This is a genomic window from Streptomyces sp. NPDC026246 (assembly GCF_055567995.1).
This window is the reverse complement of record NZ_JBVHPJ010000015.1, coordinates 125,103-178,675: the sequence shown is the minus strand read 5'-3', so window position 1 is coordinate 178,675 and position 53,573 is coordinate 125,103. Positions and strand designations below refer to the sequence as shown.

The 53,573-nt window shown below is 71.9% G+C and carries 25 protein-coding genes and 2 pseudogenes (1 of these 27 only partly in view); 7 read left to right on the top strand and 20 right to left on the bottom strand.

Annotation, left to right across the window (positions count from 1 at the left end):
- The 15 genes and pseudogenes from ACZ4M5_RS30315 to ACZ4M5_RS30245 form a co-directional block, all read right to left on the bottom strand.
- A pseudogene (locus ACZ4M5_RS30315) lies at positions 1 to 5,371 on the bottom strand (type I polyketide synthase); the annotation flags it as partial.
- A gap of 179 nt (positions 5,372 to 5,550) precedes the next feature.
- Positions 5,551 to 6,765, bottom strand: a complete 1,215-nt coding sequence (locus tag ACZ4M5_RS30310) for a cytochrome P450 family protein (protein WP_467741510.1) — start codon at positions 6,763 to 6,765, stop codon at positions 5,551 to 5,553.
- 71 nt (positions 6,766 to 6,836) lie between these two features.
- Positions 6,837 to 18,344, bottom strand: coding sequence for an SDR family NAD(P)-dependent oxidoreductase (locus ACZ4M5_RS30305; protein WP_467741508.1), 11,508 nt, complete (start codon positions 18,342 to 18,344; stop codon positions 6,837 to 6,839).
- Between the two features lie 267 nt (positions 18,345 to 18,611).
- The gene (locus ACZ4M5_RS30300) at positions 18,612 to 20,288 is read right to left on the bottom strand and encodes a family 1 glycosylhydrolase (RefSeq protein WP_467741506.1); all 1,677 of its coding nucleotides are present in this window, start codon (positions 20,286 to 20,288) and stop codon (positions 18,612 to 18,614) included.
- Positions 20,289 to 20,498: 210 nt separating this feature from the next.
- Positions 20,499 to 21,689 (bottom strand): macrolide family glycosyltransferase, encoded by a 1,191-nt coding sequence (locus ACZ4M5_RS30295; protein ID WP_467741504.1) that lies wholly within the window; start codon positions 21,687 to 21,689, stop codon positions 20,499 to 20,501.
- A 99-nt stretch (positions 21,690 to 21,788) separates the two neighbouring features.
- Positions 21,789 to 22,325: a DinB family protein gene (locus ACZ4M5_RS30290; RefSeq protein WP_369198671.1), complete on the bottom strand. Its 537-nt coding sequence runs from the start codon at positions 22,323 to 22,325 to the stop codon at positions 21,789 to 21,791.
- Entirely contained in the window at positions 22,322 to 22,834 is a 513-nt protein-coding gene (locus tag ACZ4M5_RS30285; RefSeq protein ID WP_467741501.1) for a hypothetical protein, read from the bottom strand. Before ACZ4M5_RS30285 ends, ACZ4M5_RS30290 begins: the two co-directional genes overlap by 4 nt.
- Position 22,835: 1 nt before the next feature.
- Positions 22,836 to 24,131 (bottom strand): cytochrome P450, encoded by a 1,296-nt coding sequence (locus ACZ4M5_RS30280; RefSeq protein ID WP_369198669.1) that lies wholly within the window; start codon positions 24,129 to 24,131, stop codon positions 22,836 to 22,838.
- Between the two features lie 6 nt (positions 24,132 to 24,137).
- Positions 24,138 to 25,028 carry an alpha/beta fold hydrolase gene (locus ACZ4M5_RS30275; RefSeq protein ID WP_467741499.1) on the bottom strand — a complete coding sequence of 297 codons (891 nt, stop codon included), beginning with the start codon at positions 25,026 to 25,028 and terminating at the stop codon, positions 24,138 to 24,140.
- Positions 25,021 to 35,316 carry an amino acid adenylation domain-containing protein gene (locus ACZ4M5_RS30270; protein WP_467741497.1) on the bottom strand — a complete coding sequence of 3,432 codons (10,296 nt, stop codon included), beginning with the start codon at positions 35,314 to 35,316 and terminating at the stop codon, positions 25,021 to 25,023. Before ACZ4M5_RS30270 ends, ACZ4M5_RS30275 begins: the two co-directional genes overlap by 8 nt.
- Before the next feature lie 62 nt (positions 35,317 to 35,378).
- Positions 35,379 to 36,425 carry an HAD-IIIC family phosphatase gene (locus tag ACZ4M5_RS30265; protein WP_467741494.1) on the bottom strand — a complete coding sequence of 349 codons (1,047 nt, stop codon included), beginning with the start codon at positions 36,423 to 36,425 and terminating at the stop codon, positions 35,379 to 35,381.
- Positions 36,422 to 37,573 carry an acyl-CoA dehydrogenase family protein gene (locus ACZ4M5_RS30260; RefSeq protein ID WP_467741492.1) on the bottom strand — a complete coding sequence of 384 codons (1,152 nt, stop codon included), beginning with the start codon at positions 37,571 to 37,573 and terminating at the stop codon, positions 36,422 to 36,424. The genes ACZ4M5_RS30265 and ACZ4M5_RS30260 overlap by 4 nt, the downstream gene beginning before the upstream one ends.
- A gap of 24 nt (positions 37,574 to 37,597) precedes the next feature.
- Positions 37,598 to 37,879, bottom strand: coding sequence for a phosphopantetheine-binding protein (locus tag ACZ4M5_RS30255; protein WP_369198664.1), 282 nt, complete (start codon positions 37,877 to 37,879; stop codon positions 37,598 to 37,600).
- Positions 37,880 to 37,934: 55 nt separating this feature from the next.
- On the bottom strand, positions 37,935 to 38,786 hold the full coding sequence (locus ACZ4M5_RS30250) for a 3-hydroxyacyl-CoA dehydrogenase family protein (RefSeq protein WP_467741490.1): 852 nt from the start codon (positions 38,784 to 38,786) through the stop codon (positions 37,935 to 37,937).
- A 25-nt stretch (positions 38,787 to 38,811) separates the two neighbouring features.
- Positions 38,812 to 41,040, bottom strand: coding sequence for an FkbM family methyltransferase (locus ACZ4M5_RS30245; protein ID WP_467741488.1), 2,229 nt, complete (start codon positions 41,038 to 41,040; stop codon positions 38,812 to 38,814).
- Between the two features lie 738 nt (positions 41,041 to 41,778).
- Between ACZ4M5_RS30245 and ACZ4M5_RS30240 the strand changes: the two genes are divergently transcribed.
- From ACZ4M5_RS30240 to ACZ4M5_RS30220, 5 genes and pseudogenes are all read left to right on the top strand, one after another.
- Positions 41,779 to 42,975, top strand: coding sequence for an ROK family transcriptional regulator (locus ACZ4M5_RS30240; protein WP_467741486.1), 1,197 nt, complete (start codon positions 41,779 to 41,781; stop codon positions 42,973 to 42,975).
- A gap of 373 nt (positions 42,976 to 43,348) precedes the next feature.
- Positions 43,349 to 43,576, top strand: a complete 228-nt coding sequence (locus tag ACZ4M5_RS30235; RefSeq protein WP_467741484.1) for a lasso RiPP family leader peptide-containing protein — start codon at positions 43,349 to 43,351, stop codon at positions 43,574 to 43,576.
- 17 nt (positions 43,577 to 43,593) lie between these two features.
- Positions 43,594 to 45,489 (top strand): albusnodin/ikarugamycin family macrolactam cyclase, encoded by a 1,896-nt coding sequence (locus ACZ4M5_RS30230; RefSeq protein ID WP_467741482.1) that lies wholly within the window; start codon positions 43,594 to 43,596, stop codon positions 45,487 to 45,489.
- Positions 45,486 to 45,731 (top strand): annotated as a pseudogene (locus ACZ4M5_RS30225) (PqqD family protein); the annotation flags it as partial. The gene ACZ4M5_RS30230 and the pseudogene ACZ4M5_RS30225, both read left to right, overlap by 4 nt.
- Before the next feature lie 192 nt (positions 45,732 to 45,923).
- Entirely contained in the window at positions 45,924 to 46,379 is a 456-nt protein-coding gene (locus ACZ4M5_RS30220; RefSeq protein ID WP_467741516.1) for a lasso peptide biosynthesis B2 protein, read from the top strand.
- 235 nt (positions 46,380 to 46,614) lie between these two features.
- On the opposite strand, the gene ACZ4M5_RS30215 is transcribed toward ACZ4M5_RS30220, so the two are convergent.
- Positions 46,615 to 46,761, bottom strand: a complete 147-nt coding sequence (locus ACZ4M5_RS30215) for a hypothetical protein (RefSeq protein WP_467741480.1) — start codon at positions 46,759 to 46,761, stop codon at positions 46,615 to 46,617.
- Between the two features lie 835 nt (positions 46,762 to 47,596).
- On the opposite strand from ACZ4M5_RS30215, the gene ACZ4M5_RS30210 reads away from it, so the two are divergent.
- Together ACZ4M5_RS30210 and ACZ4M5_RS30205 are read left to right on the top strand one after the other, a co-directional pair.
- Positions 47,597 to 48,121 (top strand): hypothetical protein, encoded by a 525-nt coding sequence (locus tag ACZ4M5_RS30210; protein WP_467741478.1) that lies wholly within the window; start codon positions 47,597 to 47,599, stop codon positions 48,119 to 48,121.
- 373 nt (positions 48,122 to 48,494) lie between these two features.
- Positions 48,495 to 49,409, top strand: coding sequence for a S41 family peptidase (locus tag ACZ4M5_RS30205; protein ID WP_467741476.1), 915 nt, complete (start codon positions 48,495 to 48,497; stop codon positions 49,407 to 49,409).
- A gap of 561 nt (positions 49,410 to 49,970) precedes the next feature.
- Here the strand turns inward: ACZ4M5_RS30205 and ACZ4M5_RS30200 are convergent.
- The 4 genes from ACZ4M5_RS30200 to ACZ4M5_RS30185 all read right to left on the bottom strand — a co-directional run.
- Complete coding sequence (locus ACZ4M5_RS30200; RefSeq protein ID WP_467741474.1) at positions 49,971 to 50,837, bottom strand: urease accessory protein UreD; 867 nt, start codon at positions 50,835 to 50,837, stop codon at positions 49,971 to 49,973.
- Positions 50,834 to 51,529: an urease accessory protein UreG gene (ureG, locus tag ACZ4M5_RS30195; RefSeq protein ID WP_467741472.1), complete on the bottom strand. Its 696-nt coding sequence runs from the start codon at positions 51,527 to 51,529 to the stop codon at positions 50,834 to 50,836. The genes ACZ4M5_RS30200 and ureG overlap by 4 nt, the downstream gene beginning before the upstream one ends.
- A gap of 28 nt (positions 51,530 to 51,557) precedes the next feature.
- On the bottom strand, positions 51,558 to 52,232 hold the full coding sequence (locus tag ACZ4M5_RS30190) for an urease accessory protein UreF (protein ID WP_467741470.1): 675 nt from the start codon (positions 52,230 to 52,232) through the stop codon (positions 51,558 to 51,560).
- A 105-nt stretch (positions 52,233 to 52,337) separates the two neighbouring features.
- Positions 52,338 to 53,573, bottom strand: the 3' portion of a protein-coding gene (locus ACZ4M5_RS30185; RefSeq protein ID WP_467741468.1) for an urease subunit alpha. 807 nt of this gene lie beyond the right edge of the window; 1,236 of the gene's 2,043 nt are visible here — the last part of the coding sequence; its start codon lies beyond the right edge, outside the window — the gene reads right to left on this strand; its stop codon occupies positions 52,338 to 52,340.

Below are 53,573 nucleotides of genomic sequence, written 5' to 3'. Positions count from 1 at the left end.
CATCCCCACCGGACGCGAGCAACTCCCAGAACGCCTCCGGCGTGTCGACACCACCCGGCAACCGGCACGCCATCGACACCACCGCAACCGGCTCGTCCGCAGACCGGTTTCCGTCCCGGACCACGGCCGTGGCCGCCGGGGCCTTCGGCCCGGAGTGCAGGTCCAGCCTGTTCAGCAGCAGGTCGGCGATGGCGGTGGACGTGGGGTGGTCGAAGGCGAGGGTCGACGGCAGGGAGACGCCCGTCTCCGCCGAGAGACGGCGGCGCAGTTCGACCGCCATGAGGGAGTCCAGGCCCAGGTCCTTGAAAACCTGTTCCTTGCCCACCCCTTCGGGGCCGGGCAGGCCCAGGACGGTGGCGGCCTCCCTGCGGACCAGGTCGGTGAGCGTCTCGCGCCGGTCGGCCTCCGACAGTGTCAGCAGGCGGCCGCGCAGGTCCGACTGGTCGGCACCGGCCTGTCCGGCGCGGCGGCGCGGTGCGCGCAGGAGGGCGCGCAGCACCGCCGGCACCGCTGCCTCGCCCTCGCTGTCGAGGGTGCGCTGGAGCGAGGTGAGTTCCAGTCTGACGGGGACGAGGTGGGCGTGGGGCTGGGTGAGGGCCGTGTCCAGTGCCGTGAGCGCCTGGGTGGTGGTCAGTGCGCCGACGCCCTGACGGCGCAGCCGGGTGAGTTCGGCCTGACCCAGTGCGGCGGTCAGGCCGATGCCTGCCTGCTGCCACAGTCCCCAGGACAGGCTGGTGGCGGGCAGTCCGGCGGCGCGGCGGTGCGCGGCCAGTGCGTCGACGTAGGCGTTGGCGGCGGCGTAGGTGGACTGCCCGGCACCGCCGAGGACTCCGGCGGCGGACGAGAACAGCACGAACGCGGCCAGATCCATGCCGCGGGTGAGATCGTGGAGGTGCTCGGCGGCCTGGGCCTTGGGTCCCCAGACCGCGGCGAGCCGCTCCCGGGTCTGGCCGGTCAGCAAGCCGTCGTCGAGGATCGCGGCGAGGTGGAAGACGGCCGTCCAGGGCCGGTCGGCGGCGGTCAGCACCTCGGCCAGGCGCTCGCGGTCGGAGACGTCGCAGGCGATGACCTGGACGCTCGCCGCGCCCGCCTCCGTCAGCCCGGCGACGAGCTCCGCGGCACCGGGGGTGTCGGGGCCGCGCCGGGAGGTGAGGACCAGGTGCCGCGCACCGTGCTCGCGCACCAGGTGGGCGGCGACCTGCCGGCCCAGTTCACCGACGCCGCCGGTGATCAGCACGGCGCCTTCCGGGTCCAGGGGCACCGTCCCGGCCTCCCCGGCAGCGCGGACGAGACGTGCGACCCGGATCTCGCCGTCTCGTACGACCGCTTCGGGCTCCTCGGCGATCAGGGGTGCCCGGACGGGGTCGACGGAGCCGTCGGTGTCGACCAGGTGCACCGGGCGTTCCGGGTGCTCGGTGCGGGCCGTGCGCAGCAGTCCCCACACTCCCGCGCCGGCCGGTGCCCGGACGCCCGTGCCGTCTCCGGCGTCCACAGCACCGGAAGTGATCCAGAGCAACGGCACGCCGTCCAGCCGCGGCTCGGCGAGCAGGCCCTGGAGGAGGTCGAGGGCCTGGGACGTGGTCTCCAGCGCGGTCGTGGCCGGTGCGGTGGCGTCGATCACGACCCGCTCAGGGGCGTCCTCTCCGGCGTCGAGCCGGCTGGTCAGCGCGTCGAGCGCGGCCGGGCCCGTCAGTTCCGTCACCCAGGCGACGCCCTCGTGCGCGGGCGGGGCGGGCAGCCGGCGGAACTCGACGCGATGCAGGTGGGCGGTGCCGGGACGGGACGCGCGGACCTGTTCGGCGGTGGCCTCACGCAGTCGCAGATCCGCCTCGACGACGAGCCGTCCGGACCGATCGGCCGCACGGACGTGCAACACGTCCGCAGCGGTGTCGAGGTCGATCCGGACGCGCAGTTCGGTGCTGCCGACCGCGTGCAACCGCGCCGCGGACCACGCGAAGGGCAGCAGGACGTGCTCGTGCGCTCCGGTGTCCCCGCGCAGCGTCACCAGGGCGTGGAGCGCGGCGTCCAGAAGGGCGGGGTGGATGCCGAACGCATCCGCTGCGAGGGCTTCCGGCAACTGCACCAGGCCGTAGGCGGTGTTCCCGCTGCGCCACAGCTCGGTCAGGCCCTGGAAGGCCGGACCGTAGCCGAGGCCGCGCGCGGCGAACGCCTCGTAGAAACCGTCGAGCGGGAGCCGCTCGGCGCCGGGAACGGGCCACTGCGTCAGACCCGTGTGCTCGCCGGTGTCAGCCGTGGTGGCGTACGACAACGCCCCGGCCGCGTGCTGCCGCCAGGGAACGTCCTCGTCGGCGGACTCGGGCCGGCTGTAGACGGCGATGGAGCGCCGGCCGTCGGACGCGGGGCCGCCCACGACGACCTGGAGGCCGAGCGCGCTCTCGTCGGTGAGGACGAGAGGCTCCAGCAGCGTCAGCTCCTCGACCGCCTCCGCACCCACGTGGTCGGCGGTCACCAGGGCGAGTTCGAGGAGACCCGTGCCGGGGACCAGGGTCGTGCCGAACGCGGAGTGCTCGGCCAGCCACGGGTGTTCCGGCAGCGACACGCGACCGGTGAACAGGTAGCCGTCGTCGTCCGCGGTGGCCGTCAGCGCACCGAGCCAGGGGTGCTCCGCGGGCCGCAGTCCCAAGGAACGGGCGTCGCCCGTCGTCTCCTCGCTCTGGTGCCAGTAGCGCCGGCGCTGGAAGGCGTAGGTCGGCAGTGGCACGACGGTGCCGGTGCCCAGCACCCGGTCCCAGTCGAGCGGGTGGCCCTGGACGTGCAACAGACCCAGATTGCGCAGCAGTTGAGCGGATCCGCCCCGCTCACGGGCCAGGGAACCCACGACGATCCCGCCGTGCTCGCTGCTGCCATCGGTGAGAGGCATCGACAGCACCGGATGCGCGGAGATCTCCACGAACACCGTGTGACCATCGTCCAGCAACCGGCTCAGAGCCCGGTCGAAACGCACCGGCTCGCGCAAGTTGCGGCACCAGTACGACCCGTCCAGCTCCGGCCCCGCAGCGACCTGACTGGTCACCGTCGAATACAGAGGGATCCTGGCCTGATGGGGGGCGAGGTCCGCGAACTCGGCGGCCAGGCCCGGCAGAAGGGGGTCCATCTGCGCGTTGTGCGACGCGTAGTCCACATTGATCCTGCGGGCGTAGACATCCTGCGCGCCGAGCTCCGCCACGATCCGCGCGATGGCATCGGCCTCGCCGGAGATGATCGTCGACCCGGCCGTGTTGACCGCGGCCACCGACAGGGAGTCACCGTAGGGGGCGAGGAACTCCTCCACCTGCGCCACCGGACGCTCGATCAGCGCCATACCGCCCCGACCGGCACAGGCCAGAACCGCCTGCGAACGCGCCGCGACGATCTGCGCCCCCTGCTCGACGGTGAGCGCCCCGCTGACGACGGCCGCGACGACCTCGCCCTGAGAATGGCCCACCACAGCAGCGGGCTCGACACCCAGCGAGCGCCACAGCGCCGACAGCCCGACACCCATGGCGAACAGCGCGGGCTGCACCACGTCGACCCGGTCGAACGGCGGATGCTCGCCCTCCTCGCCGGCCAGCACCTCACGCACCGACCAGCCGGTGAAGGGACGCAAGGCCGCATCACACGCATCGACCGACTCGCGGAACACCTCACTGGACGCCAGCAGTTCACGCCCCATCCCGACCCACTGCGAACCCTGGCCCGGATAGACGAACACGACCTTCCCACGCCGCTCCGCCACCCCGGTCACCACCGCGTCGTGCGCCTCACCACCCGCAAGCGACCGCAACGCCCGGACCAACTCCGGCACGTCCGCCGCCACCGCACTCGCCCGTGACTCGAAGTGGGTGCGGTGCCGGGCCGCGGTGACAGCCACATCGGCCAGAGCCACGTCATGGTGAGCGGTCAGCCACGACGCCCAGCGCCCGGCCTGCTCCCGCAGCGCGGCCTCGTCACGGCCCGACACCACCACCGGCACCGGACCCGCCACTCCCCCGGCCACCGGCTCGACAGAAGCGGAGACGGGCGGCTCCTCCACGATCACATGCGCGTTCGTGCCGCTCAGACCGAACGACGACACACCCGCACGACGCGGACGCGACCCCTCCCGCTCCCACGCCTGTGCCTCTTGCACGAGTCGGAGTCCGCTGCCCTCCCACTCGATCAGCGAACTGGGCTCCTGTGCGTGCAGGGTCTTGGGGAGCATCTGATGCTGGAGCGCGAGGATCATCTTGATCACCCCTGCGACGCCGGCGGCCGCCTGGGCGTGGCCGATGTTCGACTTCGACGAGCCGAGCCACACCGGCGACCCGGGATCCCGGCCCGGACCGAACACCTCCGCCAGCGCACCCGCCTCGATCGGATCACCCAGCGAGGTGCCCGTGCCGTGCGCCTCGACCGCATCGATGTCCCCCGGCACCAACCGCGCCGCTTCCAGCGCGTCCCGGATCACCCGCTGCTGCGACGGGCCGTTCGGTGCGGTCAGGCCCTGGCTGCGTCCGTCCTGGTTCACCGCCGACCCACGCACCACCGCCAGCACCCGATCGCCGTCACGCTCCGCGGCCGACAACCGCTTCAGCACCAGCACACCCACACCCTCCGACCACCCCGCACCATCCGCGGCAGCCGAGAACGACTTGCACCGGCCATCGGCGGCCATGCCCTTGAGGCGGGAGAACTCCACGAAGAGGGACGGGGCGCTCATCACGGTGACGCCGCCGGCCAGGGCGAGTTCGCACTCGCCCTGCCGCAGCGCCTGGACGGCGAGGTGCAGTGCCACCAACGACGACGAGCACGCGGTGTCGACCGTGATGGCCGGGCCCTGCAGGCCCAGGGTGTAGGCGACCCGCCCGGAGACGACACTGGAGGCCTTGCCCGTGCTGACGTAGCCGTCCAGGGCGTCCAGGTTGCGGCCGAGGTCGCCGTAGTCGGTGCTCATGGTGCCGAGGTAGACGCCGGTGCGGCTCTCGCTCAGCGTCTCGGGCCGGATCCCGGCCCGCTCCAGCGCCTCCCACGACGCCTCCAGCACCAGCCGCTGCTGCGGGTCCATCGACACCGCCTCACGCGGCGAGACACCGAAGAAGCCGGCGTCGAAGTCCTCCACGTGCCCGTCCGCGAGGAACCCACCCTCGCGCGCATAGCTCTTGCCGACGGCCTCCGGGTCGGGGTCGTACAGGTCGAGTCCGCGCCAGCGGTCGGGCAGACCGCCCACCGCGTCACCGCCGGACGCGAGCAGTTCCCAGTACGCCTCGGGTGTGTCGATACCGCCCGGCAGACGGCATGCCATCGACACCACGGCGATCGGGTCGGTGAGCTGGGCCTCCAGATCGGCTGCCCGCTTCTGCAGTGCCCGGATGGCGGGCAGCGCGGCCTTCAGGTCCTGCTGTGTGTTCGACACGTCGAGCCTTTCTGCGCGATCAGCGCGACCCTCGCTGCCAGGCGCGTCACGCCGTCGTGTGCGACGGGGCCGGAAAGCGGCTGTACCCGGGACAGATGTGGTGCCCGACCATCGAATCGGGGCGAGCTAGAGCACGAGTGGACGCACCCTGGATGTCGTCACCGCAGGATCACGGGCAGGGAGACGAGCCCTCGGACCATGCCCAGCCGCCACCGGACCTCCTCGGCCGGCACGGCCCGGCGTATGTCCGGGAAGCGGCGCAGCAGGGAGCCGATGGCGATCTCGCCCTCCATGCGGGCCAGCCGCGCGCCGAGGCAGTAGTGGATGCCGTGTCCGAAGCCGAGGTGTCCGGTGGCGTCACGGGTGAGGTCGAGGCGGTCGGCGTCCGTGAATCGGGCCGGGTCCCGGTTGGCGGCGGCGACGGACAGCAGGACCAGTGCGCCACGGGGGATGCGGACTCCGCCGAGCGTCACGTCCTCGGTCGCGTAGCGGGCGACGCCGGGGTTGGTGGGGCCGTCGTAGCGCAGCAGTTCGTCGACGGCCGTGCCGACCAGCTCGGGCCGTTTCCGGAGCTCGGACAACTGCTCGGGATGGTCGAACAGGGCGTTCATGCCGTTGCCGATGAGCTGGACCGTCGTCTCGTGCCCGGCGAGGAGGAGGGTCAGCGCCATGGCCGCCAGTTCCTCGTCGTCGAGCCTGTCGTCGTCCTCCTCGTGCACCGCGATCAGGTCGCTGAGCAGGTCGTCGCCGGGGCTGTCGTGCTTCAGCGCGATCAGGCGCTCGGTGTACGCGGTGAGCCAGGCGAAAGCCTGTGCCATGTCGTCCGCGGAGGCGTCGTCCTGGACGACCTGGAAGGCGGCGCCCGTCTTCTCGCGGAGCGCCTCGTGGTCCTCGGGGACGCCGAGCAGTTCGCAGATCACCCGGATGGGCAGGACGGACGCGTAGGCGCCGATGAGGTCGGCCTCGCCGTCACTCGTTGCCATGGCGTCGAGGAGTTCGTCGGCGATCTGCCGCACGCGCGGGCGCAGTCCGTCGATACGTTTGGCGCTGAACGCCCGGACGACCAGTTTGCGCAGGCGGGTGTGGTCGGGCGGGTCGAGGTTCACGAGCGAGCGCCGTGTGGCGTTGTTGGCGCTCGTGATGGCGTCCGTGGTGGGCAGGCTCTCGTCGTTGGCCATGTGGTCGTTGGCCGCGCTGCTCAGCCGTGGATCCGCCAAGCCGGTGCGGACGTCCTCGTGCCGGGTGACGAACCACCATTCCACCCCGTCCGGCAGCCGGACGGGGCGGGCCGGCCCTTCCCGCTGGAGGGCTCGCAGGGTGGGGAAGGGGTCGGTGAAGAACGCGGGCTGAATCGCGAAGTCCGTATCGGTCATGGCGGCAGGATGCCCGGCGACCGGTCGAGCACGGCTTGAGCGGTTCCAGGCCCCCGAGGGCTGCCGGCGGGTCAGTCGAGGTCGAGCCCCGATGCCTCCAGCAGCGCGTCGAGTTCGGCGTTGATCTCGTCCACGGACCGCTCCTCCCCGGTCTCGGCAGGACCGGCCCAGCTCAGCAGGGACGCCGGGTCGTGAGCGGCCGTGGGGACGGGGGCGGTGGTCGACGGCAGGTCCATGCGGGACAGGACGAGCCGGGTGATGTGCTCGGGGGTCGGGTGGTCGAAGGCGAGGGTCGCGGGCAGCGACAGGCCGGTCTCCGCGGAGAGACGGCGGCGCAGTTCGACCGCCATCAGCGAGTCGAGGCCCAGGTCCTTGAGCACCTGCTGCGGGTCGAGCGTCCCGGTGCCGGACAGACCCAGCACCGTGGCGACCTCGCGCAGCACCACGTCCGTGACCAGCTCCGCGCGCTCTGCCTCGGCCGTCGCGAGCAGCCGTTCGCGCAGACCGCCCGCACCGCCGGGGGCGCCCGGGCCGTCGCCGGAGCCGGAGGCGCCGACCGCGCGGCGCAGCCGGGCCCGTACGAGCGCCCGGAACAGGGCGGGCACCTCGCCTCCCCGGTCGGCTTCCTGCTGCGCGGCCCGCAGGTCGAGCAGCACGGGGACGAAGTCGCCGGCCGGGCGGGCGAGCGCCGTGTCGAGCAGGGCCATGCCCTGGTCGAAGGGCATCGGGGCGATGCCCTGGCGGCGCATCCGCTCCAGCTCGACCGTCCCCAGGTGGGAGGTCATGCCGACGCCGGCCTGGTGCCACAGGCCCCAGGCGAGGCTGGTGGCGGGGCGGCCCTCGGCGCGCCGCCGGGCGGCGAACGCGTCGAGGTAGGTGTTGGCGGAGCCGTAGACGCTCTGCCCCGCGGTGCCGATGGTGCCGGCGGCGGAGGAGAACAGTACGAACGCCGCGAGGTCCAGGTCGCGGGTGAGCTCGTCCAGGTGGTGGACGCCCGTGACCTTGGGGGCCATCACGCGGGAGAGCCGCCGCGCGTCCTGGCCGAGCAGGACACCGTCGTCCAGGACTCCCGCGAGGTGCAGGACAGCAGTCCACGGGCGGTCCTGGGCGGCGTCGCCGAGCACGTGCGCCACATCGTCCCGCCGGGAGACGTCACAGGCCACCACTCGGACGTATCGCGCACCTTCTTCTTCCAGTTCCCGGACGAGTTCCGTGGCGCCGGGCGCGTCGGGTCCGCGCCGTGAGGTCAGCACCAGGTGCCGTACACCGTGGTGGCGCACCAGGTGCCGGGCGGTCTCGTGGCCCAGCTCGCCGGTGCCGCCGGTGATCAGTACGGCGCCGTCGGGGTCGAGGGCGCGTACCACGGCGGTGGCGTCGTCGGGCGCGGCCCGGACCAGGCGGGCGGCCCGCACCTCGCCGTTCCGGACGGCCAGTTCGGGCTCGCCGGTGACCGCGAGGGCGCGGGCGAGCGCGTCACGGTCGGCGTCGTCCGGGCCGAGGTCGACCAGGCGCAGCGTGCGCTCGGGGTGCTCGGCGCGCGCGGACCTGACCAGGCCCCACAGGGGCGCGTTGGGCAGTCCGTCGAACGTGTCGCCGGGCGCGGCGGCCACGCTGCCGCGCGTCACCCACACCAGCTCGGTGCCGGTGAGCCGGTCGTCGGACAGCAGTTCCTGCATCTGTGCCAGGGCGAACTCGGTGGCCCGGTAGGCGGCTTCGGGCTCGCTGTCGAACGGCGGCCTGCCGGTGGCGTCGACGACGATTCTCGCGGGTGCATCCTGTTGTGCGGCGAGCCGCGCGGCGAGGGCCTCGCCGTCCGCGAGGACCGGTACGCCCAGAAGTCCGGCGATCAGGCCCGTGCCGGTCAGCACGGCGTCCGCGACCGGGCCCCGCACCTCGGGGGCCGCGACCGGCCGGAACTCCAGACGGTGCAGTGCGTGGGCGCCACCACGCGCGGAGCGCAGTTGCCCGGCCGTCGCCCGGCGCAGGTGCAGCGCCCCGATCCGTATGACGGGCCCGCCGGCCGCGTCGCAGGCCCACACCCGGATCCGCCGGCCGTTCGCGGCGCCGGCCTCATCGGACACCTCGATCCGTACGCGCAGTTCACCGCTGCCCGCCGCGTGCAGCGCGACGTCGCTCCACTCGAACGGCAGCAGCGCGCCGGGGGCCTCCTCGCGGGGGACGCCCTTCATGACGTGGAGGGCGGCGTCCAGCAGCGCCGGGTGCAGCAGGAACCCGGTGGCGGCGTCCGGGTCGGGCAGACGGACGAGACCGTAGGCGGTGTCGCCCTTGCGCCACAGCTCGGTCAGGCCGCGGAATCCGGGTCCGTAGTCGATGCCCTGTGCGGCGAACCGGTCGTAGATGCCGTCGAGTTCGACCCGTTCGGCTCCCGGTACCGGCCACTGCGCCAGTTCCCCGAACACCGGGGTGTCCGGTTCGGCGGTGGCCTCGGCCAGCTCGCCGGAGGCGTGCCGCGTCCATGCGGCGGGTGCGGTGTCCGGGCTGCTGTGGACGTCGATCGTCCGGCGGCCCGTGGCGTCCGCCGCGCCGACGGTGATCTGGATCCGTACGGCGTCGTCGATCACCAGCGGTTCGGCCAGCGTCAGTTGGGCGATCCCGGCCGCCCCGGCCTCGTGCGCCGCGGCGGTGGCCAGCTCCAGCAGTCCGGTGCCGGGCACGATGACCGACCCGAAGACCGTGTGGTCCGCGAGCCACGGCTGCTCGGCAAGCGACAGCCGGCCGGTGATCAGGTACCCCTCGCCGCCGGCGAGGGGTGTCACCGCGCCGAGCCACGGGTGTGCGGAGGCGTCGAGACCGAGCGATCCGGCGTCCCCGTTCGTCCTGGGTACGTCCGACCAGTACCGCTCGCGCTGGAAGGCGTAGGTCGGCAGCGGTACGACCGTACCGGCGCCCAGTACCCTGCCCCAGTCGAGCTCGTGGCCCTGGACGTGGAGCAGACCCAGGTTGTGCAGCAGTTGGGCCACGCCACCGCCCCGCCGGCTGAGGGAGCCGACGACGATCCCGCCGCGCTCACTGCTGCCGTCGGTGAGGGGCATCGACAGGACGGGGTGGGCGGAGATCTCGACGAAGACGGTGTGGCCGTCGTCGAGGAGCGTGGTGAGGGCGCGGTCGAAGCGGACCGGCTCGCGCAGGTTGCGGCACCAGTACGTGCCGTCCAGCTCCGTGCCCGTGGCGGCCGCGCCGGTCACGGTCGAGTAGAAGGCGATCTCCGCGACCTGAGGGGTGAGATCCCGGAACCGGGCGGCCAGGTCCGGCAGGAGCGGCTCCATCTGTGCGTGGTGGGACGCGTAGTCCACATTGATCTTGCGTGCGTAGACGTCCTTCGCCTGCAGCTCCGCCACGATCCGCACGATGGCGTCCGCCTCGCCGGAGACGACCGTCGAACCGGCGGTGTTGACGGCGGCGACGGAGAGAGCGTCGCCGTAGGGGGCGAGGAACTCCTCCACCTGCGCCACCGGACGCTCGATCAGCGCCATACCGCCCCGACCGGCACAGGACAGCACCGCCTGCGAACGCGCCGCGACGATCTGCGCGCCCTGCTCGACGGTGAGCGCCCCACTGACGACGGCCGCGACGACCTCGCCCTGCGAATGGCCCACCACAGCAGCGGGCTCGACACCCAGCGAACGCCACAGCGCCGACAGCCCGACACCCATGGCGAACAGCGCCGGCTGCACCACGTCGACCCGGTCGAACGGCGGATGCTCGCCCTCCTCACCGGCCAGCACCTCACGCACCGACCAGCCGGTGAAGGGACGCAAGGCCGCATCACACGCCTCGACCGACTCCCGGAACACCTCACTTGACGCGAGCAGTTCACGCCCCATCCCGACCCACTGCGAACCCTGGCCCGGATAGACGAAGACCACCTTCCCGCGCCGCTGCGCGGTACCCGTCACCACGGCGTCGTGGGCCTCACCGGCCGCCAGCGCACGCAGCGCCTCCGCCAGAGCGGGCGTGTCGGCGGCGACGACGCCGGCCCGCTGATCGAAGTGCGTGCGGTGCCGGGCGGCCGTGACGGCGACGTCGGCGAGGGCCACGTCGTGGTGAGCGGTCAGCCACGACGCCCAGCGCCCGGCCTGCTCCCGCAGCGCGGCCTCGTCACGGCCCGACACCACCACCGGCACCGGACCCGCCACTCCCCCGGCCACCGGCTCGACAGAAGCGGAGACGGGCGGCTCCTCCACGATCACATGCGCGTTCGTGCCGCTCAGACCGAACGACGACACACCCGCACGACGCGGACGCGACCCGTCCCGCTGCCACGGTTCGAGGGTGTCCACGACGCGGACCGGGAGGTCGTCCCAGGCGATGTTCGGGTTGCGCGGGCTGCTGTTGAGCGTCGCGGGCAGCGCGTCGTGGCGGAAGGAGGCGAGCACCTTGCAGACGCCCGCGATGCCGGCCGCCGACTCCAGGTGGCCGATGACGCTCTTGGCCGTGCCGAGTCCGAGTTCGCGGCCCGGCTCGCGGCCTTCGCCGTAGACGGCGGCCAGTGCCTGCACCTCGATGGGGTCGCCGAGAGACGTGCCGGTGCCGTGGCACTCGACGTAGTCGACGTCGGCGGAGGTGAGTCCGGCCGAGGCGAGGGCGGTGCGGATGACCTTCTGCTGCGAGGAGCCGTTGGGGGCGGTGATCCCGCTGCTGGCTCCGTCGTGGTTGACGGCGGTCGCCCGGATCACGCCCAGCACGGTGCGGTTCTGTGCGACGGCGTCGGACAGCCGCATCAGGGCGATCATGCCGACGCCCTCGCCGCGTCCGTAGCCGTCGGCCTCGGCGGAGAACGTCTTGCTGCGGCCGTCGGGTGCGAGCGCGTGGGAGCGGCTGAGCGCCACGAACGCGTCCGGGTCGGCGAGCACCTGCACACCGCCGGCGAGGGCCAGTTCGCACGTGTCGGCGCGCAGTGCCTCGCAGGCCAGGTGAAGGGCGACGAGGGAGGAGGAGCAGGCGGTGTCCACGGACAGCGCCGGTCCCTGGAGGCCCAGGTGGTAGGAGAGCCGGCCGGCGTTGAAGCTGGGCAGGGTGCCGGTCAGGGTGTAGGTGTCGGCGGTGCCGCCCTGCCGGTGCTTGCCGTACTCGCCGACGCCCGCGCCGACGAAGACGCCGGTGGTGCCGTCGCGCAGGTCGCGCGGGCGGATGCCGGCGTTCTCCAGGCAGTTCCAGGCGGACTCCAGCAGCAGCCGGTGCTGCGGGTCCATCGGTTCGGCCTCGCGTGGGCTGATGCCGAAGAAGGCGGCGTCGAAGTGGGCCACGTCGCCGAGGAAGGAGGCGTGGCGGGTGGAGGTGTGACCGTCGGCGTCGGGGTCGGGATCGTAGTAGGCGTCGACGTCGAAGCGGTCGGCGGGCACGGTGGTGACCGTGTCGCGGCCCTCGGCGAGGACCTGCCAGAGGCTGTCGAGGTCGTGGGCGTCGCCGGGCATGCGCAGGCCGACGCCGACGACGGCCAGGGGTTCGTCGGCCGGACGGCGGACGCCGGCGGGAGCCGCCGGGTCGGTCTGCGGGGCGGGGGTGAGTTCGCCGAGCAGCCAGCGGGCGGCGGCGGCCAGGTTGGGGTGGTCGAAGACGAGGGTCTTCGGGGTGAGCACGCCGGTGCGCTGCTGGACGCGGACGCTGAAGTCGACGGACATCATCGAGTCGAAGCCGAGGTCCTTGAAGCCGCGCTCGGGATCGAGGGCTGCGGGATCCTGCACGCCGAGGACCGCCGCGGCCTCGCGGGCCAGCAGATGTCGCACATGGTCGGCGCGCGCCTCCTCGGGCAGGTCGAGGAGGGTCGCCCGTACCGTCGTGCCGGTGTCCGTGGTCGCGGCGTCCGCCCGTGCGCGGGCGGCCTCGGGGATGGTGCGCAGGAAGGGGCGGTCGCGGCCTTCGCCGTAGGCGGTGGCGGCACGGGCCCAGTCGATGCCGGCGACGAGGACGGCGGGGCCCCGGTCGAGTACGGCGTCCAGGGCGTCCAGCGCGTCCGCGGCGGGCATGGGGTCGAGGCCGATGCGGCGCAGCTGGGTCTCGGCGGCACCGTGGGTCATGCCGCCGTCGGCCCAGGGGCCCCAGGCGACGGAGACGGCGGGCAGGCCGGCCGCGCGGCGGCGGGCGGCGAGCGCGTCGAGGGCGGCGTTGGCGGCGGCGTAGTTGGCCTGGCCGACGTTGCCGAGGACGCCGACGACGGAGGAGTACAGCACGAACGCGTCGAGGTCGATGTCGCGGGTGAGGTCGTCCAGGTGAAGAGCCGCGGTGAGCTTGGGCGCGGCGGCCGCGGCGAGGGACTCGGCGTCCTGGCCGTCCAGCAGCCGGTCGTCGAGAAGGCCCGCGGTGTGGAAGACGGCGCGCAGCGGGGTGCCGTCCGACGTGAGCGTGTCGACGAGGGCGGCGACCTGCTGCCGGTCGGTGAGGTCGCAGGTGGCGAGGGTGACGCGGGCACCGAGGGCTTCGAGGCCGGCGGTGAGTTCGGCGGCGCCGTCGGTGGCGGGGCCGCGCCGGGAGGCGAGGACGAGGTGCTCGGCGCCCCGTTCGGCGAGGCGGCGGGCGAGGTGCGCGGCGAGGGCTCCGCTGCCACCGGTGACGAGGACCGTGCCGCGTGGGGTGAAGGGGCGGATCTCCGCGCCCGGGTCGGCACGGCGGAGCCTGCGGGCGAGGCGTCCGGAGGGGCGCAGGGCGACGTGTTCCTCGGCGGTGGGCGTGCCGTGTGCGGCGAGGGTCGCGAGCAGCTGGCGCAGCTCGCCGTCGCCGGGGTCGGCGGGCAGGTCGATCAGTCCGCCCCAGCGGGCGGCGTGTTCGAGGGCGACGACATGGCCGAGGCCCCATGTCTGGGCCTGGGCGGGGTCGGGTGCCGGGTCGGCGGCGTGTGCGGCGACGGCTCCCTCGGTGAGGAACCACAGCGGGGCCCGTACGGCGGTGTCCGCCAGGGCCTGCACGAGAGTGAGGCCGTGCACGGCGGTCGCGGTCCGGTCCGGGTGGTCGGGGTGCGGAGTGCCGTCCGTGGTGAGGGCGAGGACGCCGCTGAGGGTGTCCTCGCCGAGGGCCGCGGTCAGGGCGGCGATCAGCGCGGCGCAGGCGGGCCGGTCGGTGCCGGTGGTCAGGACGTGGGGGTGGGCTCCGGCGGCCGCGAGGGCGGCGGCGAGGCGTTCGGCGCGGGCGGAGGCGGTCGCGGAGGCGGCGATCAGCCAGTGTCCGTGGAGGGTGGGCGCGGTGCGCGCGACGGCGGAGGGCTCCCATGTCTCCTCGTAGATCCAGTCGGAGATGCGGGCCGTGCGGGTCTGCTGTGCGCGCCAGGCGGCCAGGTGGGGCAGGACGGCGGCGATCGCGTCGGCGTCGGCCGCGCCGAGGAGTGCGGACAGTCTGCCGGCCTCGCCGCTGCCGACGGCCTCCCAGAAGGCGTCCTCGGCGCCGGATGGTTCGCGGGCGCCGGAGCGCGCGTCGCGGGTGGTCTCCAGCCAGTGGTGCTCGCGCTGGAAGGCGTAGGTGGGCAGGGCGGCGGGCCGGCCTCCGGCCAGGACGCGGTCGAAGGCGAGGGCCTCGCCCGCGACGTGCAGGGCGGCGAGGGCGCGGGTCAGGGTGCGGACCTCGTCGACGGGTTCGGTGCCGCGCGGGGCGCGCTGGGAAGCGACGAACACCGCTTCTCTCTCGACGCATCCGGCCCCCATCGCGGACAGCACGGCCGCCGGGCCGCACTCGAGGTAGCGCGCCGTGCCGGATGCTTCCAGCGTGCGCACGGCGTCCAGGAACCTCACCGGCTCGCGGACCTGGCGCACCCAGTAGGCCGGGGCGGCCAGTTCCGCGGCCGTCGCCCGGTCGCCGGTCACCGTCGACACCAGCGGGATCGTGGGCTCGCCGAAGGTGCAGGAGGCGGCGACGTGCTCGTAGGCGGCGAGCATCGCGTCCATGTGCGGGGAGTGGAAGGCGTGCGAGACGACCAGCTCTCGTGTCCGGCGTCCGGCTGCGGCGAAATGCGCGACGACCGTCTGCACGGCCGCGCGGTCGCCGCTGACGACGGTCTGCGTGGGGCTGTTGAGCCCCGCCACCGAGATGCGGCCCTCGACCGAGGCCAGGACCTTGGCCACTTCTTGTTCCGGTGCCTCCACGGACGCCATCGCGCCGCCCGCCTCGCACGTCTGCATCAGCCGGCCGCGCGCCGACACCAGCCGTGCCGCGTCGGCCAGGTCCAGTACCCCGGCCACGTGCGCGGCAGCCAGCTCGCCCACCGAATGTCCCGCCACCGCGGCGGGCGCGAGCCCCCACGCCTGCCACAGCCGGAACTGGGCCACTTCGACCGCGAACAGGCCCGGTTGGGCGAACTCCGTCTGGTGCACCAGCTCCGCGTCCGCACTGTCCTCGGCCGCGAACAGCACGGCCGTCAGCGGCACCCGCAGGTGCGGGTCCAGCGCGGCGGCCACCTCGTCGAAGGCCTCGCGGAACTCCCGGAACGCCACGTACAGGGCACGGCCCATACCGAGACGCTGACTGCCCTGACCTGTGAACAGCACCGCCAGCGGGGCGGTGACGGCGGCACCCTCGACGACGTCCGGGTGGGCCCGGTGGCCGGCCAGAGCCCGCAGCGCCTCGACGGCCCCGGCGACGGACCCGGCGGTGACGCCGGCCCGGTGCTCGAAGTGGGTGCGGTGGTGGGCGGCGGTGTAGGCGGCGTCGAGAAGATCGCCCTCGGTGCCGCCCTGGAGGTGGTCGGCGAGCAGGGCGGCGTTCGCGGCGCGGGCCTGTGCGGTCTTGCCGGACACCGTCAGGATGAGGGGCGCACGGCGGGCGGCCGGCTCCTGGCGGCCGTGCACGGCGTTCCAGTCGATGTCGTGTCCGTCGCACCACAGGCGTGCGGCGAGTTCCTCCAGGTCGCGGCGGGCGCTGTGGTCGCGGCGGCAGGTGGCGAGGGCCGACGAGCGGGTGTCGCCGAGGTCGGTGAAGGTCCGCTCGACGGAGTGGCGGGCGACGGGGTGCGGGGCTATCTCGATGACGCGCAGTCCACGGCTGGCGGCGGGACGGGCGAGAGCCAGGGCGGTCACCGACTCGGTCAGCAGCATCGGTTCGCACATGTTGCGGGCCCAGTAGCCGGCGTCCAGGGCGGTGCCGTCGACGTGGTCGGCGAGAACGGTGGAGAAGAAGGGGACGGAGGTGGTGCGGGCGCGGACCGTGCCGAGGCGGCGGAGGAGTTCGGGGGCGAGGCCGCGCAGGGTGTCGCTGTGGGAGGCGTAGTCGATGTTGACGCGCAGTGTGCGGGTGCCGCGCTCCGCGAGGTCGCGTTCGAGTGCGGCGACAGCGTCCAGGGGTCCGGACAGGCAGACCTGTCCGGGGGCGAGGTGGCCGGCGACGGTGATGCCGCGGGTGGGGTCGGCCGCGAGTTCGGCTGCCTCGTCGATGTCGAGGTCGCAGACGGTGAGGGCGCCGAGGCCGCCGGCGCGTTCGGTGATCAGCGCGGACCAGGTGGTGATCAGGCGCGCGCCTTCGTCCAGGTCGAGGGCGCCGGCGACGACGGCCGCGGCGACCTCGCCGACGCTCTGTCCGAGAACGGTGTCGGGTTCCAGGCCCCAGGCGGTCAGGGTGCGGGCCAGGGCGATCTGCACGGAGAACAGCACGGGCTGGACGACGTCGGTGCGGTGCAGCCGGGAACGGGTGCGGCCGGCGAGGAGTTCCTCGGTGACGGACCAGCCGGTGTACCGGCGCACGGCGGTGTCGCAGGCGTCCAGGGCGGCGCGGAAGGCGGGCTCGGTGAGGAGGTCGCGGCCCATGCCGAGCCACTGTGAGCCGTGGCCGGAGAAGAGGAAGGCGAGCGGGGGCCGTTCACCGGTGCCGACGGGGCCCGCGAGGAGTTCCGCGGTGGTGCCGGTCACGGCGGCGACGGCTCGGTGCTCGCCCGGTTCGGGTGCGAGGGTGCCGCCGGACGCGGTGGTGCCGCCGGTGAGGGCGGTGACGCTGTCGTGGAGGGCCTGTGCGCTGTCGGCGGTGAGGGGCCGCAGGGACCGGCGCCGGTCGGGGGCCTCCTCCAGGGCGACGTGGACGTTGGTGCCTCCGAAGCCGAAGCCGCTGACGCCGGCGTAGCGGCGGGGGGCGGCGGGCCAGGGCTGGTGCTCGGTGACCACGCTCAGGCGGTTGCCTTCGAAGTCGATGTGCGGGTTCGGTTCGTCGAAGTGGAGACTGGCGGGGAGTTCGCCGTGGTGGAGGGCGAGGGCGGTCTTGAGCAGGCCGACGGCTCCGGCGGCGGGCTCCAGGTGCCCGAAGTTGGTCTTGGCGGAGCCCAGGCGCAGGTTGCCGGTGCGGCCTTCGGCGAAGACGGTGCCGAGTGCCTGCGCCTCGACGGGGTCGCCGAGGAGGGTGCCGGTGCCGTGCGCCTCGACGTAGGAGACGTCACGGGGTTCCACCCCGGCGTCCTGCCAGGCGGCGCGCACGACATCGACCTGGGCCTGCGGGTTGGGGGCGGTCAGGCCGTTGGAGGCGCCGTCGTTGTTGACGGCGGTGCCGCGGATGACGGCGTAGACGCGATCGCCGGCGGCGAGGGCGTCGGACAGGCGGCGCAGGACGACGACGCCGGCGCCCTCACCCCGCACGTATCCGGCGGCGCCCGCGTCGAAGGCGCGGCACTGGCCGTCGGGGTTGATGCCGCCGAACTTGGTCATGGCGACGGTGGTGTGCGGGTGCAGCATCACGTTGACGCCGCCGGCGAGGGCGAGGTCGCTCTCGCCGCGGCGCAGGCTCTGCACGGCGAGGTGGGTGGCGGTGAGGGAGGAGCTGCAGGCGGTGGCGACGGCCATCACCGGCCCCTGGAGGCCGAGGGTGTAGGCGATGCGGGCGGGGATGACGGAGTTGTCCCAGCCGACGGCGGAGTGGGGGCCGATGGCGTCGGGGTCGGCGCCGGTGGCCAGGTGGTACTCCTGCGCCATGGCGCCGAGGAACACACCGGTGCGGCTGCCGGACAGGGAGCCGGGCACGATCCGGGCGTCCTCCAGGGCGGACCACGCGACCTCGAGCGCCATGCGCTGCTGGGGGTCCATGTGCCGGGCCTCGGCCGGGGAGATGCGGAACAGTTCGGCGTCGAAGTGGGAGACGTCGTCGAGGAAGCCGCCCCAGCGGGTGTTCATCCTGCCGGGCGCGCGGGGGTCGGGGTCCAGCCACTCGTGGACGTTCCAGCGGTCGGCGGGCACCTCGCGGATCGCGTCCAGGCCGTCGGTCAGGGCCTGCCAGAGCTGTTCGGGGGTGTCGATGCCGCCGGGCAGCCGGCAGCCGAGGCCGACGACGGCGATCGGTTCGCCGTCCTCGGCGCGGACCGGGGCGCCGGAGGCGGCCGGGAGGGGGGCGGTGCCGGCCAGATGGGCGGCGAGGGTGGCGATCGTCGGGTACTGCCACACCACCCAGCCGGGTACGGGCCGGCCCAGGTGCTGTGAGAGGGCGGCGACGAGGGACACGATGCGCATCGAGTCCAGCCCGAGGTCGCGCAGGGGCCGGCCGGTGTCGACGGACTCGGGTGTGACGTCCAGCAGGGCCGCGACCGATGTCCGAAGGAAGGTGGTGACGTCCTCGGCGGAGGTCGTGTCCCGGTCTGCGCCGTTGTTCACCTGGGCATAGCTCATCTGCTCATCCTCGAAGCTCGTGGGAAGCGAACGACCGGTGCCCGAGGCGGGCTGGGGGGCGCGGGTGCCGCACGGCGCCAGTTCCAGCGTCGGCAGGCCTTCTCGAGCCCGGGTCGAGGCGGGATCCGTCCGTGCGGACCCGGCCGCGGAGCGGCACGGTTCTTCTCGCGGCGGTCCGCGACCGGCCGGTGACGGGCGCGGGCGCACCCGCGGTGAAGCTGTCCCGGGGGTACGCCCGTGCGTGGTGTCAGCCGGCCGGGGCGGGGTTCACCGCCGTCCTCGGGGCTCCCGGCCGGCGGGAGCGGGGGCGGTGCTCGGTGTGGCGCCGCCCTGCTCGGGGCTCAGCGGGCCGGTGCCGCCGTACGCCTTGCGCTGCTGCGGCGTCAGGGTGCGGGAGCCGGCGATGGCCGAGTAGACGCTCACGGACTGCGTGGGGATGCGCTCCATGGTCGTGCGGTCGACCTCGTACAGGCCGAAGCGGGCCGTGTAGCCCGAGAGCCACTCGAAGTTGTCGAGCAGGCTCCAGTGGTAGTAACCGCGCACGTCGGCCCCGGCGGCGCGGGCCGCGGCGATCTGTTCCAGCGTGCGCACGATGTGCTCGGTGCGACGCGCAGGGTTCTCGGTGGCGATGCCGGACTCGCTCACCAGCAGCGGTACGCCGGGGTAGCGCTTTGAGTACTCCTTCAGCACTCCCGTCATGCCCTGCAGGGAGCCTTCGTAGCCCATGGCGGGCACGAAGTACGACGGGTCGCGGTAGGGCAGGCACGGGGCCGTGGTGCACAGGTCGACACCGATCACCGGGTACGTCTGGCCGGTGCCGGTGCCGCCCTTGGCGGAGACGCCGATACGGGCGTAGAGCTGCGGGCCCAGCCAGTCGAGGGTGCCCTTCCAGCCGGGGTGGCGTTCGTCGGGTTCGCCGTCCAGGTCGCTGTCGAACGTGCCGTCCCGCAAGGCGTCGACGAACCCGAAGTCGAGGTACTGGCGGTAGCGGTCGCGGGCCTCGACGTCGCGGCGGTCGTCGCTCAGCTTGCCGTCGCGGATGGGCACGTACTCCTGGGCACCCACCGTCAGACCCACGCTCGAGGCGGCGCCGTCCCGGTCGGCGTCGACCCGGTCGTGCTTCTTCACGGCCCGGTACATCGCCACGTGCGCTTGGAGGTAGCCGCGCTGGGCTGCGGTGAATCTGGGCAGGTCGGCCGGGTTGAGGTGGGCTTTGCCGGGCGGACCGGCGCCGAATGCGTGGGCGAAGGTCATGTACACCATCGGCTCGTTGACCGTCACCCACTCGTCGACGCGGTCGCCGAACCGCCGGGCGAGCAGTGCGGCGAACTCCGCCATCTCGGACACCACGAGCCTGCCGCCCTGCGGGTGGTCGAGCCCGCACAGGTTGGTGTTGCTCGGGCCGTGCGCACAGGCGACGTCGCGCGGGTCGTCGACCCACACCGGGTTGGCGAAGTGATGCAGCGTCACCATGGGGCGGATGCCCTTGGCCGCGAGTGCGTCGAGCTGCTTGCCGTAGTGGTCGAGGGCCGCCTCGTCGATCTTGTCCCGTTCGGGTTCGATCCTGGACCACTCGATGCTGAAGCGGTAGGAGTCGACGTTCAGGTCGTCGACCAGGTCCATGTCCTCGACCGCCCGCGTGTAACCGCCGACGCCGTCGCCCACGAACGGGCTCTTGCCCAGGCCTTCGGGGGCCGGCCTGGTCCACAGGTACCAGTCGTTGTTCGTGTTGCGGTCCTCGATCTGCGTGGCCGAGCTCGACACCCCGAAGCGGAAGCTTCCCTTGCCCGAGGGCTGCGAGAGCGAACCGATGCCCGGGAAGGCGATGCGCCCGCGGCCCGCGGCGCCGTCCTCCGGTGCGGGCGAGCCCTGCGCTCCCATGGGTGTGAGGGCGACAGCCAGCGCGGCAGCCGCCGCCACGGTCATGCCTATCAGTCGTTTCACAGTGTCTTCCTCGTTGCGGAGACGGTTGTCGTCGGGGCGCTGCCGCCGGTTGCGCCCGGACCGCCCGGGCGCATACGACAGCGGCCGTGTCGCCCTCGCGGGCTGACACGGCCGCCTGCGAAGACACACCCTTGTCGGGCCGGCGGCGGGCGCAGCACGCGAGTTGCTGTCCCGTCACTCTCCCCGGGTCCGCTCGAGGTCCGCTGGAGCTCAGACCGTGCGGCGGGCCAGGTACTCCTCCACGGCGTCCGCGGCGAGGGCCGGGCCGTCGGTCTCGCGCATGCGCCGGCCCATGTCCTTGGTGCGCTCGGCGACCGTCTGGTCCGCGGCGATGTCCTCGACGCTCTTGCGCAGCGCCTCGACCGTGAAGTCCTCACGCGGCAGCAGCCGGCCGAAGCCGAGCTCGTCGACCCGCATCCCGTTGGCGCGTTGCTCGCTCATCTGCGGGATGACGATCATCGGCACGCCGTTGTAGAGGGACTCCATGACGCTGTTCATGCCGCCGTGGGTGACGAACAGCGAGGCGCGCTTCAGCACGTCCAGCTGAGGGAAGCTGCGGCGCACATCGAAGTTCCGCGGCAGCGTGCCCAGTTCCGCCGGGTCGAGGGTGTCGCCCACCGACAGCAGCACCTGCCAGTGGCTGTCGCCGAACGCCTCCACGCTGGTGTGGAAGAACTCCGGCCAGCCGGTGGCGGCGGTGCCGAGGGACAGGTAGAGGACCGGGCGGTCCTCGGACTCCGGCTGCCACGTCCCCTGGAACGCCGACCGGTCGCCCAGGCAGGGGCCCGCGAAGACGAAGCGCTCGTCGAAGGTGTCCCCGTCGTAGTGGAAGTCCCTCGGCAGGAAGATGATGCCGAGGCCGGCCGGCTCCATGAGGAACTCCATGGCCGTCTTCCCGGGGAACCCGAGTTCCGGCAGCATCCCCTCCAGTTTGGCGATCATCTCCATGACCTTGGGGTCGGTCATCTCGGCCATGGGGAACTTGGCCTGGATGGAGAAGTGCTCGTTGAACCCGTACGACGGGAAGAGCCGCACCAGGGGGACGTCGTGCTGTGCGGCGTAGAAGCGGGCCCCCCACGCCATGAAGTCGTGGAGGATCACGTCGGGGCGGTTCTCGCCGTAGAAGCCCTCGACCTGGGCGACCAGGGAGGTCGCCTCCTCCAGCGTGCGCAGCCCTTCGCCCGAGATCGCCTCGGGGGTGAACGGGTTGGTGTAGTACTCCCCGAAGACGGAGGTGTAGCGGACCGGTTCGGCACCCACTGCCTCGATGGCCGGGGCGAACCGGTCCGTGGTCGTGCACGAGACCCGGTGGCCGCGCCGCACGAGTTCCGCCACGACCCCCAATGTCGGATTCAGATGCCCAAATGCAGGGAAATTGAAGAATGCAATGTGGGAGGTCATGAAAACACCTTCTTCGGGGTCGCAGAGATTGCGCTCACGGCGATCCGGCACTGTACCAGCGGCGCGGTGCCGGCGCTCCGCGTTCTCGGGCGCGGCGGTTCAGAACGGAACCGTCATCCCCAGGGCTCCCCGCAGACTTCCCAGTTGACCGCCGTGGTAGGCGTCGTGCATCTGCACCAGCGACAGCGCGGACCCGAGCTTGGCGAGACGGGTCTTCCAGTAATCGTCAAGCGGGGCTTGAATCTCGACGGGAGTCTCGCGGTGCAGATCCTCGGGGCTCAGCGTGCCGACGAGTTCACGCAGCCGCCGGTGGATCTGCTTGTACAGGCCGAGCATCTCGGCCAGTGACGGGGCGTTCTCCCAGTCGACCTGATCGCAGTCGCCTGCCCACTTCTCGTAGAATTCCAGAGAAAGGGCTATTCCGCCTTCCTGATAGAGACCCGACACATAGTCCTTGGAACACATCAGGTGGCCGAGGAACCACAGGGCGGGCATGTGTCCGGGCGGCGCCGTCCGGGCGCTTTCCTCGTCGAACCCGTCGATGAGTTGCAGGATCATCTCGTAGGCCAGGTCGAATTCCTGCAGCAGGTGGGCGCCGAGGGCGTCCGTGCCGGGTTCCGCGGGGGCGATCGTCATGTCCTCTTCCTCTTTCTCTGTTCGGCGAGCCTGGCCCGTACCTCGTCGAAGGTGGGCAGGACGGGCGAGTTGCTCACCCATCGCGTGCCCTCCCAGGCGTAGGCCAGGTTCTTCGTCCTGCGTACCGCGTTCATGTGGCCCTCGGACGTCAGGAACGCCTGCAGTGACTCCTCGTCCGTCCACACCGCGAGCGCACGCGAACTCATCCAGCACTTCTCGGAGATGGCGAACGTCGCGGCGAGCAGTCCCTCGCAGCGCCACAGTTCCTCCAGGAGCACCCGGTTGAGGTCGGTGGCCACCTCGATCGCGCCGGGCTTGGGCCAGCCTCCGGACGTGGCCACGACATAGGTGGGCGGAAGGGGCGCCTTCAGGGCGCCCGTGGTGGGGTCGATGGCCGGCCCGGTCCAGGGGACGACGATCTCCAGGTCCGCCTCGTCGCAGGCGGCGAACTCCTCGACCGTGGCCGGCACGGGGCGGGCCGCCGGTTCGACGCCGGTCTCCACGGTCATCTCAGGCCGCCTTCCGGCGCACCGGCAGTTGCACGAACTCGGAGATGAGCAGGCGCAGCACGAGCATCTTCGACTCGCCGTGCAGCTCCAGCGTCGGCAGGACCGGGAGCAGGGCGCGGAACATGGCGCGCAGCTCGGTCTTGGCCAGGGCGGCGCCGATGCAGCGGTGCTCGCCGTTGCCGCCGAAGGCGATGTGACGGTTGGGCTTGCGGGTGATGTCGAAGCGGTAGGGGTCGGGGAAGACCTCGGGGTCGCGGTTGGCGGCCGGGAAGAACATCGCCACCGTCTCGCCCTTGCGGATGCGCTGTCCGCGGATCTCGGTGTCCTGGCGGGCGGTGCGGGCCATGACCACGGCGACCGACGTCCACCGCAGGATCTCCTCCACGGCCCCGTCGAGCAGGGAGGGGTCGTCGATCAGGAGCTGCAGCTGGCCGGGGTTCTCCAGCAGGGCCTTCAGGCCGCCGGTGATGGCGTTGCGGGTGGTGCCGTTGCCGGCCTGCACGAGGTTGAACAGCTGGTACGACATGTCGTGGAACTGGAGCGGGTTGCCCCCGACGTCGGCGCGGGCGAGCCGGCTGAGCACGTCCGTGCCGTTGGCGCCGCCCTCCTCCATGCGCTTCCTGGCGAGGGCGGACATGTACTGGTCGAGCTCCACCATGGCGCGCATGAAGCGGGCCATGGCCTCCTCGCCCTCCTCCTGCTTGTAGCCCTTGTGGAAGGCCGCCGCGGTGTCCTGGTGGACGCGGAAGAGGTGGTCCCAGTCCTCGTTGGGCACGCCGAGGAGTTCGAAGATGGCGGCGAGCGGCAGCCGGCCGGCGAGGTCGTGGGCGACGTCGGCGGTGCCCTCCTCGTCCAGCTTCTTCAGGAAGTCGGTGACATAGGAGGTGGACAGCTCGAAGAACCGCTCCTCCATCGCCGCGGTCGCCTTCGGCGTGAAGCAGGGGTACATCGCCTGCCGGACCTGCCGGTGCAGCGGCGCGTCCATGAAGCCCAGGCCGGCGGGGTAGTCGGCGACGTGGCCGTAGACCTGGCCGCGGCGCTCCCGCTCCATCTCCCACGGGTCGATCTCGTCCGGGGTCTCGACGGCGGTGCGCTCGCGGCAGGAGAACAGCTCCGGGTTGCGCGCGACCCAGGAGATGTCCTCGTGCCGGGTCAGCGCCCAGAACGGCTCGTAGCCGGGGCGGTGGTACCAGTGGACGGGAGACTCCTGCCGGAGCCGGTCCCACTCCTGCCACGGGTAGCCCTTGTCGTCGTACAGCTGCTCACTGGTGATGTCGATCTCTGCGAGCGATTGCATGGGCCGTTACCTCTTTCGGCTGGGGGTGTTCTGGAGCAGGAACTCGACGATCGACGCCACCGTCCCGTCGCGCCGGTCGGGCGCGTCGAAGCCCGGAGCGAGCGCGGTGGCCCGCGGCGCCTCGGTGGCGAGCCGCTCGGCCAGGGCGCGGGGCCGGCGCACGCCGGTACCCGGGAGGACCAGCAGCGGGGCGGGGAGGGTGCCGATCCACTGGTCCGGCACGGAGAAGTGGGCCCGGCCGTCGGGGAACATCGCGTCCCGGAAGCGCACCAGCAGGGTGATGTACTTCTCGCGCCGGAAGGTGAGCAGTTCCTTGCGGAACTCCTCGTCGTCGTGCAGCCGCGCCGCGAACGGGCCGGCCTCGAGGTTGCGGGCGAAGACACCGTCGCGGGCCGCGGCCTCGAACACCGCGCCGAGGCCCTCGGTCTCCGGGTCGTCGAACCCCGCGGCCCGTACCAGCCTCATCGTCGCGTCGAAGAGCCCGAAGAAGTCGCCCAGCGAGGTGTCCGCGTCCCGGCCGGCCGGTTCCTGCGCCACGATCGACCGCACTCGCTGCGGCGCGTCGTGTGCCAGCCGCCAGGCGTGCACGCAGCCGAACTCGGCGGCCACGATGTGAGCCTGCTCGGCTCCGACGGCGTCGAGCACGGCCAGTTGGTCGCCCGCGGTCTGCTCGTAGGAGAACGGAACGGCCGGGGCGGCACTGCGGCCGGCATGGCGCTGGTCCATCGCGATCACCGTGAAGTGCTGCGACAGTTCACGTACCGGGTCGTAGAAGTTGTCGTTCCAGGTGTCGGTTCCGCTGCTCACATGGCCGGGGGCCAGCAGCAGCACCGGGAAGCCGTTCCCGTGCACCTCGTAGTGGATCCGTGCGCCGTCCGGGCGGATGACTTCAGGCATTCTCTTCTCCCCTGTCCTTTCGGATCGCCGCCAGGAGCTGCGCGGCCATCGCTTCGGAGTTCTCGATCGGTGCTGCGTGACTTCCGTCGATGACGCGGAGCACGAATTCGCCGCGTGTCAGGTGGTGCCAGCCCTGCATGGTTCCGTCGGGAAGGACCGGGTCGTCCTTCGCCGCGACGGCGACCACGGGGACGTCGAGCGGGGGCCGGTCGTCGCCGACGAGGCCGTCCCGGTGGTTGGTCGACAGAACCGCGTCGTGGAGCAGGGCGGTGCGGTACGAGGCGAGCAGCTCGGGGCTCCTCAGCACCTCGTCGGGCAGGATGCCCCGGAAGACGTCCGCCAGGTCCGCCACGGACGCCTGGTCGAGCGAGGCGGCCAGCTCCTCCATGCGGCGCATCGCCGGCGGCACCTCGACGAAGGGCGGCAGCGCGCACGCCGGTACGAAGGTCAGCGGCGGGGCGTCGGGCAGGCCGGACAGGAACCGGGTCAGTTCCCAGGCCATCCAGGAGCCCTGGCTGTGTCCGTAGACGACGGTGGCCACCCGCGGGCGGTCCACCAGTTCCGCGGCCGTCCCGGCGACGACGTCCCGCATGACCGTCGCGGGGGCCTCGTCCGCGCGGCCCTCCCGGCCGGGCATCTGCACGGCCAGCAGTTCCACGTCGTCGGGCAGATGCCGGATGAGCGGAACGTGTCCGGCGGTGGTACCGCCGCCGCCGGCGATGCAGACGATCCGGGCCCTGGGCTCGGCCGCCGGCTTCAGGGTACGCAGCCAGCGGGGTGCGCTGCCGGCGGGCGATCCTGCCGAGCCGCCGTTCAGTTCCCGCAGGAGGTGACCGGCCACGCCCAGGCAGCCCTCGTCGCCGAGGACGATCTGTACGGGCACGGTGACTCCGGTCAGCTGGGCGATCCGGCCACGCAGGCCGAGAGCCGTCAGGGAGTCCATGCCGAGCTGGAACAGCGGCCGGCCGGCGGCGAGGGAACCGCCCGGCAGACCCAGGATGTCCGCCGCCTCGCCCACGACCAGGTCGAGGGCCGCGGGCAGCCGTTCGTGCTCGCTCAGCGCGGACAGCCGGTCCGTCGGGCCGTGGTGCCCGCCGGTGACAGGGACCGGTGTGCGCTCGGCCGCGGGCCCCTGCCGCTGCCCCTGCTTGCGCAGCCACTGCTCGAGCAGCGGGACGATCTGCGCGACGCTGTCCTCCAGGTGTTCGGGTGCGTCCAGCAGTTTCGCGACCTCGGCGGCGCCACCGGAGTTCACCGCCTCCCACAGCGCCTGGCCCGCGCGGGCCTGCGCGGTCCGCGTCCGCGGCGCCTGCCGCCAGTGACGGCGGCGCTGGAAGGCGTACGTCGGCAGCGGCACCGGGGAAGGGGCGCCCTGCGGCGTGCCGAGGAGCCCGAGGGCGCCGAGGACCCGTTCCCAGTCCAGCTCGTGGCCCTGGACGTGCAGTTCGCCCAGGCCGCGCAGCACCTGGCTCATGCCGCCGCGTTCGCGGGCCAGCGATCCGGCGACGATGCCACCGCGCTCGGCGCATCCGTCGGCGAGCGGCAGGGAGAGCAGCGGATGCGGGGAGATCTCCACGAACACGGTGTGGCCGTCGTCCAGCAGCCGGTTCAGCGCCCGGTCGAAGCGGACCGGCTCCCGCAGGTTCCGGCACCAGTAGGCACCGTCCAGCTCGGGGCCGTTCACGACCTCCCCGGTCACCGTCGAGTAGAGGGCGGTGCCGGCCCGGCGCGGGGTCAGGTCAGCGAGCCGCTCGGCCAGCACGGGCAGCACGGGGTCCACCTGCGCGCTGTGGCCGGCGTAGTCCACCTTGATCTTGCGGGCGTACACGTCCCGCGCCCCGAGTTCGGCGACGATCCGGTCGATCGCCTCCGTCTGCCCCGAAACGACGGTGGAGCGAGCGGTGTTGACCGCTCCGACCGACAGCGTCCGGCCGTGGGGGGCGAGGAATTTCTCCACCTCGGTCACCGGGCGCCCGATCAGCGCCATACCGCCCTCGACGGCACACTCGCGCACGGTGCGGGAGCGGACGGCCACGATCTCGGCGCCCTGCTCCAGCGTGAGGGCACCGCTGATCACCGCGGCCGCGATCTCGCCCTGTGAGTGGCCGACGACGGCGGCGGGTTCCACACCGAGCGAGCGCCACACGGCGGTCAGGCCGATGGCCATGGCGAACACCGCCGGCTGGGACACGTCCGTCCGGTCCAGAGGCGGCAGGTCCTCGCCCCGGCCGGCCAGCACCTGCTGTATCGACCAGCCGGTGAACGGCCTGAGCGCGGTGTCGCACGCCGCGACCGCTTCCCGGAAGACGGCGTTGGTGGACAGCAGTTCCCGGCCCATGCCGGCCCACTGGGAGCCGCCGCCGGGGTAGACGAACGCGACCTTCCTGGTGCGCCGCTCGGCGGCCCCGGTGACCACCGCGTCGTGGGTCCGGCCGTCGGCCAGCGCCCGTAGTGCCTGCACCAGACCGGCCCGGTCGGCGGCGCTCACGCTCGCCCGCGCGGCGAAGTGCGTACGGTGACGTGCCGCGGTGACCGCCACCTGTGCCGGCCGTACGTCCGGCCGGCCGGCCAGCCACGACGCCCAGCGGCCCGCCTGTTCCCGCAGCGCCGCCTCGTCGCGGCCCGAGACCACCACGGGCACCGCGGGCGCCTCCTCGCCCGTGGGCTCGCCGCCGTCGGGCGCCACGGGTGCCTCCTCCAGCACCACGTGCGCGTTGGTGCCGCCGAGGCCGAAGGCGCTGACGCCCGCGCGGCGCGGGACGGCTCCCGGTTCCCAGTGCTTCAGTTCCGTGTTGACGTAGAGCAGTTCGGGGTCGAGCCCCATCTCGGGGTTCGGCTTGTCGAAGTGCAGGCTGGGCACGAGTTGCCGGTGGTGCAGCAGGAGGGCAGCCTTGATCAGGCCCGCGACGCCCGCCGCGCTGTCCGTGTGGCCGATGTTCGTCTTCACCGACCCCAGCGCGCACGGCTCGGACCGTTCGGCGGTGGCGAGAACCTGCTGGAGGGCCTGCACCTCGATCGGATCGCCGAGCCTGGTCCCCGTGCCGTGGGCCTCGATGTAGCCGATGGTGTCGGCCGTGACGTCGGCATCGGCGTGGGCGGCGGTGATGACGCGCGCCTGGCCCTCGACGCCGGGGGCGGTGAAACCGACCTTGTCGGAGCCGTCGTTGTTGATGGCGCTGCCGCGGATCACCGCGTAGACGGTGTCACCCGCCGCCCGGGCGTCGGACAGGCGGCGCAGGACGACGACGCCGACGCCGTTGCCCAGCACGGTGCCCGCCCCGTCCGCGTCGAACGCCCGGCACGTGCCGTCGGGCGAGAACACCAGGCCCTCCTGGTGCCAGTAGCCCTGGCGCAGCGGGTAGCTGAGGGAGGCGCCTCCGGCCAGGGCGATGTCCGACTCGCCGCGCAGCAGGCTCTCGCGGGCCAGATGCGTGGCGACCAGACTGGTCGAGCAGGCCGTCTGGACGGTGAGCGCGGGCCCGCGCAGGTTCAGCTTGTGGGCGACCCTGGTCGCCAGGAAGTCGTTCTTCGTGCCGACCATCGTGCGGTAGAACTCGGACAGGTCGGCGGCGTCCTCGGTGTGGAGGTAGCCGCTCTGCCCGGCGCCCGCGAACACGCCGATGGCGCCGTCGAACCGCTCGGGCACCTGCCCCGCGTGCTCCAGCGCCTGCCAGGCGCACTCGAGGAACAGGCGGTGCTGCGGGTCCATGGTGTCGGCCTCTGCGGGCGAGCAGTCGAAGAACTCCGCGTCGAACAGGTCGGCGTCCTCGACGCACCCCTTGGCCGGCACGTACGCCGGGTCCTGCAAGACGTCCTCCGCGACTCCCGCCTCCCGCAGCTCCTGCGGGGTGAACCGCCGGATCGACTCGACGCCGTCCTTGAGGTTGTTCCAGAAGGTGTCGGCGTCCGCAGCGCCGGGCAGGCGGCACGCGAACCCGACGATGGCGACGGCGTCGTCGGCGGCCGGCCGGCGGGCCGCCGTGGTGCGGCGGGTCGGCGGGGCGGGTGCGGCGCCGCGCAGGAAGCCCGCCAGCTGCCGGACGGTCGGGTAGCGGAAGAGCGCCGAGAGGGGGAATTCCCGCCCCAGTCCCCCGCAGATCGTGCGGTGCGCCTCGAGCGCCGTCATGGAGCTGGCGCCGAGGTCGAAGAAGCCCCGGTCGAGGTCCACCCGGGTCAGGTTGAGCACCTGCGCCCAGGCGCGGCAGATCAGGTCCTCCAGCGACTCCTCGCCGCCGGCCGCGGCCACATCGGACGCGGGGGCCGGGGCGGGCGCCGGCGCGGGCAGCGCCGCGATGGCCTGACGGTCCACCTTCCGGTTGGGGGTGTGCGGCAGCTCCTCCATGCGCACCAGCCGGGAGGGCACCATGTACGACGGGACGCGGTCCAGGAAGTACCGCAGCAGGGCGTCGTCGCTCTCGTGCTCGTCCTCGGCGGGCGTCCAGTACAGGCACAGCCGCGGGTCGCTGCCCTCGTCCTTGCGTACCACCGCCGCGCACTCGGCGACCGCCGGGTGCTCGCCGGCCACCGCCTCCACCTCGCCGAGCTCGATGCGGTGGCCGTGCAGCTTGATCTGGGCGTCGCTGCGGCCGCAGTACTCCAGGCTGCCGTCCTCGCGGTAGCGGACGATGTCGCCGGTGGCGTACATGCGCGCCCCGTCCCTGCCGGCGAACGGGTCCGCGACGAACCGCTCCGCGGTCAGCCGCGGACGGTTCAGATAGCCGCGGGTGACGCCGAGACCGCCGATGTGGAGCTCGCCGAGGCTGCCCCGGGGCACCCGGGCCCCGTGCCGGTCGAGGATGTACAGGCCGGTGTTGCGGACGGCGTCGCCGAGGGAGACCTCCCCCGCCTCGGCGTGCCAGGTGGTGGACCAGACGGTCGTCTCCGAGGGGCCGTAGATGTTCGTCAGTCCGCCGCGGACGGTGCGCATCAGCCGGGCGGCGAGCCCCCGGTCCAGCGCCTCCCCGCCGACGATCATCCGGTCCAGGCCGCCCAGCAGGGCACGGCCCGCGGCGTCCGCGAGGAGCAGCCGGGCGAGCGAGGGTGTGCACTGCAGGTGCGTCGGAGCGTAGGAGCGGTAGGCGGGCCACTCGCCGACGCTGCCCTGGGCGATCACCACGCGGTAGCCGCGGGTCAGCGTCCACAGCAGTTCGACGGTGGAGATGTCGAAGGAGGGGCTGGTGACGGCGAGCCAGGTGTCGCCGGTGCCGCCGCCGATGCGCTCGTCGACGGCGTGGCAGAAGTTCACGAACTGGCCGTGCTCGATCAGGACGCCCTTGGGTCGGCCGGTGGAGCCCGAGGTGTAGATGACGTAGGCCAGGTCCCCCAGGGCCGGCGCGGTCGTCTCGGGCAGCGCGTCGCCGGCGGGCACGGCGGTGACGCTCACCTCGTCGGCGAACACCAGCCGGGCGCCCGTGCCGGCCAGGTCGTCGGCGGTCGTGGAGCGGGTGATGACCACGTCCAGGCCGCTGTCCTCGACGACGTAGGCCACCCGGGCCTGCGGATAGCCGGGATCGATGGGCAGGTAGGCGCCGCCGGCCAGCCAGATGGCGAGCGCGGACACCACCAGCTCCGCGGAGCGCGGCAGGTGCACGCCCACCGGGGTCTCCGGGCCGACCCCGGCCGCGCGCAGCCGCTCGGCCAGGGCGGCGGCCCGCCAGGCCGTCTCCCGGTACGTCAGCTCGGCCCCGCCCGAGACCAGCGCCACCGCGTCGGGGGTCCGGCGCGCCTGCTCCCAGATCAGCTCCAGCGCCGTCAGCCGGCCGGGGCCGTGCGGGCTGACCAGGCCACCGCGTGCGACGAGCCAATCGAGTTGGCCGGGGCCGAGCAGCTCCAGACGGCTCAGCGCACGCTCCGGTTCCCGCACGACCGACTCCAGCAGGGTGCGGAAGCAGTCCAGCATGCGCTGCGCCGCGGGTCGGCTCAGCACGTGCGCCTGGTACTCGAACTCACCGCGCAGTTCGTCCCCGCAGGGGATGAGGGTGACGCCGAGTTCGAACTTGGAGGCGCCCCGGACGTTGCCCGCGAGGCTGCCGGTGGCGGGCAGGTTCCACGTCGCGTCTCCGTCGCCCACGGTGGGCATCGCCGCGCCACCGTAGTTGAAGACGGCACGGAACAGCGGGTTCTCCTCGCCCGTCCGCTGCCCGCCGACCCTGCGGACCAGCTCGGTCAGGGGAACGTACTGGTGGTCGAACACGCCTCGGACCCTGGGCGCCATCGAGGCCAGCAGTTCCTCGAAGGTCGGGTCACCCGTCAGGTCGCAGCGCAGGGGCAGGGTGTTGGCGAGGAAGCCGAAGGTTCCCGTCAGGCCCGGCAGCTGGCGGTTGGACCAGACGGTGCCCACCGCGAAGTCCCACTGGTCGGTGAAGCGGGCCAGCAGTGTGGCGAACGTGCTCACCAGCACCGTGTAGGGGGTGACCGAGGTGCGGGCGGCGAGCGCCTCCAGCCCGCTCCTGAGGCCGGCCGGGACGGTGAAGTAGAGGGTGTCGCCACCCTGGTCCTCCTGGGCGACGCTGTCCGGCCCGGGCGGGAACTCCAGCCGCTCCACCCCGTCGAGTTCGGCGGCGAAGTGGGTGAGGGCTTCCTCGAAGCGGCCCTCGGCCAGGCCGCGCCGCTCCCATGCCGCGAAGTCGCCGAGGTGGAACTGCGCGGGGCCCGGCTCGGGTTCCCGCCCGGCCTCAAATTCCCGGCAGGCGTGGAACAGTTCCATCAGGAACAGCGAAAGCGACCATCCGTCGGTGACGGCGTGGTGGACGCTGAAGCACACCACCTGTTCGCCGTCGGCGACGTCCAGCACCCGGCAGCGGAACAGCGACGTGCCGCTCAGGTCGAACGGCTGGAGCTCCTCGTGCCGGATGTGCGCCTCGACGGCGTCGGCACCGCGGTCCCGCAGATCCTCGAACGCGACGTCGACGGGGACGCCGGTGTGCACGACCTGGACGAGTTCGCCGTCGCGCACGTCCAGACCGGTGCGCAGCGCCTCGTGCCGGGCGGTGATCCAGGTGAGCGCACGGGTCAGCACGGTGTGGTCCAGCGGCCTGGCCGTCCGGATCCGCATCGCCACCTTGTACTGGGCGGAGCCGGGGTTCATCTGCTCCAGGAACCACAGGCGCCGCTGGCCCTCGGTGGCCGGGTGCACGTCGCGGGCCGGAACGCTCTCTAGCGGCGGCATCGCCGGGTCGTCGTCCGCCACCGCGAGCAGGTGCGGAAGCAGGTGCCCGGCCAGGGCCCGCGCGGTCGGATAGGTGAAGGCGAGGTTGGCGGGGAAGGTGCTGCCCGACAGTTCGCACAGGCGGTTGCGCAGCTGGAGGCCCATGATCGAGTCGAGCCCGAGTTCCTGGAGCTTCTTGTCGGCGGGCACGGGCTCGGCCGCGCGCAGCACGGTCGCGGCCTCACGGCGGACCAGGTCGACGAGCGCGTCCGCGCGCTCCTCGTCCGGCATCGCGGCCAGCCGGGCGCGCAGTCCGGCGAGCCCTCGCGCGCCGGTGTCCTCGTCCTGCGTCCGGCGCGCCGCGGCGGACCCGGCCGGCGCCGTGGCGGGCAGCGGCACGTCGGCCCAGTAGCGCTTGCGCTGGAACGGGTACGTCGGTGCCTGCGCCGGGTCCGCGGCCGAGCCACCGTCCAGGACCCGGTTCCAGTCCACGGGGTGGCCCTGGACGTGCAGGGCGGCCAGGGAGCGCAGCAGCTGGGAGAGCCCGCCCCGGTCGCGGTGCAGACTGCCGACGACGGCGCCCGCGACGCCGGCGGTGGCCTCGGTCAGGGTCATGCCGAGGACGGGGTGGGGGCTGATCTCGACGAACACGTCGTGGCCGTCCGCCACCAGTTCGCCCAGGGCGAGGTCCATACGGACGGTGTCACGGACGTTGCGGCACCAGTAGGCGGCGTCGAGTCCGTCGCCCTGCATGCGGGTGCCCGTCACCGTGGAGTAGAACGGCACGGCGGCGTCGTGCGGCTTCAGCCCGCTCAGCTGTTCGGCGAGCCAGGGCAGGACCGGGTCCACGTGCGCGCTGTGGCCGGCGGTGTCGGACTGGATGCGCCGGCTGAAGACGTCCGTGCCGGACAGCCCGTCCAGGAAGGACTCGACCGCGTCGACGTCACCGGAGACGACCACGGAGGTGGCGCTGTTGACGACGGCGACGGACAGCGCACCACCGTACGGTGCGATCCGCTCCTCGACCTCGCCCGGCGCCATCTCGACCAGTGCCATCGCGCCGCGGCCGCTGCACTCGCGCAGCTGGCCCTGGGAGCGCAGTGCCGTCAGCCGGGCGCCGTCCTCCAGGGACAGCGCGCCCGCGACCACGGCCGCGGGCACCTCGCCCTGGCTGAAGCCGACCACGGCGGACGGCTCCACCCCGAGGGACCGCCACAGCTCGGCCAGCCCGATCATCATGGTGAACAGGGCGGGCTGGAGGACGTCGATGCGGTCGAACGGCGGCAGATCGGCGTCCGGCGTCTCGCTCAGCAGGTCCGCCACGGACCATCCGGTCCACGGCCTCAGGGCCGCGTCGCACCTGCGCACCGCCTCCCGGAACACCTCCGACTCGGCGATCAGGGCGCGGCCCATGCCTGTCCACTGGCTGCCCTGGCCGGGGAAGACGAACACGGCCTTGGTGCGCTCGCGGGCCGTGCCGACCACGGTGTCGGGGTGCGCCGGCCCGTCGGCGAGCGCCCGCAGCGCCGCCACGGCCTCCTCCCTGTCCGAGGCCGGGACGGCCGCGCGCGCCTGGAGGTGCGTGCGGTGCAGGGCCGCCGTGCGGACCACGTCGGCGAACGGGAGGCCGTCGGCCGCTTCCAGCCACGCCGCCCACTGCTCGGCCTGGGCGGCCAGCGCCCGTTCGTCGTGAGCGGAGAGCACCAGCGGCAACCGGTCGGGCAGCTCGCTCACGGCGGGCGGCGCGCTCACGGCGGCCTCCTCGGGCCGCGGTGCCTCCTCCAGCACCACGTGTGCGTTGGTACCGCTGATGCCGAACGCCGACACACCGGCACGGCGCGGGCGTTCACCCCGCGGCCAGGGGCGCTCCTGCTGCAGGAGCCGGAGCCCGCTGCCCTCCCAGGCGATGTGCGTGCTGGGCTGCTCGGCGTGGATCGTCCGCGGCAGGCGCTCGTGCTGGAGTGCCAGCACCATCTTGATCACGCCGACGACACCGGCGGCCGCCTGGGTGTGCCCGATGTTCGACTTGGACGAGCCGAGGTGGACGGGGGTGTCCGCGGCGCGGCCCGGCCCGAAGACCTCCGCGAGGGCGCCGGCCTCGATCGGATCGCCGAGCGGGGTGCCCGTGCCGTGGGCCTCGACGGCGTCGATGTCGGCGGGGGTCAGCCGGCTCGCGGCCAGTGCCTCCTGGATGACCCGCTGCTGCGCCGGCCCGTTGGGGGCCGTCAGGCCCTGGCTGCGGCCGTCCTGGTTGACGGCGGACCCGCGGATCACGGCGAGCACCCGGTCGCCGTCGCGCCGGGCGTCCGAGAGCCGTTTGAGCAGCAGCACACCGGCGCCCTCGGACCAGCCGCCGCCGTCGGCGCCGGCCGAGAAGCTCTTGCACCGCCCGTCGGGGGACATCGCCCCGAGCCGGCTGGACTCCACGAACATGCCCGGCGAGCTCATCACCGTGACACCGCCGGCCAGCGCGGCGTCGCACTCGCGGTTGCGCAGGGCGGTGGCCGCCAGGTGGAGGGCCAGCAGCGAGGACGAGCACGCCGTGTCCACGGTCACCGCGGGCCCCTGCAGGCCGAGCGCGTAGGAGATCCGGCCGGAGATGACACTGACGGACACGCCCGTGCCCTGGTAGCCGTCGAGCAGTTCCAGGTCGGTGCGGATGGTCTCGTAGTCGGGACGCATCGCACCGATGTAGACACCGGTGCGACTGCCCTTGAACTGGTCCTCGCGCAGTCCCGCCCGCTCCAGCGCCTCCCAGGCCGTCTCCAGCACGAGCCGTTGCTGCGGCTCCATCGCCTGCGCCTCGCGCGGTGCGATGCCGAAGAACTCCGCGTCGAAGCGGTCGATGCCGTCGATGAACCCGCCCTCGCGGGCGTAGCTCTTGCCGGGCGCGGCGGGGTCGGGGTCGTACAGGTCGAAGGCGTCCCAGCGGTCGGGCAGCGGCCCGATCGCGTCCCTGCCCTCGGCCAGCAGGTCCCAGAACGCCTGAGGGGTGGTCACTCCCCCGGGCAGACGGCAGGCCATCGCCACGATGGCCACGGGCTCGTGGCGCTCGTTCTCCAGTTCCGCGTTGCGCTGCTGAAGCTGCAGCACCGCGGCCATGGCGCGCCGCAGTCGCTCCTCGTTGGCCTGAGCGTTCATCTCTGCCTTCCGTCTCGTTCGCAGTGCGTCGCGGTGCCGTGATCAGGGGTGCGGGAGGAGGCTCAGCGCTCGACCGTCACGTTCATGTAGGGCGGGAACTCCGGCAGCCGGCCGCCGTCGTGCTCCAGCACGTTCACGCCGTCGCACTGCCCCACCTCGCGGAACCCGGAGAACTTGTAGGTGACGTACATGGTCCGGTTGCGGTTCGTGGGCACGAACTCCGCGCGCAGGGCGACGCCGGCCTCGTGGGCGCTGCGGATGAGATGGCCGAGCAGCACGGAGCCGACGCCGCGCGCCATGACACGGCACGACATGAGCAGCAGCTTCACCGTCCACACGTCGCTGTCGCGCTCCACGAGGGACAGGCCGATCCTGCCGTAGGTGCCGTACCGGTCCTCCAGGCCCGCGACCAGCAGGTCGTGGCCGGGCGAGCGGCGGAAGGCGTCCAGTTCCTCGTAGGAGTAGGTGTAGCCGGTGGCGTTGAGCTGGTTGGTGCGCACGGTGAGTTCCTCCGCGCGCTGGAGGTCGCGCTCCCGGGCGGGCGCGATGGTCAAGTGCATGCCCAGGGAGGCGAGGAACTCCTCGTCGGTGCCGTGGTGGTCGACCTCCGCCCGCTTGCGCTCGGCGTCGGCCCGGTACAGGTGGCGGCGTTCGCGCGAGTCGGCGGTGACGAACCGCGGCCGCAATCGGGGCAGGCCGGGGAGGCCGGCGGCGTCGGCGGCGTCGACGCACAGCACGTCGGCGTGTGCGAAGCCCACTTCGTCCCGTTCGAAGGGCTGGTCGTCGACGAAGGCCAGGGTGTCGACACCGATGTTGATCGCCTCGGCGACGGCCCTCAGAGACTGCGACTTGCTGCCCCAGTTGATCTGCGGGTACAGGAAGTACTCGGCGATGCCGAACTCCTCGAGCTTCGCCATGGCCGCGTCGTGGTCGTTGCGGCTGGCGACGGAGTGCAGGATCCCGCGCTCGTCGAGGGTACGGATCACCTCGACGACCTCCGGCCGCAGGGTGACGTCGCCGTCCTCCAGCAGCACGCCGTCCCACACGGTGTTGTCCAGGTCCCAGACCACGCACTTGACGGTCTTGACGGAATTGACGGTGGCGGTCATCGCTCACTCCTCGATGCGCGTTCCTGGAACGCGTACTCGGCAAGGCCCACTTGGTGCAGCTGCGTGCTGCCCTCGATGATCTCCATCACGCGGGAGTCGCCGAGCAGTCGCTGGACGGGGTAGTCGGAGCTGCAGCCGTTGGCCCCGTGGAGCTGCACGGCGTCGGCGGCGGCCCGCCCGGCGGCGGCGGCCGCGAAGTACTTCGCGGTGGACGTGGCGGCCGGCGCGCCCGGGTCGCGCGCGTCGCGCAGCCGCCCGGCCTCCAGACACAACAGCCGGGCCGCGCGGGCGTTGGTGTACATGTCGCTGATGAGTCGGCGCACCAGCTGGTGCTCCTTGATGAGGACTCCGAACTGCTCGCGCCGGGACGCGTAGTCCACGCCGGCCTGAAGGGCCGCGTCGAGGATGCCGACGCAGCCCCAGCCGACGGTGTAGCGGCCCAGGTCCAGGGCGGCGCCCACCACGTGAGAGACGCCCAGGCCCTCCCGGGCGAGCAGATGGCCGCCGGGGACCCGGCAGCCGTCGAGGCGGACGTGGGCGGTCATCGAGGCACGGATGCCGATCATGTCCTCGATGAGCTCGGTGGACAGTCCCGGGGTGTCCCGCTCCACCAGCAGGGCCGTGGGACCCTCGGCGGAGCGCCCCACCAGCAGGAAGACATCGGCGCTCTCCCCGTAGGTGATCCACTTCTTGTGGCCGGTCACCACGTAGTGGTCCCCGTCCCGGTCGATGCGGGTGCTGACGCCGGCCGCGTCGCTGCCCGTGCCCGGCTCGGACACGGCGAGCGCCGCGATGCGCTCACCGCTCGCCAGCCGGGGCAGCCAGTTCCGCTTCAGCTCGCGGCTTCCCCAGCGGGCGATGGTGTGCGCCACCATCGAGTGCACGGTGAGCAGGCTGCGCACCGAGGAGCAGGCGCGGCCCAGTTCACCGGCGAGCAGCCCCAGGGTGACCGCATCGCAGCCGCCCCCGCCGTACTCCCGCGGCACATGGATGCCGAGCAGGCCCTCGTCGGCGAGCAGCCGGATCACCTCGGGCGGGGTGCGCTGGGCACGGTGCCAGGTGTCGGCATGGGGTGCGATGTGGCGGTCGGTGAAGGCCTCGAACTCCTTGCGGGCCTGCTCCTGGTGCTCGGTGAGCGCTCCGGTCATCGTCGTCGCCCCGTCCGCTGCCGTCTACTGCGGGACGGGGACGGACAGTTTGCGGGTGACGAACGCGTCGAGCGCGCTGATGGAGCGGAAGTGCTCCAGCTCCAGGTCCTCGTTCTCGACCGTGATGCCGAACTCGTGCTCCACAAAGGACACCAGCTGCATCGCGAACATCGAGCTGACGAAGCCGAGTTCGAAGATGTCGTCGTCGTCGGCCAGGTCCTGCACCGGGAAGAAGCGCGAGAGGTACTGGGCGATCCTGACCTTGTTGTCGCCGCTGGTCCGGCCGGCCGTGTTGTCCGTGCTCATGGTCGTCGTCATCCGTCCTGTCGTCGTGGCGGTGGGTGGGTGAGGAGAGCGGGCGTCAGCGGTAGGTGTGGAAGCCCTGGCCGCTCTTTCGCCCGAGCAGGCCGGCGGCGACCATCTTCTTCAGCAGCGGCGCCGGCCGGTACTTGTCGTCGTTGAAGCTCTCGTAGAGCACCTCGACCGACTTCAGGATCGTGTCGAGGCCGATCAGGTCGGCGGTGGCCAGCGGGCCCATGCGGTGCTCGAAGCAAGAGGTGAAGATGCGGTCGATGTCGGCGGCCGGGGCCACTCCGTCCTGCACCAGGAAGACGGCCTCGTTGATGGTGAGCATCAGCACCCGGTTGGACACGAAACCCGGCACGTCCTCGACGACGATGCACTCCTTGCCCAGCTCCGCGAGGAAGCGGCGGGCGGTGTCGATCGTCTCGGGCGTGGTGTGGTAGCCGCGGATCACCTCGACCATCGGCTTCATCGGCACCGGGTTCATGAAGTGCATGCCCACCACCCGCTCGGGCCGTGAGGTGACCGAGCCGACCCGGGTGATGGAGATCGCGGAGGTGTTGACGGCGAACACCGCCTCGGGGCGCACGATGCGGTCGATCCGCTCGTACACCTCCTTCTTGACCGCCCAGTCCTCCGTGACGTTCTCGACGACGAAGTCGGCCTTGGCGAGCAGTTCGTAGTCCGTGGTGAACTCGATGCGGTCGACGACCTCCGCGATGTCCACTCCTACGCCCTTGTTGAACAGGGCGTAGGTGCGCAGACCGGTGCGCAGTTCCCGGCGTGCGCTGTCGAGGACGTCGTCGGAGACGTCGACGAGGACCACCCGGTGTCCGGTCTGGGCGAGGTTCTGCGCGACGCCGACGCCCATGACGCCCGCGCCGACGACTCCTACGGTCGTGAATTCCATGTCCTGGGACTCCGTTTACGTTGCGTCAGCGTGGGCCGCGAACGGCGTAGATGTTGTGGATGTCCGTCCCGACGTACATCTCGTCCTGCTCGGCACGGACGGTGAAGCCGTGGCCTTCGAGCAGGTCCACGAGGCGGGCGACCTCGCCGTCCGCGTCGTGCACCTCCAGCACCATCTGCTGGATCTTGGGCCAGTCCTCGTCGGCGATGCCGTCGATGACCTGGCGCTCGCTCTTCTGCACATCGATCTTGATGAGGTCGATGCGCTCGATGCCCTGCTCGCGGATCACCGCGGAGAGCGGGCGCAGTGTGGCGGTGAACTCGATCGCCTCGAAGCGGACGTCGAGCAGCTCCTCGTCGGCGACCAGCTCGGCCACCTCCGCGTTCGCGTCCGTCTTCTGCTGGTTGGCGATGATCGTGCGCAGGTTGTGCTTCTCTTCCGCCTCGTCGGGGTGGAAGGAGGACATGCCCGAGCTGCGCGGGTAGAAGGTGAAGGTCGCCTGCGACTCGCTGTCGGAGACGCCGATGTTGAACAGGGTGGCGTCCACGCCGTGTTCGGCGACGTTCCGGCTGAGCAGCTCGAACATGGGCGGGGCCGGCTCGAAGGTGAAGACCCGGACGTCCTTCGCCTCGTAGTGCGAGAACAGGGTGAACAGGCCGATGTTCCCGCCGACGTCGACGACGGTGGCGCCGTCGGGCAGGGTGATGCCGTTCTTGGCGTAGGTGCGGTGGTCGAAGATGTCCTCGTAGAAGTGCCGGGTCTCGGCCTCGTTCTGATGCCACACCGTCAGCCCGTTGGGCAGTTGGAAGCGGGCCAGCGAGGTGCCGGTGTGCGAGGAGCCCTGGGCGTCGGGCTCCTCGCCCGCCCGGAGCCGGTGCACGGCGGCGGCCATCCGGGCGATGGTGGACCACTCGTAGATGTGACGCAGGGTCAGTTCCACACCGAACGCGCGCTTGATACGCAAGGAGAGCCGGGTGGCCAGCAGCGAGTTGCCGCCGACCTCGAAGAAGCTCACGTCATGCGGGAGCTGTTCGTTGTTCAGGATCCTCGCCCACAGACCGGCCAGCTCCCGCTCCACGGCGCTGGGCGCCGCGGTGGCCGCGGCGGCCTCGCGCACGACCGTGGCGGCGCTCTCGGCGACGATGTCCAGTTCGTCGGCGGGGAAGCGGGTCCAGTCGATGTCCGCGCCCGCCAGCCACAGTCGGCCCAGCGCCTTCAGCGCGACGGCGGAGTCGGACCGGCGCTCCAGCGGATGACGCATGGACGCGACGATCGTGCCGACGTCGCTGCCGCGGACCACGGTGGCCATACTGCTCAGCGTCTGGCCGGGGCCGGCCTCCAGCAGCAGCGCGATGGGGGTCAGGTGCCGCAGCCCGGCGGCGAACCGCACCGGGCTGACCAGGTGGCGGGCCCAGTACGCGGGATCGGTGGCCTGTTCGTCGGTGATCGGCTCACCGGTGACGTTGGATATGTACGGAATCCTCGGCGGCTTGAGGGTGAGGGTGCGCGCCAGCTCCGTCACCTGCTCGGCGACGGGCTCCATCATCGAGGAGTGGAAGGCGTGCGTGGTCTGCACCCGGCGGCACACCACACCGCGCTCGCGCAGGGAGGTCTCCAGTGCCTCGACGGCGGCGACGGGACCGGCCGCGACACAGAACTCCGGGCCGTTGACGGCGGACAGCGACAGGTCCTCGCCGAGCAGCTCGGTGACCTCCCGCTCGGGCAGCATCACGGCGAGCATGGCGCCCGCGGGCAGCTCGTCGATGAGCGCGGCCCGGCGGGCCACCAGCGTCAGCGCGTCCGGGAGGCTGAGCACACCGGCGAGCGTGGCGGCGACGTACTCGCCGAGGCTGTAGCCGATCATCAGCGAGGGGCGGGCGCCCCACGACTGCCACAGCCGGGCCAGCGCGTACTCGACGACGAACAGCGCCGGCTGCGCCAGCCGGGTGGCGTTCAGCCGGCGCTCGCTCTCACTGCACGAGCCGGTATCGCGACGCAACATACGGCGCAGGTCGAAAGCAGCCGCTCCGGCCGCAGCAGCCGAAGCATCCGCGGCGGCCGGGGCGCCGGGCTCGGCCGCCGGGAAGAGGACCTCGCGAATGTCCAGGCCCAGCTCGCCGGTCAGTGCCTCGGCGCAGGCATCGACAGCCGCACGGAACTCGGGGAAGTCGCGGTACAGATCACGCCCCATGTCCACGTAGTGGTCGCCCAGACCGGGAAACATGAAAGCGACCGGCTCGACATCGGTGGCCACCTGCGCACCGATCTGCGTGGTGACCCCCTCCCCCGTGAGAAACGCACACCGATGCCCGCTCCCGGCAGCACCCGCCGTACGCACACGCACCGGCGCATCCTCGGCGGCGGCCGTGCGGGCCACGTACGCCCCAAGCCCGGCAAGACCAGAGCCGGCCGACGCTCCGTCATAGCCGGCAAGCAACGCCAGGCGCCACGCTCCCGCCCCGGACGGCCGCAGCGCCACCCCGTCATCGATCCCAACCGTACGCATTTCGGGGCTCATACCTCTCCTTAAGGTTCGGCCGTCCTGAGAGGGCCCAGCAGCCAGAACCGCTGCCCCGCGCCCCAGTTCTCGAAGTGTCCGTCGCCAGCCAACTGTCGAGGCGCCCCCTAGAGCCGGACCGGAGACACAGTCGACGCCCCACCTCGTGGCTGATCGTCGTCGACGAAGGCGAAGGTCCCTACGCTGCGCGGAAGCGGCGTCGTGGGGCCGGTGCCCGTGGCCACCCGCCGGGTCGTGCGGGCAGGGTCCTCGGGGCGAAATGCCCACGCCGACAGCTGTCTTTGGAGAGATTCAGCCAATTGCGGACCATCGAAGAGATCGCCCACGCACATCGGCGAGGCTCAGAGGCCCCATCTGCCACCGTGCTGTCACTCAGCTATTCGAAGCTGAAGCCGGTTCGAATTGAAAACTCGGCTGGTACTCTTGCTTCTTCGATCTAAAAATCGACCTGCGGATATCGTGGCTGGGGGGCCAATGGCGAACGCGGACGATCTCTTAGGCCGGCTGCCTGCGGCCGGCCCCACCCGGGCAGCCAACCGCAGGAAGGTCCTTCTCGCCGTGGCGATCAAGTCCGGCACCCAGGCCGACATCGCGCACCGCACGCTGCTCTCGCAGGCCACCGTGTCGGCCGCGGTCCGCGAACTCGCGGACGCCGATCTCGTGCCCACCGCCAAGGAGCGCGGCAAGGTCTGCCTCTCACCTGTGAACGACGTCGGCGTGGGCGTGCACCTCGGCTTCAACCACATGACCGTGGTCGCCCGCCGACTCGACAAGGGGTTCGACCAGGTGACTTCGCGGGTCAGCTCGGAGGGCGTCAGCAGGGGCTGGTCCCGGGCTCTGCCCGAAGTCAGGCAGATGATCGACGAGGCGATCGAAGGAACCGGGCGGCGGCGCACCGACGTGTTCTCCCTGGGCATCGCCGTTCCCCGGATGATCAACCCGCGTACCGGCGGCTTCACCCCGCCGATCCTGCCACCCTGGCGGGCGGGCGACGACCCGGTGGAAGACCTGGGGGCGTGGCTGGGCGTGCGCGCCTTCATCGACAACGACGCCAACCTGGGCGCCCTGGCCGAACAGACCTACGGGACCCGGGAACACGCCGAAACGGTGGTCTACGTGAAGGCCTCGACGGGTGTCGGCGCCGGCATCATCGTGCACAACAGCGTGCTGCGGGGCCACGGTGGCATGGCAGGAGAACTGGGCCACCTGACCGTGGACCCGCACGGCGCGGTCTGCCAGTGCGGCGGACGCGGTTGCCTGGAGACGGTGATCGGTGCCGACGCGCTGATCGCGCAGGTCCGTGCCGCGCGGGCGGCGCGCAACAGCGTGCCCGCACCGGAGACGCTGGAACAGGTCATCGCAGCCGCCCGGGCACAGGACGCGGTCTGCATGCGGGTGATCCACGACGCCGGCCGGCGCCTGGGCCAGTCGCTGGCGCAGCTGTGCAACCTGCTCAACCCCGACCTTGTTGTCATCGGCGGTCAGCTCGCCGAGAGTCCGCTGCTGCTGGAGGGCTGCAAGGAGTCCTTGCGTCGTTTCGCGCTGCCCGGCGCGGTCGCCGAGGACTCCGCGTTCGTCCTCGACCTCAGCGAACTGGGCACCCGGGCCGAAGCCCAGGGCGCTTTGATTCTGGGGCTTCGCGGCATGGAGCACGCGGCCAACACCACGTGAGCCTCCGCCCGTCGAGCCCGTATCGGATCCGCCAGGGCGCTCACGAAGATGCTCGATGGTCAAAGCGCCGCGCAAGCCCTCTTCTTCTTCGAATATGACGCCGCGGACTCGATACCACCGCCGCACTCGTTCAAATGAGTGACCGCCGTCGACCGAACAATTCCACCTCCCCCCACCAGACCCGTCTGCGGGACCGGAAACTCCTCTGTCGCCAGGAGACAAGGACGGGGACTGCCCAGCCGAAGCACCCGCGACCGCGGGCCGGTTCGGCACCTGGAGCGGCTGTCGAATCGCTACACTTTGAGGCCCCGACGCCGCCGGGCCGGCCGGCGCACGCGTCTTTCCCGTTGCGATCCTTTTTACGGGGCAGTTGATGTCCCTGACCCGAGGCGGCCTCATGACCTACGAGCCCATTGCCGTATTCCCGTACGAGGATTCGGGAGACCCGCGACAATCGGTGAAGGCCACGGTCGTACCGTCCCTCGAGGAACCGGCCGCCTATGAACCCCCGATGTTGGTGGACCTGGGCCATGTCCGTGAGGTGACGCTGGGCAGTTCCCCCAGCGGGAGTGCCGACGCCAACGCCCAGTACTACTACTGATATTCCGGACAGCCGTCATGCCCCCGCCCGCGGCCCCTGCCACGGATCTGCACGGCCCGTCTCCTGCTCTTCCCGATCCCGACGGGCCCACCATCGGTGGACTGCTGCCGCCGGCACCTGCCCCGGCCCCTCGTGGGGCCACCCGGCTGTGGCCCGGCGAACCCGTGCTGTGGTCCTGGGGGGCCTGGCACACCGGCGAGGTCCGCACCGTACGGTGCGCACATGTCCGGCTGGCCGCCATCGGCCACTGCCTGGCCGACGACGTGACGATGCGTGAGGACGTACGGCAGGCAGTGGAGGATGGCCGCTGGGAGCGCCTGACCCGCTGGCCGGGCGCCTATCTGCTCATCCTGCTGCACGAGGGTGGTCACCTCACCGCGTACGCCGACCCGGCGGGACAGTTTCCCCTCTACTACGGGCGCCGCGGTCACAGCACGGTCCTGTCCACGCGGGCGAGGACCGCGGCCGCCCTGTCCGGAACTGGCGGCCGGCTCGACACGGCCGCGCTCGCCGCGCACATCCTGTGCCCGGCGGTTCCCGAACTCACGGAGGGGCGCACAGCTTACGCCGGAGTCCACCGGCTCGGTGGCGGCCAGGCCCTGAGAGTCACTCCCTCCGGCAGCCTGCACCACTGGACCTACGAGGACCTCGCCCCCGACCCCGGCACGCTGTTCGAGGACAGCGCAGCCCGGTTGCGGTCAGCCCTCACGCGCGCCGTCACCCTGCGCACCGACAGCTCAGCACGCGTCACCGCGGACTTCAGCGGCGGCCTGGACTCCACCTCCCTGGCCTTCCTTGCCGCCCGCACAACCGGCCGGCCGCCCCTGGACGCCTTCGTCTACCACCACCCCGACGCACCCGCCGGCGATCTCGCCCACGCCCTGCTCCACGCCGAGCAAGCCCAGTCCATCCGGCTCTCCGTGACCCGTGGCACCGAGGACTCCCTTCCCTACGCCGACCTGCCCGAGCACGGATCCGCGGACCAGCCCGACCCGGCTGCAGTCATCGGCGCACGGACGCGGCTGCGACTGGGCCACATCGCGCGCGGCGGCCCCGGCATTCACCTGACCGGCGAGGGCGGCGACGCACTCCTGGCCGCTCCCCCCTCCTACCTCGGTGACGTCGCGACCACAGCCGGACTGCGCCGCCTCCTGAACGACGGGCGCGCGCTGGCCCGCATGCGCCAACTCTCCCCCGCAGACGTCGTCCTGCGAGCCAGACGCCTCGCGCGCACCCCCCTGCACCGGGCGATGAGCGAACTGGCCACCCGTCTCGGCGACCCCCTGGACCATCCGCCGCAGTGGTCGGACGCGGTTGCCTGGTGGCCGGCTCCGGGACCCGAGACGGCCTGGCTGACCACCCGGGCACGCCGACACCTGGCCGAACTGGCCGAGGAGCGCGCCCGGTCGGCCGACCTCGCATCCTCGTCAGCGCTCGCGACGCCGGGCACGCGGGCGGTCCTCTGCGAGCTGCGCACATCCGCCGCCGTGCAGGCTCAGTTGACCTCGGCAGCCCGCCCGTTCGGCATCCGGCCGCACGCTCCCTTCCTGGACAGCGAGGTCGTACGGGCCTGCACCCGCCTTCCGTTACTGCACCGGATCGACCCCTTCACGCCCAAGCCGCTGCTGGCGGCCGCCCTGGCCGGCCTGGTCCCCGACCCCGTACTGCGGCGCAGGACCAAGGGCGACTACGCGACCGAGAACTACCGCGGCGCCCGCCGCTCGGCGACGCAGATCAAAGAACGGCTCCTCCGGTCCCCACTGGCCGAACTCGGAGTCATCGAACCCTCGCTCGTGATCGCCTCGGTCGAACGGGCGGTCGCGGGCCTGCCCGCACCCTTCCCGGCGCTCAACCGGCTGCTCGGTGCGGACCTGTGGCTGACGGCCCGAGACAGCCGACGGGAAGGGCCATGACGCGGCTGAGCGTGTCCGATCACGTCCGTGAGAGCACCTCACCGCACGGTGGCAGCGTGCTGATGGACATGAGGTCCGGCCACTGCTTCGCGATGAACGGCGTCGCTCACACTCTCTGGCAGGAGTGGCGCCGCAGCGGGAATTTCGACTCCGGGGTACTGGTGGTGGCCGGCCGTTACCCGGGTCTGCAGCACGAACGGATCCGTGAGGACGCCCGCCGCCTCGCCGACGACCTCATCAGCCGTGGCCTCCTCACCGGGTACGACCCGAGCCGGACGCCCCCCGCAGCGGGAGGACACGCATACCCCTATCCGGCGGCGGAAGGCCCACCCCCCGCGGTGTCCCGTGCACCGGTCACCGCAGGCCGAGGTCCGGACGATCGCGCATCCGCCTTGCACGCCCCGTCACCGGGGACGTTTTCTCCCGTCACCGGCGTGCCCCTGGCCTCCAGCGAGATGACCATGGCCGCCGACCCGGAGCGAGACGAAGACGACCGCCCTCTTCGCAGCGCCGTGCACGCGGTGTTCGGCCTGTTCGCGCTTCTCGGTGCCCTGCTGTTGATCCGGCTGCCGTTGAGAACAGTCCTCTCTGCGGTGCGCTGGACCGCACGCACCTGGTGCCAGCGGGAGGCTACCCCGGAGCAGGCCTCGGCCTCCCTCGCGGCGGTGCGGCGGGCCGCGCGGTGGTACCCGGGACGCGCCGCCTGCCTGGAGTTGTCCCTGGCCACGCTCGGGGTCCTAGCCCTGACCGGTCGGCGGGTGGTGTGGTGCATCGGCGCGGCGGACGACCCCTACCGTTTCCACGCGTGGGTGGAGGCGCAGGGAGTCGCCATCGCCTCAGCTGACGAGTACGGCAGCACTGATTTCCGCCGCGTTCTCTCCGTGAGCTGATTGGTTGGGCAAGCCCGCTGCTGGAATGAAAGCTTCCACAGCGTCAGGCGAGTGCCGTGTTCAATTCGCACACGACTGGCCCTTGCCGGGACTCCTACCGGACAGTTCTCCCAACGCCGTCGGAATTCCGGCAGATTCCCCTTCATCGGCCAGACTTTGTGCGCTAGCCTGACAAAGTGAAGGGGCGGTCACCGGTCTCCCGGCAACCGCCCCGCTGGAGGGGCCTGCTCGCCCCTCAGACGCGCGGCAACAGCGCGTCGACCAGTGTCATGTCACCGTCTCCATGAGCCATCACACTCAGGAACACGAGGACCATGACGATGATGACCACTCGCACGTGCCGCCAATGCACTGAAACCGAACAGCGGGTGGTCATCGTCATCTTCATACTCACCTGACTTCACCTCACCTTCCCCACGCGTCGACACCGGCGCCCGGACATTCGGATGCGGTGGCGACCCCGCGTATGGACCAGTGTTCCCGTCAATTGGGCACATAACAATGGCCCTTGAGATGCTCCCTCGCGGGCCAACGGCCCCGGTCCGAGGAGTCCCACACCGCGTCACATTTCAATTCGCGGACGTGCGACGGGTGATGAATGCTGTCGCGTCGTGAACCGAATATTGAGACCGCTCTCCGCATCCGGCCCCCCTCAGCGAACCCCACAGAAGAAGACCGTCTCGCATGGCCCTCCTGTCAGCGAGCCTTCCCTCATCCCGGCACCCTCCGGGACGCGCCCGGCACCCGATTTGAAGGCAGACGGCGGGTCAAGCCCCCTTGCGTGTATCGAATATCGCGGCAGACGCCTCGGACCAAAGCCGTTTTCGGTGACGAGCGAGCATCCCGCACGTGCCCATGTGTGACGCAAGTCACATTCCGCGTGGGTCTGCAGGCTGCCCCACCCCGAGCAGGACGGGCGCCTGAGCCACCGGCTCGGGAAGTGAAGCATCCTCGCCGCCGCGCACGTGCGCCAGGAACTCCCCTCCTCAGGCCGAGCCGGCGGAACTGCTCGGTGCACAAGCCCTCCGGCGTGGGGTCAGTCCGCCCCCATTCGCTTGCCTCCCACGCCACGAGATCATCCCGGGCCCCGGACCCACCAGACATGCCATGAACATTCGTCCCAACGAGCCGAAGTCAGGCCTCAGATACGCCGGAGAATGTGGGGTATCCGAGAGGCGACGACGCTGTCCCGACTTCTTGTTGCGGAGGTCTGCACTGTGCTTTCCCTCAAGCGTTTACTGGACCGCAGTTTGACTGCGCAAGCGATCCTGGTCTTTCTCCTCGGACTGGGCGTCACGGGCCTGCTTCGCAGGGACGAGCACCCGGCTGTCTGGGTGTTCCACAGCGCCCTCTACACCGGGGTCGCCATCGCGATCCTGGCCGTCCAGCGCCGCCGGACCGCCCGAGCCGTGGGCACCGACGCGGGCGGGCTCGCCACTCTGCAACGCAAGATCCGTCACCGTGATGTACCGCAGGATCCTCAGGAACAGGAGGCCGTGCGGCGGCTGGTCGCCGAGCAGCTCGACCAGACGGAACGCGCGGGCAGGTGGCTGCCGTACTGCCTCGGCACCATGGGCCTCATTGCAATCGCCATGCTGGTCCTGGGCGTCGTCAGCGGGTCCTTCGTCTTCCCCTTGGCCTTCGCGGCCGGCATGCTCGCGCTGTGTTTGTGGCTCTTGTGGACGCGCCGCCGCTCCCTGGACCGCCTCCATTGGATGCGACAGGCCCTGCAATCGAAGTAGGCGGTACGGGATGCCGGCAGGCGAAACAGGTGGCCTCCGCAGCGGGGACGAAGCCGAGGCCGCCGAGCCGGTCACAGCGCTCCGCCTGCCGGCGCGCGTGACACCAACTGAATGCAGGTCTTGTCGGACGCGAACGGACTGGCGCGTCTCGTCGGCGTTCTCGGCCGGTAAGACCCACGACAGCGATGGGCTGAAGCCCACGGTCGTGAGTCACCGAACGAGGCTCGACCCCGGGTGCTGCTACAGACGACCCGTCCGAGTTCTATATAGTAGGCGGCGACGTTCGCTGCGTTTGAAAGTCGTCGGCTTGGCTTGGGTTCTTGCTGCTGGCAGCGGGTGCACAGGTGGCGAGTCGTCGTCTCCCGGTGCAGAGATGTCTGCCGAGGCCCGGTCCTATCTGTCCAAGGCGTTGCACATCATGGAAGAAAACGCCCTGCGTCGAGATGACGTCGACTGGGCGGAGGTGCGACAGGCGGCTTTCACGCAGGCTGGCAGCGCCCAACATCCAGTCGACACATACCCGGTGATTGAGACGGCGATCAGCTCTCTGGCAGACGGGCACAGCCAGCCCTTCGAACCCGACCGCGCGAAGGAACTGTTCAGCGGCGCGCCGGTCCGCTCACCTGTCGAGGGACGGGCCCTTCCCGGGCGGGTTGGGTACCTGTCGCTTCCCGGAGTGCTGGGGTCCGATGAGATCTATCAGCAGTACGTGCGGGAAGGCCGGGCGGCCGTAGCGAAAGCCAATCGGCCGACCGCATGCGGCTGGGTGATCGACCTACGCCGGAACCGCGGTGGAAACATGTGGCCGATGCTCGCCGTCGTTGGGCCGATCCTCGGTGACGGTGACGTCGGAGGGTTCGTCGACGCCAAGGGCAAAAGGTCCGTGTGGTCGATCGAGAAAGGGAGCCCTCTCGTTGACGGGAAACCGCAGGGTTGGGGAGCGAGCACGCCCATAGGCGCGGGATCAGCGCCGGTTGCTGTGCTCACCAGCCGTTCTACCGCCAGCTCTGGAGAAGCGGTGACAGTGGCATTCCGTGGACGCCCTGACACGCGGTCTTTCGGCGAGGGAACAACAGGCGTTCCCACCGGCAACACGTCGTATCGGCTGCACGACGGGGCTCTCCTCCTTCTGACTGTGGTCAAGGATGCCGACCGCACGGGCCGCACATATGACGGTCCCATTCCGCCCGACGAAGAAGTGGCCGACAACCTGGGCCGCGGTAGCAAGCGGGATCCGGTTCTGGAGGCTGCAACCGCATGGTTGTCCGATCATCCTGCCTGCCAGTAGGGCTCAAGCCGCCGTGGCGAGTGTGTAGCCGTGGGCGATGTCACGGCGTTCGGCGAGGCGGGTCTTGTGGCGTTGTGTGGCATCGGGGCGCGCTTCCGGCCTCAGCCGTTCACCGCAGCCCGCACACTGCCGCTCTCCGGCCCGCCAGGCACCCTCGGACACCACGCCAGCGTAGGCCCCCAAGGCTACTCAGAACGGCGGTTCAGAAACAGGCACTTACTGGCCTCAACTACCGATCAGCCGCCCTCCGGCCTGAGCGAGAGACCTCAACTCCTGGATAAACCGGGACTCCCTCGCACGTAGTCACCTTTCTTGCGCGAGTACGCACTGTCGACCGTCTGGGCCAGCGGAGCAGCCGTGAGGATCGCGTGATGGAAGACATCGATCGTGCTCCCATCCTCGACCAGCTGGTCGCTGCCCGACCGATTCGCACTGCACCGGTCAACGATCACCGGCCCAGCCGTAGGCGTTCATGGCGTGTCACCCGGGCGCTTCCCCGCTGCGGAGGGCCGTGGCTTCGCCCCGGGTGCAGGCGGCGCACACCCTCGTGGCGGGACCTGGCTATCTCGGCCGGGCGTGGGCGAGGGCTTCGTCGAGCAGGTCTCGCAGGGCCGAGGAGGACGCTGCGACGGCGGTGGCGAGCAGCGCCGGGCCGCCGGCCAGTGGGGTGAGGACGCCCTGTCCGTAGGGGGATCCCTGGCCGAGGAAGGCCGAGGTGGGGGGAACGTGGGCGGCCGGGTCGACGAGCAGGAGTTGGCCGACGGCGCGGTGTCGGTGCAGGACGGCGGGGCCGTCCCAGCCGGGTTCCGGGTCTCCGTAGGCAGTCTGCTGGTCGAGCAGGACATGTCCGGCGCGGCGGACCAGGAGCCGGCTGACGAGGTGGCCCGGCTCTTCGTCGGCGCGGCCCAGGAGTTGCTCCTCGCGCAGCAGCAGCCGGGCGGTGGGGGCCAGTTCGATGGTGTAGGTCTGCCGGAGGTTGCTGCCCGCGGCGCTGATGAGTGGGCGGGGCAGCCAGCGCAGGTCGGCGTGGTCGCCGACGGTGAGCCGTACGTCGTAGGTGGCGGGCGCTGTGGTGGGTCCCCTCAGGGCGAGGGTGGCGGCTGCCGTGGTGACGTCCAGTGCGGCTCGGTCGGAGGCGGTGACGTCGATGGTGAGCCGGTCGCCGCCGAGGGGGCCGCTCATCGCACCGATGATTCCCACTCTGGCGGTGTTGCCGTCGGGGCGCATGCGGCGGAGGTGGAAGGGCCCGTCACTGTGCAGTCGTGGAAGCGTGGTGACGTGTCCGTTGTGGGTGGCGTGGATGTGGGCGTGGGCCCGCACGCCGGCCGGGTGCAGGGCGGGCTCGTCGGAGCCCGGGACCGTGATGGCGCCCGGCTGTTGTGCCAGGGGCGTCGGGCCCGGTGCCGTGGGGGATGTGGCGGTTGTCATGCGGTCGCCTCGGCGTGCCAGGCGGTGAGGTGCGCGGTGACCCAGTCGGCGACCTCGCGGATTCCGTCGTCGCAGGTGAGGCTGGTGAAGACGACGGGGAGGTCGCCGCGTTGCCGTTTGGCGTCGGCAGCCATGGTGGCGAGGTCGGCGCCCACGTGCGGTGCGAGGTCGGTCTTGTTGACGACGAGGAGGTCGGCGGTGGTGATGCCGGGGCCGCCCTTGCGGGGGATGTCGTCGCCACTGGAGACGTCGATGACGAAGATCTGTACGTCGACGAGGCCTTTGGAGAAGGTGGCGGTGAGGTTGTCGCCGCCGGATTCGACGAGGACGAGGTCGAGGGGCTGAAGGGCTTCTTCCAGGTGTTCGACGGCTTCGAGGTTGGCGGAGATGTCGTCGCGGATCGCGGTGTGGGGGCAGGCTCCGGTCTCGACCGCGGTGATCCGTTCGGGGGGCAGGACGGCTTCGCGCAGGAGGTATTCGGCGTCTTCGCGGGTGTAGATGTCGTTGGTGACGACGGCGATGGACCAGCGATCGCGCAGGGTGCGGCACAGGGCTGCGACGCTGGCGGTCTTTCCGGTGCCCACGGGCCCACCCAGGCCGACGCGGAGGGCACGCCGGGTGCCGTCGGTGCGGAGGGGTTCGGCGCTGTGGGCATGGCGCTGCGGCATGGTCACGTGGTGGTCGAGGTGCACAGGGAGCTCCGGTGGATGTCGGTGAGGGTCAGGAGGCGAAGAGGCGTACGGTCCAGGCGGCGTGCTGTTCGCCGGTGATGTCCAGCAGCGGCGAGGACGCCGACGGCAGGGCGTCGATGCCCTCGGTCAGAGCGCGGTCGGCGGCCCGGGCGGCAGCGGTGGCGACGGTGTCGATGTCGGAGCCGAGGCGGGCCAGCAGCCCTGAGGCGTCGAGCGGATCGAGGCTGAGCAGGCGCACGGCCGCGGTGGCCGGGCCGCCGGTGTTCTCGTAGGCGGCGGCGTAGGCGGCGTCCACCGGGGTGAGGCCGGCGGCCCGGGCGGCGAGACCCAGCACGATCGGCTGGTACGCGCCCCGGGGGCGTGCCGCGGCCAGCGCTTCCAGCGCTTGGGAGGGGAAGGTGGCACGGGCCGCACGCATCATCTGCCGGCCGAGGCGGCGGGCGACGGCTCGCAGGGCGGGGCCCGGCGTGCGTGCGTCGGCGGCCTCGTCCAGCAGCAGGGGATCCAGTCCGGCGGCGGCTGCGGCTGCCAGGCCGGCCATGGTCAGGCCGGTGGTGTGCAGGCGGCCTCGGCAGAAGGCTTCCAGGCCGGCGGTGTCGTGTACGGCGTGCCGGGCGACGGCTGCTTCCACACCGCCGGAGTGGGCGTGTCCTCCGGCGGGGAAGCGGCCGTCGGCCAGCAGGAGCAGGGCTGCACGGCTCATGGAGGAGCGGCTGCCTTTCGCAAGGTGGGATGTGATGCCGGGTGGGGTTCGCCGGCCGGACCTCTCGGGCCCGGCCGGGGGTGGCCGGCCGGGTGGGGTGGCTGGTCAGAAGAGGAAGTACCGCTGCGCCAGGGGTACTTCGGTGACGTAGGAGCGCGGGACGGTCGCGCCGTTGATCTCGGTGCGGGCGTCGGATGTGGTCGCGCCGCCGATGGTGACCTCGAAGCTGTTGTGGTCGACTTCGAGGCTGTCGGGCACGGTGTCGTTCAGTTTCATGTCGGCCTTCGTGACCTGCCGGGTGCTGGTGATGTCCACGAACTCCTTGTCGAGTCCGAGACCGGGGTTGTCGCTGGTGCCGTCTCCGTTGAGGGTGTCGGCCACGCCGGGGGCGACGAAGTTGACCGAGTTGCGCCCCGGGGCTCGGCCGGTGGAACCCCACACCGGCCGGGGCAGGTAGGGCTGCGGTGTCGGGATGGATGCGTTCGCGTCCCCGACCTGCGCGTAGGCGAGCTGACCGGCCTTGAGGAGCATGTGCGGTTTGACGCCGTAGAACTTGGGCTCCCACAGCACCAGGTCGGCGAGCTTGCCGGTCTGCACGTCACCGACGTGTCCGTCGATGCCGTGGGTGATGGCCGGGTTGATCGTGTACTTGGCGACGTAGCGGCGTGCGCGGAAGTTGTCGTTCGGCTGCCGCCTCTCGGTGAACGAGTGGTCCTCGTCGTCTGCGGCCGGGCGGACGCGAGCGGCCTCGAGGTCTTCCTTCAGCGGGCCATAGCGGGCCTTCATGACGTGCGCGGTCTGCCACGTACGCATGATCATCTCGCCGATGCGGCCCATCGCCTGGGCGTCGGAGGACATCATCGAGATGGCGCCCATGTCGTGCAGGAGATCTTCCGCGGCCATGGTGGAGGGCCGGATCCGGGAGTCGGCGAACGCCATGTCGGCCGGGATCTCGGGGTTGAGGTGATGGCACACGATCATCATGTCGACGTGCTCCTTGACGGTGTTGACCGTCAGGGGCCGGGTCGGGTTGGTCGAGGCCGGCAGGACGTTGGGGTCTTTGACCAGCTCGATCATGTCCGGCGCGTGTCCGCCGCCGGCCCCCTCGACGTGGAAGATGTGGATGGCACGCGCCTTGTTCTCGGTGGGCTCGCCGTCCACGTTCCGGGCGTCGCCGGTGAAGGCTGCGCGTGTGCTCTCCAGGAAGCCCGACTCGTTCAGGGAGTCGGCGTGCAGAGCGAGTTGAATGCCGCGCTCCTCACAGACGTCGAGGGCCCGGTCGATCACCGCGGGCGTGGCGCCCCAGTCCTCGTGGATCTTGAAGCCACAGACACCGGCGTC

Coding starts and splice junctions, on each gene's coding strand:
- ACZ4M5_RS30310 (WP_467741510.1), bottom strand. CDS start 6,765: ATGACCGATACGGACTTCGCGATTCAGCCCGCGTTCTTCACCGACCCC.
- ACZ4M5_RS30305 (WP_467741508.1), bottom strand. CDS start 18,344: ATGAGCTATGCCCAGGTGAACAACGGCGCAGACCGGGACACGACCTCC.
- ACZ4M5_RS30295 (WP_467741504.1), bottom strand. CDS start 21,689: ATGACCTCCCACATTGCATTCTTCAATTTCCCTGCATTTGGGCATCTG.
- ACZ4M5_RS30290 (WP_369198671.1), bottom strand. CDS start 22,325: ATGACGATCGCCCCCGCGGAACCCGGCACGGACGCCCTCGGCGCCCAC.
- ACZ4M5_RS30285 (WP_467741501.1), bottom strand. CDS start 22,834: ATGACCGTGGAGACCGGCGTCGAACCGGCGGCCCGCCCCGTGCCGGCC.
- ACZ4M5_RS30280 (WP_369198669.1), bottom strand. CDS start 24,131: ATGCAATCGCTCGCAGAGATCGACATCACCAGTGAGCAGCTGTACGAC.
- ACZ4M5_RS30275 (WP_467741499.1), bottom strand. CDS start 25,028: ATGCCTGAAGTCATCCGCCCGGACGGCGCACGGATCCACTACGAGGTG.
- ACZ4M5_RS30270 (WP_467741497.1), bottom strand. CDS start 35,316: ATGAACGCTCAGGCCAACGAGGAGCGACTGCGGCGCGCCATGGCCGCG.
- ACZ4M5_RS30265 (WP_467741494.1), bottom strand. CDS start 36,425: ATGACCGCCACCGTCAATTCCGTCAAGACCGTCAAGTGCGTGGTCTGG.
- ACZ4M5_RS30260 (WP_467741492.1), bottom strand. CDS start 37,573: ATGACCGGAGCGCTCACCGAGCACCAGGAGCAGGCCCGCAAGGAGTTC.
- ACZ4M5_RS30255 (WP_369198664.1), bottom strand. CDS start 37,879: ATGAGCACGGACAACACGGCCGGCCGGACCAGCGGCGACAACAAGGTC.
- ACZ4M5_RS30250 (WP_467741490.1), bottom strand. CDS start 38,786: ATGGAATTCACGACCGTAGGAGTCGTCGGCGCGGGCGTCATGGGCGTC.
- ACZ4M5_RS30240 (WP_467741486.1), top strand. CDS start 41,779: ATGGCGAACGCGGACGATCTCTTAGGCCGGCTGCCTGCGGCCGGCCCC.
- ACZ4M5_RS30235 (WP_467741484.1), top strand. CDS start 43,349: ATGTCCCTGACCCGAGGCGGCCTCATGACCTACGAGCCCATTGCCGTA.
- ACZ4M5_RS30230 (WP_467741482.1), top strand. CDS start 43,594: ATGCCCCCGCCCGCGGCCCCTGCCACGGATCTGCACGGCCCGTCTCCT.
- ACZ4M5_RS30215 (WP_467741480.1), bottom strand. CDS start 46,761: ATGACGATGACCACCCGCTGTTCGGTTTCAGTGCATTGGCGGCACGTG.
- ACZ4M5_RS30205 (WP_467741476.1), top strand. CDS start 48,495: ATGTCTGCCGAGGCCCGGTCCTATCTGTCCAAGGCGTTGCACATCATG.
- ACZ4M5_RS30200 (WP_467741474.1), bottom strand. CDS start 50,837: ATGACAACCGCCACATCCCCCACGGCACCGGGCCCGACGCCCCTGGCA.
- ACZ4M5_RS30190 (WP_467741470.1), bottom strand. CDS start 52,232: ATGAGCCGTGCAGCCCTGCTCCTGCTGGCCGACGGCCGCTTCCCCGCC.